The following is a 56,163-nucleotide window of genomic DNA, read 5'->3' on the forward strand; positions in this document are numbered from 1 at the left end:
TCCCTCCCCGCAAGCGGGGAGGGGGCAAGTCGCGCCCTGGGGAAAAGTCGCCCTCCGCTGAAACCTTCCCTCTCCCCGCAAAGCAACAGGCCCCCTCCCCGCTTGCGGGGAGGGTGGGGGTGGGGCACCTCTCAAGAAAAAAGCAAACACCGGCCGCGCCCTCCGCGCGTTCCGGCCGCCGCCGCTGCCCTTGCCCTGCCCGCCGCGCCATCGCACACTCTCCCTCAGAACGCCAAAGGTGACGACACAGGGAGAGAGACATGGTCAACGGCAAGGATTTTCCGGAGGATTTCGTCTGGGGCGCCTCCACGGCCTCCTACCAGATCGAGGGTGCCCATGCCGCCAATGGCCGCGCGCCCAGCATCTGGGACGCCTTCAGCGCCACCCCCGGCAAGGTGAAAAACGGTGATACCGGCAATGTCGCCTGCGACCATTATCATCGGTACAGGGAAGATGTGGCCCTGATGCGCGATGCCGGTTTTTCCGCCTATCGCTTCTCTGTCTCCTGGAGCCGCGTGCTCCCGGAAGGCCGCGGAAAGCCCAACGAAGCCGGCCTCGATTTCTATGACCGGCTGACCGACGAGCTCCTGAAGAATGGCATCGAGCCCTGGCTCTGCCTCTATCACTGGGACCTGCCGCTGGCCCTGCACGAAGCAGGCCTCGGCTGGACGAGCCGCGAGATCGTGCCGCTGTTTGCCGATTATGCCAGCCTGCTCGCCCGCCGCCTCGGTGACCGCGTGCCCCGCTGGGCGACCTTCAACGAGCCCAACATGTTCACCATGCTCGGCTATGGCGCCGGGGTTCACGCCCCCGGTCTGCGCGACCGGGACGCCTGGCTGGACGCGGTCCACCATGTCAACCTCTCCCACGGCGCCGCCGCCCGCCGCCTGCGCGCGGACCTGCCCGCAAGCGCCCTCATCGGCACAGTCCCGAACCTCCAGCCTGCAATGCCCGCAACCGATAGCGATGCAGACCGCCAGGCCGCCGCGAAGATGGACGCCGCCATGAACCGCGCGACGGCCGATCCGGTCTTCCTCGGAAAATATGATCCGATCACACGGGAGTGGATGGGCGCGCGCGTCCGCCCCGGCGACGAGGAGGCCATCTACGCCCCGCTCGACTGGCTGGGCCTCAACCATTATTCGCCCACCTACGCCGCCGCCGCGACCAATCGCTGGGGCTTCCGCAACATGGACCCGCCCGAAGGCGCCGAAACCACCCTCATGGGCTGGCATGTGAAGCCCGAAGCCTTCCGCGACATGCTGATCGACACCGCCCGGCGCTACCGCCTGCCGGTCTATATCACCGAGAATGGCATGGCCGATGATGTCGAGCCGGGCGCTGATGGCGCCGTCAATGATGCCGCGCGCATCTCATATCTCGACCGCTATCTCGGGGCCGTCCGCGAGGCCCGCGCCGCCGGGGCGGACATTCGCGGCTACCTCGTCTGGTCACTGCTCGACAATTTCGAATGGGCCATGGGCTATGGCCCGCGCTTCGGCATCGTGCATGTCGACTATGCCAGCCTCAAGCGCACGCCCAAGGCTTCCTACCACTGGCTTGCCGCGCTCGCCGGGGCCGGCGCTCCGGCCTAGGTCAGAGCAGCCAGCTATCTGGATTTTCCACCATCTCGCCGGCGGCAAGGGCCTGCATGCCCTTCACGATCCGCACGATGTACCAGACCAGCGCGGCCAGGAAGAGCAGCAGGCCGATCAGGATGAAGGTCAGGAGGCCCGCGATCACGCAGTACAGCAGCATCTTCCAGAAGATGTTGATCTGGTTGCGGTAATGGTTCTCGATCAGGGCGTCTCCCTTGCCCTTTCCGAGATAGGCCATGACCACGCCGACCAGCGCCAGCACCTGAAAGAAGACGGGTGCCACAATATAGAGAAAGTAGATAAGGTTGGCATTGCCCCGGCTACCGGGTTCAATCGAAATCGTTGGCGACTCGGCCATTTCTGCCTCCCTCGTCAGCCCGGCCATGGTTATGGCGGCAGTCCCGCTTAGCCTGCGCCGGGTTGACGCTCAGTTAACCTTGCAGATTGTCCCGCGCCGCGCCAGAAGAAGTCTTATACATTCAAGGAGGAATCCCATGGCCAATCCGCGCAAAATTGCCTACGCCGATCTCGAATCCCTGGCGGGACAGGAAGTCGGCGTGTCCGACTGGCACCTTATCGACCAGGCCCGGATCAACCTGTTCGCTGACGCCACCGGCGACCATCAGTGGATCCACGTGGACGAGGAAAAAGCCAAGCAGATGATGGGCTCCACCATCGCCCATGGCTTCCTCACCCTGTCGCTGCTGCCCATGCTCGGCGCCGAAGTGCTCCGCGTCGAAGGCGTCACCCGCGGCATCAACTATGGCTCGGACAAAGTGCGCTTCACCAATATGGTGCCGGTGAACTCCAAGGTCCGCCTGCGCCAGAAATGCCTCTCGGTCGAAGCCAAATCCGGCGGCAAGCAGATGAAGATGGAAGCCACCGTCGAGATCGAAGGCCAGGACCGTCCGGCCCTCGTCGCCGAATCGATCACCGTGCTCTACGGCTGATCTGCCAGCCAGGCTTCATCGCCAGACACACAAAGGGAGGCGCTTCGCCTCCCTTTTTTCTTGGCCCTCAGATTTCACCGCGATGCAGTGTCTGCGCCCGCCGCAGCGCCCGCGCGTCCCAAAGCGCATTGTGCTGAACGGCGCCCTCCAGATCCGTCGGCCAGGCTGACACCTGCATCAATTTCAGCGTCAGGTCCGGAATGCGCACCATCTGTCCCGGTGCCAGGATCAGGCATTGCATCAGATGCGTGAGGTCTTCCGGCCAGTCGGCCACCACGCAAGGCTCTGCATCATCCTTGAGGAATGCCTGAATGGCGCGCCCGAACTCTTGCATTGGCAGCACGACCGGCCGCGCGCCGCTGACATCCAGAAGCGGCAGCACATTCTCCTCCACCCATGGGTGCAGGGCCAGCATCTCAAGCTCCGCATGCGGACGGCAAAGGTAGAGCTCACCCGCCTCGCCTGACAAGGCAAGGCTGATGAGCTCTCCGCCAAAACCGTTGAACTCGCAGTCGAGGCTGTAGAGCAACCCGCCCTACTCCCCGCGCTGGATCTTCAAATTCTCCACCTTGCCGACAGCTGCCAGGGCAAAGGCATATTCGGTGGCCACTTCCTTCAGGCCTTCAAACCGGCCAGAGGCGCCGCCATGCCCGGCATCCATGTTGATGCGCAGGAAATACGGGCCGCCTTCCGGCGCTTCATGGCGCAGCTTGGCCGCCCATTTCGCCGGCTCCCAATAGGTCACGCGCGGATCGGTCACCCCGCCCGTGATCAGCATCGCCGGATAGGGCTTGTTGCTCACCTGATCATAGGGGCTATAGGCGAGGATCGTGTCATAGGCCGCTTCATCCGTCAGCGGATTACCCCATTCGGGCCATTCCGGCGGGGTCAGCGGCAGGCTCTCGTCCGACATCGTGTTCAGCACGTCCACGAACGGAACAGCTGCAATGATGCCGCCGAAGAGTTCCGGGTCCATGTTCGCCGCTGCGCCCATCAGCAGGCCGCCGGCTGACCCGCCATGAGCCACCACCCGGCCCTTGGAGGTGTAGCCCTGGGCAACAAGGTATTCACCAGCCGCCACGAAGTCCTTGAAGGTGTTGGTCTTCTTTTCCAGCTTGCCATCAAGATACCACTGATAGCCCTTCTCCATGCCGCCCCGGATATGGGCGATGGCATAGATGAAGCCGCGATCGACGAGGCTGAGACGCCCCGTGCGGAAGTCCGCCGGCATCGACATGCCGTAGGAGCCATAGCCGTAGAGCAGCAGCGGCGCGGTGCCATCCACCGGCGTATCCTTGTGGCGCAGCAGCGTGACCGGAACTTCGGCCCCATCCCAGGACGGCGCCATGATCCGCTCAACCACATAGTCTGCCGGGTTGTGGCCCGAGGGCACTTCCCGTGTCTTGCGCAGCGTCTTTTCGCGCGTGTTCAGATCATAATCGAACACCTGATCCGGCGTCGTGGGCGAGGCATAGTCAAAGCGCAGGATCGGCGTCTTGTAGTCATACCCGCCTTCAAGTCCCAGCTCATACGCCGCTTCGTCAAAGCTGATCGAATGGGACGCGCCATCGGCGCGCGCCTGGATCACGATACGCGGCAGGCCGTTCTCGCGCTCCATGATCGTCAGATAATCCTGCTGCGCGGTGATCCCCATGATCAGCGTGCCGGGGCGGTGGGGAATGACTTCCTTCCACTCTGCCGGTGAGGTTGCCGACATCGGCGCCTTCATCAGCTTGTAGTCTACCGCGCCGTCAATATTGGTGATGATGTAGAATTCCCCGTTCCATTGGGTCACGGAATATTCGTGATCGGTCTGGCGCGGCGCAACGGTGCGCAGCGTCGGGTTCAGTTCATCGGACGGGAACCAGTGAATTTCAGACGTCGTATGACCACCCGCCAGGACGAGGATCAGTTCCTCGCTCTCGGTCGTGGTGACGTTCACGAAGAAGGCCGGGTCCTGCTCCTCATAGATCAGCGTGTCTTCGCCGGTCTCAAGGCTGCGCTGGTAGACGGCGTTCGGGCGGCCATTGGAATCGCGCGCCACCCAGAAGATGGCCTTGCCGGTCTTGCTCCATTCCATTGGCCCATAGGCGTTCTCAATCAGAACGCCGGTGTCTTCGCCGGTCTCGATATTCTTCACACGGATCTGATAGAACTCGCTGCCCTTCAGGTCCGTGCCATAGGCAATGAACTTGTGATCGGGCGAAACCTCGATGTCCCCAAAGGCAAAATAGTCCTGCCCCGCGCCCATCGCGTCGCCGTCCAGCAGCAGGGTCTCAGGTGCCTCCGGATTGAACGCATCCGCCGCCGGCCGGCGCGCAAACACGGCATACTCCCCACCCTCGCGGAAGCGCGTATAATACGCCCACGGACCATCAATGTCGGGAACCGAGCTGTCATCTTCCTTGATGCGCCCGCGCATCTCGGCAAACAGCTCCTCGCGCAGCGCCGCTGTCGGGTCTTCCAGCACCGTCTTGGTGAAGGCATTCTCCGCCAGCAGGTAATCGCGGATGTCGGCGCGCAGCAGCGAAGGCTCGCGCATCACCTCCTGCCAGTTCTCATCCTTCAGCCAGTTATAGGGGTCGTTCCGCGTGCGGCCGACCTGCGTGATCTCGTGATCAATGCGCTGGGCCACCGGCGGGGCCGGCCATGTTGCCGCGGGCGTGCCTGCCACCAGCGCCGCAGACGTGTCCGTCTCTTCGTTCACTGTCATACATCCAGTCAAAAGGGTTGTTGCGGCCATCAGGCCGGCGAGATTTGCAGCAAGGCGCATGGGGGGCTCCGCTTATCGATATTCGAAATATCTGAAGCGAGCCGGCCCCGATTGTCCAGCCCTTCCTTACTCCGCGGGCCGGAAATCCAGCACAATCCCGTTGATGCACCAGCGCATGCCCGTCGGCGGCGGCCCGTCATTGAAAACATGGCCCATATGCATCCCGCAGGTGGCGCAATGGCATTCGGTGCGCGCCACGCCGATCTTGTAGTCGGTCTTGGTGCCCAGGAGGCCCTCGCCGATCGGCTGCCAGAAGCTCGGCCAGCCTGTGCCGGAATCAAACTTGTGCTCGGACGACCAGAGCGGCGTGTCGCACCCCTTGCAGTGATAGATGCCCTTGCGCTTCTCGCTTTCAAAGTTGCCGGGGGTGAAGGCCCGCTCGGTGCCTTCGCCAAAGCCCACGGCAAATTCCTGCTCGGTCAGCATTTCGCGCCATTCGCGCTCGGTGCGGGTCACCCGCCGGGGCTTGTTTTCGGGCATCGCAGGCTCCTCATGTGAAGTTTCGCCTCCCGATATAAGGCGCACCGGCCCCGGTAAAAAGGCGGAACCGCCTATGGCGTGCAGGCAGACGTCCGCCCCAGCGAGCAGGCCTTGGCCAGCGCTGCCGCCGCGCCCGCAGCATCGGCCGCCCCGCCTTCCCCATCCCGCAGCGCCCAGCCATAGCGCTCACACCCGTTCGCATCGCCGAAATCGCAGGCCTTCTGGTAATAGCTCCGCCCCTTGGCCTTATCGATGGCGCCGGCCTGCCCGAAATAGGCCATCAGCCCCAGATTGTAGCAGGACGCCCCCACTTTCAGCTCGCAGGCCTTGCCATAAGCCACCAGCGCCGCCTGCGGATCGCTCGCCACGCCCGCGCCCTTATAGAGGCTGAAGCCCTGCTTGTGACAGCCATTGGGGCTGCCCAGCTCGCAGGCTTTGGCAAACGCTGCGTACGCCTTCACCAGGTCGGGCGCCTGCCCCATGCCCTCCTCATGAGCGATCCCCAGGCTGCGGCAGCCTTCGGCATAATTCAGCTCGCAGGATTTGGTGAGCAGGGACATCGCCGCCGGATAGTTCACCGGCGTGCCCTCAAGCCCCAGATAGTTCACCGAGCCCAGGTTGGAGCAGGCAATGCCCTCATTCTTCCCGCAGGCAAACGCATAGTTCTTCAGCGCCGAGGCGACATCCTTCGCTCCGCCCTCGCCATTGAACTGCATCACCCCGGCGAGGTTGCACGCTGCGGCATGTTCCTCCCCGCAGGCCTTCTCCGCCGCCCGGCGCGCGGCGGGCAGGTCTGTCTTACTGTTCCAGCTGATCAGCGCCTGATTGTAGCAGCCTTCGGCATAGTCCAGCTCGCAGCTCCGGCGATAGTTTGCCCCGGCAAGCGCCAGGTCCACCGGCCCGCCCTTGCCATAATGCGCAAAGATGCCGGCATTGTTGCAGCCATTCCGGTTCCCGCCCTCGCAAGCCTTCGCATAGCTGACCCGCGCGCCCGCCAGATCCTGCGGCCGGCTGACGCCATTCTCCTGCAGCACGCCCAGATTGTTGCAGGCCGATGCATTGCCGAGTTCGCAGCCTTTCGCATAGTCCAGCCACGCGCCCGCATTGTCCTCCGGGCCGCCTTGGCCCATGCGCTTGTAATAGCCCGAATAGAAACAGGCCTCTCCCGCATCGAGACGGCACCCCTTTTCATAGACGGCGCGTGCCGCCTGAAAGTCCTGCGCCGTGCCGCTGGCTTCCCGGTAAGCCCAGCCCGCATTCTGGCAGGAAAGAGCATGGCTGAGCTCGCAGCCCTTCAGAAACCCCGCCAGCGCCTTCTGGGCCTGCGGCGCATTTCCGGCATAGCCGTTGAGGTCCAGGATCGCCGCCTCGTTGCAGCCTTCCCCCTCGCCCGCGCTGCAGGCGGCGTCGAAATATTTGCGGGCTGTGGCGGCATGGTCATCGCCGAGGCTGTTGAAGGTATGCGCCACCTGCAGGCAGGAGGGCCCGTAGCGGTCTGTGTCGCACAGGTCCACCAGCGCAATGCCCGCCGCGCGCTGGTCTGCGAGCGCTGCGGTCTCGTCGCCGGCATACCGCATCACCAGCTCGTGGCGCTCCTGCGGCGGCAGCGCCGGAGGAAAAAGCTGCGCGGCGCGGGTAATGTCCGCCTCACTTGCCTGCGCCATCGCCGGCGCGCCCGCCAGCACGCCAAACACCAGACCCGCCATCAGGGCACGAAACATGATTGAAGCCTCCACATGCGTATCCGCCGGGCAGGCTTATCCAAATGGCCGGGCGCGCCTATCCCCTGAGCAGGGGGGCCGCCTGCTTCCAAACTCCATGTGGCGCTGACCGCAATAAGGCGTTGCGGCGCAGGAACGCTTTGCATATACAGCGCCTCTCGGTCGGAGCGTGGCGCAGCCCGGTTAGCGCACTAGTCTGGGGGACTAGGGGTCGGAGGTTCGAATCCTCTCGCTCCGACCATTAAAATCGGTGTCGAGAGCTGGGAACCTTGATGACCAATTCCACATCACAACTCAATCTCATAACAGCCGTGGAAATCGCCCATAGATATGGGCTCGATCCCAAAATATGCCGTAGCGCCCTCAGGCAAGCCAATCTCCACTGGCATAGACACAACGGACGTTGGGAAGCCGTGCGGGGGAGCCCCGAACATGAAGATATGGAACGTATAATCTCGTCCCTGAAGTTCCACCCGATGCGGATACGGGTTAAGTTAGGAAAAAGCGCCCCAGCATCTTTGACCAAACAGCGCATTTCTCGGGACGAAGACTATGTGATCGACCTGTGCGACAGAGTTCTAGGTCTCACCGCGCTTCGCCAACACCGCTTTCCATTTCTAAAGGGAGATACTGGTGTTTCAGGAAGAGCACAAAGCTTGCCGGTCGATGCATACTATCCCCAATTACAGCTAGTTATTGAGTACCATGAACTCCAACATAGCGAATCCGTCACACTGTTTGATAAGAGACTCACAATCTCTGGCGTATCGCGAAAGGAGCAGCGGCGGGCATATGATCAACGCCGCCAGTCTCTCCTACCGCAGCATGGGTTGAAGCTCGTCATTTTTGATTATCGTGAGTTTCTCCACACATCGCGAAAGCGATTGATGCGCTCAGAGGGAGATAAAGCTATAATTAGGCAAAAGCTCAGCCAATTTATAAGTCGCTGACCAAAGTAAGCTAGGCAATTAACGAAATAGCCAGTTAGCCCTGCCGCCGTGCCCGCAGGGCGTCCAGCCGCAGCTTCAGCTCCGACAGCTCAGTCAGCGTCCCGTTCAGGCGTTCGCGGCGGGCCTCGGGGTCTGTGGGCACATCGGTGAACGCGCGTGCCAGGGTTTCCTGCAGTTCGCGGGCAGGGCTGGCGGCGGTGTCGGGCGTGATCGTTGCCGTGCCGGTCAGCACAGCCGCCACGCCCTGCTGCACCAGCACCGCCTTGGCGCCTTTCAGCGTCATGCCGCGCTCATGCACCAGAATGCGGATGGCGCGCAGCGCGTCGATGTCCTGGGGGCGGAAGAGGCGGCGCCCATCGGGGCGCTTCACAGGGCTCACCTGGCGGGGAAAGCGCGTTTCCCAATAACGAAGCACATGGGTTTCGAGGCCAAGCTCAGCGGCGGCTTCCCCGATAGACCTGTAGGCATCTGCTGACTTCTCAATACGGGCTTTAAGGGCCGTCATGCAGGTGCCTCCTTAAGTCAATCGTCGCCGCCGACCTGTGATTTCAGCATCGGCGAGGGCCGGAATGTCACGACGCGGCGGGCGGCAATCGGGGCCTCTTCGCCGGTCTTGGGGTTGCGTCCTTCACGGGCCGCCTTGGAGCGGACCACGAAGTTCCCGAACCGCGCCAGCTTCACTTCCTGTTCCTGCTCCAGCGCCGCCCCGATCAGGTCCAGCGTCCGGTCCAGCAGGTCAGCAGATTCCTGACGCGTCACGCCCACTTCTCGGACAATGGCATCAGTCACTTCAGCGCGGGTAAGTGTACGGTCGCTCATTCTGTCAGCCCGTTTCTCTAAATGAAGCCTAAGCCCGCAATCTTAACGAATTCCTAGCAGAGGCGTTAGCTAAATTTGTGTCAGATTTCTTGCCGGTCAAAGCCGGAAGAGGCTGGCACCCCAGGAGAAACCGCCGCCCATCGCTTCTGACAGGATCAGATCGCCCGGTTTTGCGCGGCCCGAGCGCACAACATGGTCCAGGGCCAGCGGGATCGAGGCGGCCGAGGTATTGGCGTGTTCGGAGACCGTGATGACCACCTTCTCCTCCGGAATGCTCATCTTTTTGGCCACCCCGTCGAGGATGCGCTTGTTGGCCTGGTGGGGCACGAACCAGTCGATGTCCTCAGAGGTCAGCCCGGTTTCGGCCAGAACGGCCTCGATGGCAGCGGAGATGTTGGTCACCGCATGCTTGAACACCTTGTTCCCCTCCATCCGCACATGGCCGATGGTGCCGGTGGAGCTGACGCCGCCGTCAACATAAAGGAGGTCAGACTTGGTCCCGTCGGTGCGGATATGGTGGGTGATGATGCCGGCATCGTCCGCCCCGTCCCACTCCACCGCTTCCAGCACCACGGCGCCGCCGCCATCGCCAAACAGCACGCAGGTGCCCCGATCCGACCAGTCGAGGATGCGGGTAAACGTCTCCGCGCCGATCACGAGGGCCTTGTTGAACAGGCCCTGCTTCATCAGCGAATCTGCCGTTGCCAGCGCAAACAGGAAGCCGGAACACACCGCCTGCACGTCGAAGGCTGCGCCGGGGCCGGTGCCGAGCTTGGCCTGCACCGCCGTCGCCGTGGCGGGGAAGGTCTGGTCCGGCGTCGTCGTCGCCAGCACGATCAGGTCGATCTCTTCAGGCTTCATGCCGGCGGCGTCCAGCGCCCGGCGCGCGGCCTGCACGGCAATGTCGGAGGTCAGCTCGCCATCAGCGGCCACATGGCGCTTCTTGATGCCGGTGCGCTCCTGGATCCACGAATCCGTGGTCTCGACCATCGTGGAGAGTTCGTCATTCGTCAGAACACGTTCAGGCAGGTAACTGCCGGTTCCACGGATAAAGCTGCGCTTTGCCATGTCCTGTATCCTCGTCTGGCGCGCCGCGCCGTTACTCTGCTGCCAGACCGCCGGTGCCGACACGGGCCATATTGGCCGCAATCTCGGTCCGGTAATCACTCAATGCCAGATCAGCGGCCAGCACGCAGGCGCGCGCAAAGCCACGGGCATCTGCCCCGCCATGGCTCTTCACCGAAACCCCGCCCAGCCCGATCAGCACGCCGCCATTCACATTGCTGGGGTCCATGAAGTCCTTCAGACGCTTCAGCCCGTTCATGGCGAGGGCGGCGCCCATCTTCGAGCTGAGATTGGCCGTGAACGCTTCGCGCATCCGGCTCGCCAGCATCCGCGCCACGCCTTCGCCGGTCTTCAGCGCCACATTGCCGGTGAAGCCATCGGTCACCACGACATCCACCGCCCCGGCAGAGATGTCATCGCCCTCGACAAAGCCGCGATAATCCATCTTCAGCGGCGAGTTGCGCAGCAGCTCATGGGCTTCGCGCACCTCTTCATGGCCCTTCATCTCTTCCGAACCGATGTTCAGCAGGGCCACGGATGGCCGCTCGATGCCCAGCGTCGCGCGGGCAAACGCCTCGCCCATGATCGCGAAGGTCACCAGCTGCTCGGCATCAGCCTCAACATTCGCGCCCACATCCAGCACCACCGTGCGCCCGCGCAGCGTCGGCCACAGCGCCGTCATCGCCGGGCGGTGAACGCCTTCCATCTTGCGCAGCTGCAGCATCGAGATCGCCATCAGCGCGCCGGTATTGCCCGCAGAGACAGACGCATCGGCCCGCCCCTCCTTCACCGCTTCCACCGCGTTCCACATCGACGTGCCCTTGCCCCGGCGCAGCGCCTGGCTGGGCTTCATGTCGCTGGTGATCTTCTCGGCGGCGTGAACAATGGTCACCTTCGCCGCCAGCCCCGGCTTTGCCGCCACCAGCGGCGCCAGCAGGGCTTCATCGCCATGCAGCAGCACATGCGCATCCGGCCGCTCCGCGAGAAACTCGGCGGATCCGTCTATGGTGACACCCGGCGCGGCATCACCGCCCATGGCATCAATCGAGAGCGTCAGTTTGCGCTGCATGGAGAAAAGACCGCAGTTACGGCGTTGTGCGTATTTTTGCGTGGTTTAAGTGGCGCCGCCCCTCAAAGCAACGGGAGAGATGCGGTGGGCCACACCTGATTGTGGTTCACACCGCCGGCACGCTCCCGCCACAGGCGAACCCGCCCGACAGGATTTCGGTATCCGGCTGGGCCGCAAACTGCGCCTGATACGCCAGAAGCGCCGCGGCCAGCTCTCCCGCCTTTTCCGCTCGCGCCACCCCATTGCGCTGCAACACGCCGGCCAGCGCCTGCCCCGAATCACCAGCACTCAACGCCTCCAGCAGCGCCCGGCCCAGCCCCGTATGGGCCTCCGCCAGCGTGCGCACCTTGCGGGCGATGGAATGGTCCCCCACGCCCTTTTCCCGGAAGGCAGCGTCAAATCCGTCCAGCACCCTGGCATTCAGCCGCTCGGTCAGCTCCGCCGCCAGCGGCCCGCCAACCCCGGCAAAACGCGCGCAGGCCAGCGCCGTCATCACGGTCACCATCTGCGCCCGGCCCTCGAAAGTGTCGGGCACGCCGCGTGTCTCATAGTGCACCGGCAACAGGGCTTCGCGCACGAGACGGCCATGGGCTTCGGCCACGGCCTTTTTGAGCGCCCCGCGCCTGCGGAACCAGCTGCCTGAAAAAGCGATCAACCCTGTACTCCAATGCTTGCCAAGCCCGGTTACCTGTCGCTAGGTCTGCGGTCAAAGCCTATAGGAGCCATAAATGGCGCGTCTTTCCCTTGTAGCCGCTGGCCTTCTTGCCGCACTGCCCCTGACCGCCTGCCTCAGCCCGGCGCGGGATTTCCACGGCTATATCGCAGATGAAGTCCAGCCCATCGACATCAAGCCGGGCGAAGACACCCGCTCGACCGTTCTGGCCCAGCTCGGCTCGCCCTCCACAGAGGGTCTCTTCGATACGAATGTCTGGTTCTACTATTCCGACATCCAGGAGCGTTTCGCCTTCTATCGCCCCAAGGTGGTGGAGCGCAGCATCGTCGCCATCCGCTTCAGCGAAGACGACGCCGTGGATGAAGTCGTCCGCTACAGCGTCACTGACGGCCAGATCGTTTCCTACGCCTCGCGTGAGACGCCCACCCGTGGCCGCGAACTCGGCTTCTGGGAACAGATCTTCGGCACCGTGGGCGCTGTCCGCCTGCCCAACACCGACGAGCGCACGCCGGATAACCCGACCGGCCGCCGCTGAGGCGAGCGCCCTTCCAGAAATCCAAAGGCCGCAACCGGGAACCCGGCTGCGGCCTTCTTCGTTCAGAAGGGGCAAGCGGCGGCCACCAGTGGCCACCGGGGCATCCCTTGACGCTTGGCGTGTCAACGGTGCCCCTACCGGGGCCTCGTTTGTCCTGCTGAACCTCCCTACGCCGCGTTCTGGGCCGCATTCTGGCGGGCGGCGCTTCTGCATCCGGAAAGAATAGTCGCCGCCGGGGCCACGCCCAATCGAAAGCGTCATGCCGCGTCATAGAATTTGCCGATATGTGCACCGCACAAGGAAAAACTCCCGGAGTTGCCCCCGGGAGTTTCCGTTGATTTTGCCACTGACAATCAGTGTCCGGCCAGATCAATGTCCGGCAAGAACCGCCAGCATCAGAAGCGCCACGATGTTCGTGATCTTGATCATCGGGTTCACGGCGGGGCCGGCAGTGTCCTTGTAGGGATCACCCACCGTGTCGCCCGTCACGGCGGCCTTGTGGGCTTCAGAGCCCTTGCCGCCATGATGGCCGTCTTCGATATACTTCTTGGCATTGTCCCATGCGCCGCCGCCCGAGGTCATCGAGATGGCAACGAACAGGCCCGTCACGATCACGCCCAGCAGCATGGCGCCGACAGAGGCCAGCGCCGCGCCCGATCCGCCAATCACCAGGATCACGCCGAACAGTACGATCGGCGAGAGGACCGGCAACAGCGACGGCACGATCATTTCCTTGATCGCGGCTTGCGTCAGCATGTCCACGGCGCGGCCATAATCGGGCTTCACTTCACCCTTCATGATGCCCGGCATTTCCCGGAACTGGCGGCGCACTTCTTCCACCACGGACTGGGCCGCGCGGCCCACAGCCATCATCGACATGCCGCCGAAGAGGAATGGCAGAAGACCGCCGAACAGCAGGCCAACCACCACATACGGATTGGCAATCGAGAAATCGACGACAACATTGTGGAAGAAGGAACCCTCCACCGCACGCGCGGTAAAGTAGTTCAGATCTTCCGCATACGCCGCAAACAGCACCAGCGCGCCGAGACCGGCAGAACCGATCGCATAGCCCTTGGTAACCGCCTTGGTCGTGTTGCCGACAGCGTCCAGCGCGTCGGTCGTGGTGCGCACCTCCGATGGCAGTTCCGCCATCTCGGCAATGCCGCCCGCATTGTCCGTCACCGGACCGAATGCGTCGAGCGCCACAATCATGCCGGCCAGCGCCAGCATCGTCGTGGTGGCAATGGCAATGCCGTAAAGGCCCGCCAGATTGTAGGTCAGCAGGATGCCGCCAATGATGATCAGGGCCGGCAGGGCGGTCGCTTCAAGCGAAACGGCAAGCCCCTGAATGACGTTGGTGCCGTGCCCCGACTCCGAGGCTTTCGCGATGGAGCGCACCGGGCGGTACTTCGTCTCGGTATAGTAGGCGGTGACGACCACGATCAGCAGCGTCACGAAGAGACCGGCCACACCGCAGGCAAACAGCTTCCAGCCCGTGATCTGGGCAGCTTCACCGGTCACCGGGTCCACCAGGCCGAGCAGCGCGCCAGCACCCTCCAGCGTGCCGCCAAGGCCGCCCGGAAGAACGGTATGAATGGCCAGCGCCAGGCCCCCGATGGACAGCACGCCCGTCACATTGAGCGCCTTGTAGAGTGCGCCCATGACATTGGTGGAGCCTTTGGAGAGGTTGGCAAAGAAGGTGCCGATGATGGAGGTAACGATGCAGACCGCGCCGATGGCGAGGGGCAGCATCATTATCTCGGCAATGTAGGGGGTGGCCGCAAAATAGATCCCGCCCAGAACCATCGTGGCCACCAGGGTCACCGCATAGGTCTCGAACAGGTCGGCTGCCATGCCGGCGCAGTCGCCGACATTGTCGCCCACATTATCGGCAATGGTTGCCGGGTTGCGCGGATCGTCTTCGGGGATGCCGGCTTCCACCTTGCCCACCATGTCGCCGCCGACATCTGCGCCCTTGGTGAAGATACCGCCGCCCAGACGCGCAAAGATCGAAATCAGCGAGGCGCCAAAGCCGAGCGAGACCAACGAGTCGATAATCTGCCGCTTCTGGCCCTCATCGCCAAGGCTCAGCCCCATCGGGCCGGTCAGCAGGCCGTAATAGCCAACGATGCCGATCAGCGCGAGGCCAACCACAAGCATGCCCGTCACCGCGCCGGATTTGAACGCCATCTTCAGGCCCGCATTCAGGCCCTGCCGCGAAGCCTCCGTGGTGCGCACATTCGCCCGCACCGAAACCAGCATGCCGATATAGCCAGCCGCGCCCGAAAGCACCGCGCCGATCACGAAGCCGACCGCTGCCTTCCAGGTGAGCAGGAACACCAGCGCAATCGCGACGACCACGCCGACAATGCCGATAGTGCGATACTGCCGCTTCAGATAGGCGTTGGCGCCTTCCTGAATGGCGGCCGCGATTTCCAGCATACGGGCGTTGCCCGCTGGGGCTTTCATGATCGACTGGATCTGAACCCAGCCGTACAGAACCGATAATATACCCGCACCAAGTGCGAGCGCGTACCATGTCATTAGGGCTTCCTCCTTGCGTTCCCCGAGTGAAACTCAGCCGGGTTATATCCCGGTCCGGTTCCTTTTTCTTGTTGGACTGTCTTGCCTGCCAGCCGCGCCGGACGCGCGCAAGATGCATCGCGTCAGGAGCGAGCGGGAGGCTGTCCGACTCGGCCATGCTCGAAGGCGAGGGTTTCGGGTAAGTTAACAGGTTTTCCACAATGGGTGGCGCTGAGCCCCGCCCCTTCTGACAAGCGCCCGATCCGGGTCACCTTGAAACCGGAATTTTCAATGAAACCAGATGCTTGCGGGCTTGCCGCAAACAGCAGCTGATAGTCGTCGCCCCATGAGGCAAGGTCCAACATTTCCACAAGGCCCGCCGCCCCGCCCGCAAACGGGACGCGCTCAAGCTCGATTTCCGCCGCCAGCCCGCTCGCCGCCGCCAGGGTCGCCAGATCGCCCAGCAGGCCGTCAGACACATCCATCGCCGCGCTGGCATGGCCGGCGATCAGGCTGGCCACCTCCGGCGGTGGCAGCTCGGGCACCTGCAGGGCGCTCAGCCAGCGCGCCTCGCCCCGGCCTTCCGTCTTCCAGAGATAGCCGCGCCGGGCCGCGCCGATCTCGCCGGTCACCCAGACCTCCTCCCCCGGCCTGCCCCCGCCCCGGCGTACGGGCGCAGGGCCCAGGCACTCGCCCGTCAGGGTCAGCGACAGGAAGAGACCGCCCGGTGTCATTACGGTGTCGCCCCCGGCCAGAAGGATGCCCCATCTGTCCAGTTCTGTCCCCAAACTGTCCGAAAATGTCCGGATCTGTCCGGGATCGCGCCCCTCTTTGGGCCATCCCAGCGTCAGCAGCGCCTCCCGCGGACGGGCGCCAGAGCCCAGAATATCCGACACATTCACCCGTACCAGCTTGCGCGCAATCGTCTCGACCGGGTCATCGGCAAAAAAATGCACCCCCTCCACCATCGCATCAACGGTGGCGATCAGGGGGCCATAACCCTTTGAAAGTTCAGCGGTATCGTCAGTCAGTCCCGCAGCGCCCGGCGCCTTTGCCAGCGGCGCAAAGTAACGGCGGATCCAGTCCTTCTCGGCCATCAGCGGCCCTTACAGGCCCTCGCGGCCAATGGCGTAGAACCGCTCCCGCCGCTGCGCCCGCAGCTCCGCCGGGCTCATCCCCTCCAGCTCCTGCAGCGCCGCATCAATCGCCTTTGCTGCAGCCGCCATTGCACGTTGCGGGTCACGGTGCGCCCCGCCGACCGGCTCTTTCACGATGCCATCGACGATCTTGTGCTTCAGAAGCTCCGGCGCCGTAATGCCCATCGCCTCGGCCGCATCCTTCGCCTTCGCCGCATCCCGGTAAAGAATAGACGCGCACCCTTCCGGCGAGATCACTGAATAGATTGCATATTCCATCATCAGAACGCGGTTTGCCGCCGCGATGCCGATGGCCCCGCCCGACATGCCCTCGCCGATGATCAGCGTCACAAACGGCACGCCCAGGGAAAGCCCGCGCTGGGTGCCCCGCGCGATCGCCTCGGCCTGGCCGCGCTCTTCCCCGCCCTTGCCGGGATAGGCCCCGGCCGTATCGGGGAAAGACAGCACCGGAATATTGAACTTCTCGGCCAGATCCATCAGGCGCACGGCCTTCCGGTAGCCCTCAGGGTGGGCCATGCCGAAATTATGCTTCAGGCGCTTTTCGGTCGTCCGGCCCTTTTCATGGCCCATCAGCACGACGGAACGCCCCTTGAACCGCGCCAGGCCGCCAATGATGGCCTCGTCATTGCCATACACCCGGTCACCGGCCAGCTCCTCGAAATCCTCGAAGACCGTGTTGATGAAATCGGAAAGGTGCGGCCGGTCGGGATGACGCGCCACCTGGGTGATGCGCCAGGCGTTCAGCTCCGAATAGATCTGTTTGAGCTGCTTGACCGATTTGGTCTTCAGCTTCGCCAGCTCGTCGCTGATTGACGGGCCATCCTTGCGGGCGGCCAGCGCTTCAAGCTCGGCGATTTTCGCATCGAGCTCCGCAATCGGTTTTTCGAATTCAAGATAGGTTGCCATGGCCGCCTAACTAGCAATCCCATTCGGCTTCGCCTAGCGGCTTTTCAGCCAAGCGTCTTGGTCAGCATCACCACCGCCGGCAGGATCAGCACCCCCAGAAGCACAGGAAAAACGAATAAAATCAAAGGCAAAGTCATCTTGGCGGGCAGCGCCATGGCTTTTTCTTCCGCCATCAGAATCCGCCGCTGGCGCATATCTGCCGAGAAAACCCGCAAGGTTTGGCCGAGGCTGGTGCCCATTTCCTCGGCCTGGCGCAGCATTGTGGCCAGCGATCCGGCCTCTTCGATTCCGAGCCGGTCGGCAAACGCGCGCCAGGCGAGCTTGCGGGACCGGCCCGCCCGGAGCTCCAGGGACAGGGTGCGCATATGGCCCGCAATGATCGGATGGCGCAGCTCCAGCTCCTCGCCGACCCGCTGCACCGAAGCGTCGAGGCTCAGTCCCGCCTCCACGCACGCCACCATCAGGTCCATCATGTCCGGAAAGCCGCTGGAGCAGGCCTGCTTGCGCTGGGCAATGCGCGCATCGAGGAACTTCCCCGGCGCCGCCAGCCCCGCCAGCACCAGCGTGATCGAGGCAAGGATCGGCGCGTATTTCGGAAACTCCTGCAGATAAGGCAGGGCAAAGAACAGCCCCACCTGCGGGATCACCACACACACGAAGCGCGCAAAGAAATAGCGCGGCACGGCCTTCGGCCCGGTAAAGCCTGCCAGGTTCAGCTTCGCGCGCGCCGCGCTGACTTCCGCCCCGTCCGTAGGCGCCGCATTGTCCGCGATGCCCATCACCGCCTTGCCAAGCCGGTTCTCGCCCCGCTTTGCTTCGGCAGGCGCAGCCCCCGGCCGCTGGGTCAGCCGCCGCTCAATGTCTCCGGCATCCTGCCGGCTGCGCACGAAAGACAGGATGCCCGGCACGGCCAGCAGCAATGCAAGGGCTCCCAGGATCATCGGGACAACCGGACCGGATGCAAGCAGCGCAGACATGTTCCGTCCCCTTACATCTTGAAATTGATCATGCGGTTCATCACCAGATTGCCGATCCCCATCCACACCAGAAGCCCCGCAAAGCTGTACTGGATCATCGGCTCATGGATGACGCTTCCATAGAATTCCGGGCGCAGCATATGGATCGCGGTCATCACGATGAACGGAGCAGAGGTAAGGATCATCGCCGAAACCCGCCCTTCGGAGGATGCCGCGCGCACCTTGAGACGCATGGTCTGCCGTTCACGGATTGTATTGGTGTTGGACTTGAGCAGCTCCGTCAGGTTGCCCCCGGTCTTCTCCTGCAGGCGAACCGTCGCGGCAAACAGTTCCACATCCGGATCGCCCGCCCGCTCGGCCATGCGCTGCACCGCATTGGTCAGCGACATGCCGTAGGATACCTCATCAGCCGTCATGCCGAATTCGGTGCCGATAGGGTCTGGCATCTCGCGCGCCACAAGGCTCACCGCCGTGGCCACCGGATGACCCGCCTCCAGGCTGCGGCAGACGATCTGCAGCGCGTCGGGCAGCTGCGCCGCCAGCTTCTTTGCCCGGCTCATGGCGATATGCCGTATAACGACAATCGGCGCGCCAATCAGGACCGCAACAAATACCGGGATCGCCGCCACCAAGCCGCCGAGATAGACGAACGCCGCTCCGCCCGCCACCACCGCGCCCGCCAGAGACATGCCTGCCCAGCGCGCCGGCTGGAATTTCAGGCCAGAGCGCACGATCAGCTGGTTCAGCCAGCGCAGCGACATGGTGAGGTTGCCGTCCCGGTCCAGCCCCCGGCTCTTGCGCAGCTCCACCATCGCCTCATTATGCGTGGCAAAGCGCTCCTTGAACTGCAGGCGCCGGTTCACAATCTGCTGTGTACGTACATCCGAGATCAGGCTCAGCACAGACTGCGCCGCCAGAACCAGCGCCCCCACTGCCATGATCGCCGGGATCACCAGTCGCAGGTCGAGGTTTGCAATATCCGGCAGCGAGAACACGGGCGGCAGCCTTTCAGAATTTGCTCGATGGATCAAAGAGGCCCGCGGGCATGAACACGCCCTTGCGCTCCATCTCATCCATGAATTTCGGGCGCAGGCCCGTCGCCACAAAATGGCCGATCACCTTGCCCTCGGGCGAAGTGCCGGTGCGCTCGAATTTGAAGATCTCCTGCAGCTGAACGACAGAGCCCTCCATGCCGGTAATCTCGGCAATCGAGATCACCTTGCGCGAGCCGTCCGAAAGCCGCGTTGCCTGAACAATGAAGTTCACGGCCGAGGCTATCTGCCCCCGGATCGCTTCTTCGGAAATTTTCATGCCGCCCATCATCACCATCTGCTCCAGGCGGGTGATGGCGTCGCGCGGATTGTTGGCATGGATCGTCGCCATCGAGCCTTCATGGCCGGTGTTCATCGCCTGCAGCATGTCGAAAGCTTCTTCAGAGCGCACCTCGCCGAGGATCACCCGGTCCGGCCGCATCCGAAGGGCGTTTTTCACCAGCTCCCGCTGGCGTATCTCGCCCTTGCCTTCAATGTTCGGCGGGCGCGTTTCCATCCGCGCCACATGCGGCTGCTGCAATTGCAGCTCGGCTGCGTCCTCAATCGTGATCAAGCGCTCGTCCGGGCTGATGGCAGAAGAGAGCGCGTTCAGCAGCGTCGTCTTGCCCGAGCCTGTGCCCCCCGAAATCACGGTCGAGGCCCGGCACTTCACAGCCCCCAGAATGAAATCGGCCACGGGCTTGGGGATTGCGCCAAACGCAACCAGCTTGTCCATGGTCAAAGGTGATTTTGAAAACTTCCGGATAGAGACGAGCGGCCCATCGATCGCAATCGGCGCCACCGCGGCGTTCACCCGGCTGCCATCCAGCAGGCGCGCATCCACCAGGGGCTGGCTCTCATCCACGCGGCGGCCCACAGCCGCCACGATCCGCTGAACGATCCGCAAAAGGTGATCATTGTCGGCAAAGCGCACCGGCGCCAGCTGCAGCTTGCCGCGCCGCTCAACGTACACCTGGTTGCAGCCATTGATCAGGATGTCCGCAATGGAATCGTCCTTAAGCAGAGGTTCAATCGGGCCAAGACCGGTCATCTCATCCATCACGGCATCGGCAAAGGAGGCTTCCTCCGCCGCTGAAAGGGCCATCTCTTCCTTGCGGATGATCTCGCTGATGATGCCGCGCACGCGTCGGCGCATCGTGTCATCATCCAGCTTGTCCAGCGCGGAAAGATCCAGTTCGTCGATCAGCTTTGCATGCACGCGGAGCTTTGCGTCCAGAAGGTCGAATGCGGCCTGCTCCGGCATGCTGCGGGGCGCCGGGGATACCGGGGTAACAGCCGCAGGCGTCTCTTCTGGCGGTTTAGGCGCCGCGCTGGTAAATCCAAACCGGCTCATCGCTTCGCCCTCTTTGCCTTGTGGCTCGCCGCCAGCGTGGCGAGCGTTTCTTCCGGCGCTAGCTTGCGCACCAGCCCCGCCACATCCGCCACCAGCGGGCTTTTCGGTTTAACGTCCGCAATCGGCTTGCCGAGATTTACCGCCGTGCGCGCCGCGTCCCAGTCAGACGTGATGGTCACATCAATCGTCCGCTCGATGGACTTCTCAGCCTTCTCAACCGGAAAACCGGCCCGGAAGTTCTTCTTCGGGAACATCCGGTTCAGCACCAGGCGCGCCTTTGTGCCATCCTTGCGGAGCGCGTCAATATCCCGGCACATGTCGGCCGCCGCATGCAGGCTGGGTACCGTCAGCTCACTGACCACAATCGCCTGATCCACCACCGCCAGAACCGGCTTTGTCCATGGCATCATGTGGCGCGGCATGTCGAGCAGCACATATTCAAACGTGCCGCACGCCACATCCAGAAGCCGCAGGATCGCCGCCTCCGTCGCCAGCGCGTCGGCATCGGGATCGCGCGGCGAGGCGATGATCGATACGCCGTCCTCATGCTGCCAGCACCAGGCCGCCATCAGCCGCGCGTCCAGCCGCTCCGGCGCGGCAGACAGCGCCTTGAGGTCCAGCTTGGGCACCGCCTCAAGGAATGAGGCGGTCATCCCGTCGGCGAGGTTCAGGTCGACAAGGCACACCTTGTCCGGACCGACAATCCGCGCCAAGGCAAACGCGCTTTCAATCGCCAGCGTGGAAACGCCCGCCCCGCCCACGGCCCCGCGAAACGCCCAGCAGACAGATGCCTGGGGCGGCGCCTTCTCTTTTTCCGCGGCGCGCGTCTCGCATAGCCGTTCGAAAGCGCTGGCAATGTCGCCCGCGCCCGCCGAAGACGGCAGAATGTCCGACGCCTCGATTTTCATCAGAGCCCGCACCATATGCGCCGGCAGCTGATCAGACACCACGATCACCGCGCTGCCCGGCCGCTCCACCGCCAGCAGCAGCAACAGCTGATCCCAGCCCGGCATGCCCTGCTCGATCAGGATCAGGCCGCCGCCATGGCGCAGCACCGTTTCCGGGGGCGTCAGGGCAGACACATCAAAAAGCTCCGCACACATCGGCGCGAGCGCAGCGGTAACCTCGCCCCGCGCCAATACTGCCAGCGCCGGCAGGGGCGACCGCGCGCCGCCTGCCCCCGGAATTTGCGGGGCTGCCGCTCCGTGGCTCACTCCCCGCCTCCCGTGCCGCCGGCATCGGCGAGCTTCTTCGTCTTGCCCTCGTTCAGCGCCTGCACAGCCTTGGCCGCACGCACGCCTGAACTGCTCTCCACCGGGCGGGAATTGGGAACGTTCACGTCCCGCACAGCCTGCGCCGCAATGTTGGCCCGCGTGGCCTCGCCCAGCACATACTGATCCTGCCGGTCATGCGAGGCGCATCCGCAAAGCACCATCAGGGCGGCGACAAGTGAAAGTCTGATAGGTCTGCGCATGATCAGTTCCCTGAAGCTATGGAAAGGCCGCCTACCGTGTGGCCCAGCAGGAAGAACTCGACTTCCGTGGGCTCGGCCACCGCGTCCAGCGGCGAGGCCACCGCCTCGGGATGCGAGAAAGGCTGCACCAGGCGCGGCGTCACGATGATGACCAGTTCGGTCTCGTTGCGCTGATACCGCTTGGAAGAAAACAGCGCCCCCAGCACCGGCACATTGCCCACCCATGGCGTCTGGCGCACATCATTGCTGTAATTGTTCTGCAGAAGGCCGGCGATGGCGAAGGCCTGCCCGTCATGCAGCTCCACCGTCGTATCCGCCCGGCGCACGGAAACGCCCGGAATATCGATGTTGGAGGCGCGGATGCCATTGCCCCGGTCCAGCGCAGAGACTTCCGGCCGTACCCGGAGGTTCACCAGCCCATCGCCCAGAACCGTCGGCGTAAAATCAAGGCTCACACCGAACTTCTTGAACTCGACGCTTACTTCATTATCACGGCTCGCCACGGGAATGGGAAACTCGCCCCCCGCCAGAAAGCTCGCCGTATCTCCAGACAGCGCCACGAGGTTGGGCTCTGCCAGGGTACGGACCACGCCCTTCTCCTCCAGCGCCCGCAAGCGAATGTCGATATTCTCGCCGCCCACATTGGTGAACACCGCAAGCGTCTTCTCCAGCAGGCCGGAAACCGTTCCGCTCTCGGTGCCGACCACCACATCATTTGCGTTGATCGTGTTGCCAAAGCCGATCTCGCGCACGGCATTGCGGCTTGCCTCCAGGAAGCGCACCTCCAGCATCACCTGCTGGCTCTGCCCCACAGACAGCCCATTCGCCACCCCGCCCGGCACATGCCGCTCGGCCAGTTGCAGCGCCATTTCCGCCGCCGCAGCCGTCGTCACCTTCCCGTCGAGATACACCCCGTCATGCACCGCATACACATCAATGATCTCTCCCGGCAGAAGGCGGCGCAGATCGCCGCGCAGCTCGTCCAGGCCAAGCTTCACCTCAACCTCGATCAGTTCTGCAATCGCGCCGGCCTCATCATAGATCAGAACGGTCGTGCCGCCCGGCCGCTTGCCGCGCACGAAGAAGGAACGGTTGGAGGTCGGCATCGCCTCGGCGATTTCAGGATCGGCCACCACGATGGTCGCAAAGGAAGCGTCCGCCTCGACCACCGCCGATTTTCCCCGGCGCAGCTCCAGCCGGTCAGCTCCCGCCGCCGCAGACCGCTGCGTCCAGGCCAGAACCGGCTGCGCGCAGAGCGCCGCCACGACACTGGCCATCAGTATACGTTTCATGTTGCCCATCAGCCCGCCCCTTCCGTCGCCGCAGCGCTTGCCGCCGGCGGCGCCACAGGTGTTGTCACCCGTGTATCCTGAGATCCATTGATCACGCGCACGGTCGCCGTTGCCGGGGCGCGCGTGGTCCGTGCCGGGCGCGTCTGCGGTTTCTTCGCCACCTTCGGCGCCTCGATCACCTCGGCGAGTTCTTCCTCCCGTCCGATCAATGCCAGGCCCAGCGCCGCACGCCGGCTCGCCGCGCCCAGCAGCAGCGCGTCCTGCGGCGTCACTTCCAGCGTCACCGTGTTGGAGGGCCTTGCGCCCTCAAGCCCGGACTCAAAGGTCTGGTCCACCGCCAGCACCTTCACGCCCTTCAGCACCGGCTGCGCCAGCACATTGGCCGAACGCCGCGCGTCCTCCGGCGCGGCCCGCGCGTCCTTTGCCTCCACAAATTCGTTCACATCCACCCGGTCGCCCGGCAGCACGAAGCCCGCCACACCGGTATCGTTGGACACAACCACCGAAACGGCCCGCATCCCAGGCTGAATGTTCGCAGCCAATGTCAGCACACTGCCGGTCGTGTCGATCTTCCCGGCCAGCAGCGGCTCGCCCGCCACCATCAGTCCGCGCGAATACGCCTTCTCGCCAATGTCGGTAACCGCGCGCAGGGCGCCCGGCGGAACGGCGCTCGCCGGCCAGTCCCGCATCTCCACCATCGCCGGGTCAATCAGCTTGCCCGGCTCGATGGTTGTCGCCGCCACGGCAATCTGCGTCATCTGAATGGCAGGCGCCGCCGCCACGGCGGCATTTGCCGCCGGGCTGCCATTGCCCATGAATTCCCGCCCGAAGAAAATAGCGCCCGCGCCCAGCGCCAGAGACAAGCCGAGGCTTATCAGGGGTATCGCTTTCATTCTGAAGCCCTCCATCGCGCAGCGTCTGCTGCGTGCCCGGCTACAGGTTTAAGCAATGCGTTATAAGGTCTCCTGAAAGAGACGCGGTTAATCTCATCCGGGTGCGGAAGGTGAATTTAACCATACTTGATCCCGGTTTACGGATTATTATCCGTAAGCGGACGTGGTTAACGCGCGTAAACCAAGCTTCAGCCGGCCGGTCTGAGGATGGCGGCATATTGCGCCACGTCCACATTCCCGCCCGAAAGGATGATGCCGATCCGCTTGCCCTTCATGGCCTCGGGCACACCCCGCAGCGCCGCCGCCAGCGCGGCAGACCCGCCCGGCTCGGCCACGACACGCAGATAGCGGAACGCCATCCGCATCGCCTCGCGCACCTCTTCATCGGAAACCCGCAAAGCGCCCGCCAACTGGCGCTGGCCCAGCGCAAAGGTGAGATAGCCCGGCTTTGGCGTGAGGATCGCGTCACAGATCGAGCGTGTGCCCGGCGCGTTGGCAAGAATTTCGCCCGCTTCCAGAGACCGCGCCCAGTCATCATGCGCCTCGGGCTCAGCGGCCCATATCTGCGTTGCCGGGGACAGCTGCCCGAAGGCCAGCGCCACGCCATTGATCAGCCCGCCGCCGCCAGCGGGGGAAATCAGATGGTCCAGCGGCTTGCCCATCGCCTCGGCCTGGCGCGCGAACTCAAGCCCCGCCGTGCCCTGCCCGGCGATGATGTCAAAATCATCATAACTCGGAACAATGACCGCCCCGCGCTCAGCCGCCAGCCGCGCGCAGATTTCCTCGCGGTCCTCCGTGTTGCGATCATAAAGGTAAACCTCGCCGCCATCGGCGATCACCCCGTCCACCTTCACCTGAGGCGCGTCCGCCGGCATCACGATGATCGCCGGCATCCCCAGCAGCTTCGCTGCCCGCGCCACGCCCTGCGCATGGTTGCCGGAGGAAAACGCCACCACGCCGGCCTTCTTTCCCTCAGGCGGCACCTGCGCCAGCCGGTTCATCGCCCCCCGGATCTTGAAACTCCCGGTCACCTGCAGGCATTCGGCCTTGATCAGCACCTCCGCCCCGGCAGCTTCGTCGAGCGCCTCATGGCTGAGCACGGGCGTCTCTCGCACCACGCCGCGCTGGCGCTCGGCAGCGGCAAGAACATCTTCGAAAGCGGGGAGTTTCAGCGTCTGGGTCATGCCGCGGTCCTAACCAGAACAGCGCCGCTGCGTAAAGCGGGTAAACGGCCCGCCCATCCCACATCATGTGACAGGATATTTCACCCCGTCATCCCGAGCCGCCCCCTTAACCCCTCTCCCTCCGGGAGAGGAGGGGCCCGCCGCCAAAGGCGGTGGGAGGTGAGGGCTGCGACAGTCCGGCTAAAAGAGCCTCAAAGCCCCTGCGCGGTCTTCTTCACGAGGGCGCGGGCAAAGTCTGCCGTGTCCGGATTGTCCAGCGCGTGGGCGAGGACGGCGTCGAAATAGCCGGTCTTGTTGCCGCAGTCGTGGACGCTGCCTTCAAACTCGTAGGCGTAGAAGTCCTGGATTTCCATCAGCTTGGCCATCGAGTCCGTCAGCTGGATCTCCCCGCCCGCGCCCGCGCCCTGCTTCTCCAGAAGGGCGAAGATTTCCGGCTGCAGGATGTAGCGGCCGGTAATGGCAAGGTTTGACGGCGCGCTCTCGCGCGGCGGCTTCTCCACCATGCCGGACATCTTGATCAGGCGGCCATCCCGCGAGACCGGCGCGATCACGCCATAGGAAGAGACACGCTCCTCCGGCACGGGGTCGACCGCGATGACATTGCCGCCGACCTTGTCATAGGCGTCGACCATCTGCTTGAGGCTCGAGGGCTTGCCCTTCACGATCACATCGGGAAGCAGCACGGCGAACGGCTCGTTGCCGATCACATCGCGCGCGCACCAGACGGCATGGCCAAGGCCGAGGGGCTGTTGCTGGCGCACGAAGCTCGACGAGCCCGCCGGGAGGCGCGAAGCCTCGACCTGTTTGAGGATGTCGGTCTTGTTCTTTGCCTTCAGCTGGGTCTCCAGCTCATAGGCATGGTCGAAATAGTCCTCGATGGCGCCCTTGCCGCGCCCGGTCACGAACACGATGTGCTCGATCCCCGCTTCCAGCGCCTCGTCCACCACATACTGGATCACCGGCCGGTCGACGACGGGGAGCAGCTCCTTCGGGATGGCCTTGGTGGCCGGCAGCACACGGGTGCCGAGCCCGGCAACGGGAAGAACAGCTTTTCTGACGCGCATGCGCGTAAAACTCCTTGAAACCCGGCAGTGACCTAGCGTCCCGGTTCGCCGCTGTCCAGCAAATCGCCGGTCAGGGGAATTCCGGTCAGACGCCGCTCTGGATGACCAGCGCCGCCAGCCAGGTCGACAGCGCGACCACCAGCAGCATGGTGAAGATGCGCGTCAGCCGGCTTTCATTCTGCGGGGAGAAGGCCGCCTCGAGGCGCGCGTGAAGAATGTGAACCGGGGAATGGTGTCCCGTACGCGCCGGCGCCTCTGCCGTCTCGCTGGCGGGGGTGGCCGCTGGCGTTTCCGGTTCCTGGTCGAGAGGTTTCTTGACGGCGTTCATGGGGTCACCCTGGGGGATCTGATTGTCCCGATTTGTCCGAGTTTGTCCCAAAACTGACCTAACATGACCCTAACGCGGCAGCGAAAATTCTCAAGAATGCCGCCAAATGGCCCGCAATGTCAGCGATTTGCGCGCTCCAGCCGCCCGTCAGCATTTTTTCTGACGCCAAATACATCTGCCAGCGTCCCGGCCGACAGCGCCGCCTCCGGCGCCCCGTCCGCCACCAGCGCGCCCGCCTGCATCACCAGGATACGCGGGCAGAACCGCGCCGCCAGTTCCAGATCGTGCAGCACGATCAGAAGCGTCCGCCCCGCCGCCGCCTCCGCCGCCAGCGCCCGCATCAGGTCCAGCTGATGGGCCACATCCAGCGCCGCGCACGGCTCGTCCAGCAGCAGCACCGGCGCTGGAGAGGCCAGCAGCCGCGCCAGATGCACCCGCGCCTGTTCCCCGCCCGACAGCGCCTGAAATGGCCGCCCGGAAAGGTGGGCCGCGTCCGCCTTGTCCAACGCCTCGCACACGGCTGCCCGATCGGCCTGCCCCATCCGGTCAAAAGGCGCCGGCGCCTGCGCAAACCGGCCCAGCGCCACCACATCCTCCACCACCAGGTTCCACGCCACAGGCCGGGTCTGGGGCAGCCAGGCCAGGTGCCTCGCCCGCTCCCGGACGGTCAGCTTATCCGCCGGATAGCCGCCTATGCGAACCTCGCCGGCAGAAGGCGTCACCCCCGCCAGCGCCTTCAGCACCGAACTCTTGCCCGCCCCGTTGGGCCCCACCAGCGCGGCCATCTCGCCGTCATTCAGCCAGAAGGAAACGTCCCGCGCCACCTCCTGCCCATTCAGCGTCACGGTCAGGTGCTCAGCCGAAATCATGCAGACGCCCTCCCCAGCCGCGCGGCGATCCAGATGAACACCGGCCCGCCCACCAGCGCGGCCGCCACGCCCAGCTTCAACTCCTGCTGGAAGGGCAGCACGCGGATCGCAATATCCGCCGCCATCAGGATGATCCCCGCCAGCAGGGCCGAAGGGATCAGCAGCCGCTGCGGATCATGCCGCACGAACGGGCGGATCACATGCGGCGCCACGATGCCCACAAAGCCGATGGTGCCCGCCGTCGCCACGCTGGCGCCCGCCAGCAGTGAGGTGCCCCCAATCACCAGCAGGCGGATGCGCGCGGGATCGGCGCCAAGGCTCCTTGCCGTCTCGTCGCCAAAGCTCAGCGCCCGCAGCCCCGGCCCCGCCAGGAACACCAGCGCCGCCCCGATCACCCATCCGGGCGCCCCCAGGAGGATGTCCGCCCAGGAGCGGTTGGCCACAGAGCCCATCATCCAGTTCACCAGATCCGCCAGGCTATAGGGGTTGGGCGCCATGTTGAGAGCCAGAGACATCAGCGCCCCGGCAAAGCTCGACAGGCCAATCCCGATCAGCAGCAGCGTCACACTCCCTGCCCCGCGTATCGCGGCGAAGACCAGCAGCAGCGTCGCCACGCTCGCGCCCAGAATGGCCGCCACCGGCACGGCAAAGCTGTTCACCGCCGCAAATCCGAAGAAGATCGCCACCACCGCGCCCAGCGCCGAGAAGGCAGACACACCCAGCACGCCCGGCTCGGCCAGCGGATTCTGCAGTAACCCCTGCAGCGCCGCCCCGGCCAGTCCCAAAGCGGCGCCTACGGCAAATGCCGCCACAGCGCGCGGCAGGCGCAGTTCCCAGACAATCGCCTGCACGCGCTCATCGCCCTGCCCGGCCAGCGCCGCCAGCGCGTCGCTCACCGGCACTGCGGCTGTGCCCACAATCGCCGAAAGCGCAAACAGCACGGCCGCCACCAGCGCCAGCCCAAGCGTCAACCGGCTCATCGCGCCGCCTCCAGCGCTGCGGCAATATCCGCCGCCTCATCGGCCACGAACCAGCCGCCGCAGGACACGCGGGCCTCATCCATGTCGATCACCTGCGCCTTCGCCATCAGCCGCCGCATCACCGGATGGCGCGAAACGGACCACCGGTCGGTTGCGTCATCGTCAAATCCGAAAAACGCCGCCAGGATCAGCCCCGGCGGGTCCATCACCAGACTTTCCAGCGGCAGGCTTGTCCAGCCTGATCCTGTATTGGCGTTCTCAAGGCCAGCATGGGTCATGATGGACGCGATCATCGTATCCTTGCCCGCGCTCACGCCGCCGGGCGTCACATAAAGCGCCTTGCGCCCGCTCGGCGCAGCGGGCTTCGGGACGGCAGCAAGAATGGCTTCCGCCCGCGGCCCCTGCCCGATGGCGGCGGCCACTTCGCGCAGCAGGCCGCCCGTGCCTTCAACGTCATTTGCATAGCCGATCTGGACGGTACGGATGCCGAAACGCTGATAAAGCCCCAGGGCCCGCGCGTCCCCGCCCCAGCTGCGCACGACCACATCCGGAGCGAGCGCGACGACATCCTCTGCCGCCGCGCGCACCTTGGGAATGCCTGCCGCCCTGCCTCTCAGATGACTGAACTGGCGTTCGCTGTCCTTGGAGAGCGCAAGGATCTGCTCCCGGTCTGCCAGCGCCAGCACGAACTGGTCGGCGCAATAGTCCAGCGACACAATCGTCGGCCGTGGCGATGGGAAGACCGGCTCTGCCGAAGCAAAGCCGGTCAGCCCCATCAGGAGCAAGGCGGCAAGCCGCAGTCTCACCGCAGCTTCAGTCCCACGAAGACGCCGGCGCCAGGGCCATTATAGCCATAAACGTCTGTCGCGGTTTCATCGAAGATGTTCTCGCCGCGCAGCGTGATGGCAATACGCTCCGTCAGCGGATATTCTGCCGTGACGGACGCCAGCGTATACGCGCCGAGCGTAACCGGGCGCGCCGGGAACGGACCGAAATCGGTGTCTCCCTGATCGCCCACATAGTCGAGCGCCGCGCCGAGGCGCAGGCCATCCGGCCTCACCGTCCAGTCAATCGCCAGCGAGGCAGTGGCGTCCGGAATGCGGATTTCATCCACGCCGTTATTGTCCTGCGAGTCGAAGAAGGTCGCCTGGCCGGAGACAGCGAGGTTTGCCAGCGCCTGCCAGCGCGCCGCAAGTTCGACGCCGCTACGCTCGCTGTCGGTCGCGCGGTTGGCCGCCGTGGAGGTGAAGTCCGGATTGAACGCGGTGTAGATTTCGTTCTCCAGATCGGCATTGAAGTAGGTCGCCGAATAGCTGAACGGGCCAACCGTCTGCTCCCAGCCGATTTCCCAGCTGGTGGATTCTTCCGGCTTCAGGTCCGGATTGCCGATAAAGCTGCCGGGGAAGAAGCCAAACAGCTCCGTGAACGTCGGGTTCTTCACACCCGTGCCAACCGAGCCCCGCACGCGCCCGCCGATCTGCTCGAACGCATAGCCCGCGCCCAGGCGCCAGGTGGTCGCATCTTCAAACCGGCCTTTATTGTCGTCATGACGCGCCGATGCGGAAAAGTCGAAGTCGCCCGCCGCAAGGCGGTATTCGCCGGCAAAACCAACAGACTCAAACGCTTCGGACGCGTCCGTGCCACCGCCATACTGAACATCGCGGCGGTCATAGGTTTCGCGCTCATAGTCCACCAGACCGGTCAGCGTGTGAACGCCGGTGGTGTAGCTTGGCGACCAGGCGAGCTTCGTGCGCTTGCCTTTGGCGTCATCGGTCTTTGCCCCGGCTCTGAAATTGTCGCGCTCCACCTGATTGAAGCTGGCGCGGATGACATGATCGAGCGGCCCATAGGTGCCCGTCAGCGCGCCGCCGATCAGCCACTGATCTGCCTCGGTGCGATGGTCAGTATCGTTGAGAAGGCCATCAAAGTCCGTATCCGCATCGAACTCGGACTCCGTCTGCCGGGCAAGCCCCACCAGAGAGAGCGCCCAGTCCGCCCCCAGCTCAAGCTTGCTGGTCAGAAGGCCGGAAAACGCTTCGGAGCCATCCTTGCCGCCGCCGGTGCCCGAGGTGTCCACGCCGTCGGTGGTGAAGCCGGTCACGGCAGCGCCAAACTTCGGCCCGCCATAGCCAAGCGCGCCGCGCACGGTGCCAAAGCTGCCGGCTTCGGCATACGCATTTAGCCCCGCTTCCCGCGCCGCCGAAAGCGACACCACACCGCCAATCGCGTCTGATCCGTGGATCGAAGACGCCGCCCCGCGCAGCACTTCGATGCGGCCAACCGGCAGCGCGGTCAGCAGGCCGAAATCAGTCTCCCCGTTCACCGGATCGGAAATCTCGATGCCCTCGAAGAGAACCAGCGTGTGGTTGGCCTCGGCGCCGCGCATGCGCACCTGGGTCAGCCCCCCAACAGCGCCCGAGCGGGAGACGGCCACGCCCGGAACCGCGCGAAGCTGGTCCACCGGGTTCGGCGACAGGCGAACGGCCAGATCCTCCGGCGTCAGTACGGATACGGAGGATGTTACGCTATCGAGTTCAATGGCGCGCAGGCCGGAAACTTCAACTGGGTCGAGCACGCGGGTTTCTTCAGCCTGCGCGATGGATGCGTTGAGGACGAGCGCAGAAGCGCCCATGAGTGTGAGTCTGAGGAACATCGGTCCACAGGTCCTTCTTTGGCCGGAGGGCTTTTAGCCCTTTCGCGGCGGGTTCATGACATGTCGCATGAACGGAAGGTTGCCTTCCGCGGCCCTACGCCTGTACCCGGACGGCGAGCCAACGACGGCAACAGGCAGGTCTCCTGACTTCGCGGATCATCGCCGGGGTGAGCTGCCTTCCCGGTTTCCCAGTGGCGTGTGGCTCACACGGCTCCCCGCTCACAGTTACGGGCATAGCGCCGGATTCCCACCGGCTTCCCTTTTCACCCGGACTTTACCGGGCACCTGTTGCGTAACGCGGCTGTAATGCGAATTTTGCGGCGCGGCAAGCGGCAAGGCTTCGGGCTCCGAAGGTGGGGAAGCGCAGAGGATTTGGCCGACGCGCCCATTCCTCAACCTTCCGGTTGCGTCATCCCGGTTTCGCCAGAGGCGAAGACCGGGATCCAGTTTCCGGCGGCACTGCTGGGCCCCGGACATTTGCTGCGCAAATTCCGGGGTGACGAACCTGCGATACAGGGTCATCCGTCCACGCCCACACAGGGCCGTGGTCAATCAAAGACTATTTAGCAAATGCCCGCCATCAACCACGAGCGTCGAGCCTGTCATGAAGCTCCCGGCATCCGAGGCCAGCAGCAGCAGCGGCCCGGCCAGTTCGTTGATGTCGCCGATGCGGCGCATGGCGATCCGGCGGATCATCTGCAGGCCCTGTTCGCTCTCGAGGAACTCGTCATTGATCTCGGTCTTGAAATAGCCCGGCGCGATCGCGTTCACGCGCACGCCATAGCGGGCCATCTCCAGCGCCATTTGGCGGGTCATGTGGTCAACCCCGGCCTTCGACACGCAATAGGCCGTCGTCATAGCCTGGGGGTGGAGGCCCGTGATCGAGGCGATGTTGATGATCGAGCCCTTCGCCTTGGCGGCCACCATAGCGTTCGCGCCGTGCTTGGCCACGCGCCACACACCGGTGAGGTTGGTGTCGATCACGGCGTTCCAGTCTTCCTCGCTCATGTCGCGGAACCAGCCTTCGCGCGACATGCCGGAATTGTTGACGATGATGTCAGCCGGGCGGCCAAGGGCCTCCTTGATGGAATCAAAGGCGGCGACGATGCTGCCATCATCGGTCACATCCATGGCCACCGACAGCGCATTCCCGCCCTTGCGGGTGATCGCGCCCGCCACTTCTTCCAGCCGGTCCATCCGCCGTGCCGCCAGGACAACCGTAGCCCCGGCATCGGACAGAACATGCGCAAAATGGCGGCCCAGGCCGCTTGACGCTCCGGTAACCAGAGCCACGCGATTAGCCAGACTAAACATACTCATGCCCTAAACCCTCAAAATAACTATTGCACGGCGCAAAGTTTAACCTAATCCAAGTGCCTATGAAGATATCAGTGCTCAAAGAACGGCGACCCGGCGAGACCCGCGTGGCGGCAACTCCGGAGACAGTCAAGAAGCTAATTGGCCTGGGCCACACGGTCACGGTCGAGGGAGGAGCAGGAACCGTTGCCGGTTTCCTGGACGCAGCCTTTACCGAAGCAGGCGCCAGCATCGCTGGCTCGGCTGCCGAGGCGGCAAGCGGCGCGGACATTGTGTTCAAGGTCCGCCGCCCGGAACCTGGCGAGATCGCCGCCCTGCCCGAAGGCGCGGCGCTGATCGCGCTGATGGAGCCCTACGCCTATCCGGCCGAGGAACTCGCCGCGCTGAACGCGAAGAAGATCGCGGCGCTCTCGATGGAGTTCACGCCCCGAATCACGCGGGCCCAGTCGATGGACGCGCTCTCGTCCCAGTCAAACCTTGCCGGCTACCGGTCGGTCATTGAAGGCGCGCAGATCTATGGCCGCGCCATGCCGATGATGATGACCGCGGCCGGCACAGTCGCCCCGGCCAAGGTGTTCATCATGGGCGCCGGCGTCGCCGGCCTCCAGGCCATCGCCACCGCCCGCCGTCTCGGCGCGGTCGTCACGGCCAATGATGTGCGCCCCGCCGCCAAGGAACAGGTCGCCTCGCTCGGCGCCAAGTTCATCGCGGTCGAGGATGACGAGTTCAAGGCGGCCGAAACCTCGGGCGGCTATGCCAAGGAAATGTCGCCCGAATACCAGGCGAAGCAAGCTGCCCTCACCGCCAGCCACATCGCCAAGCAGGATATTGTCGTCACCACGGCGCTGATCCCCGGCCGCCCGGCGCCCGTGCTGATCACCGAAGAGATGGTCAAATCGATGAAGCCCGGCTCGGTCATCGTCGACATGGCCGTCTCCCAGGGCGGCAACTGCCCGCTCTCCAAGGCCGATGAGATCGTCGATGTGGGCGGCGTCAAAGTGGCCGGGTTCTCAAACCTGCCCGCCCGCCTGCCGGCTGACGCCTCGTCCCTCTACGCCAAAAACCTGCTCGCCTTCATTCCGCTGATCACGGCCGAAGGCGGCGCCCTCACCCTCGACACTGAGGATGAAGTCGTCGTCGCCATGCTGCTCACCCGGAACGGCGCAACCGTTAGCGAAAGGCTGAAGTGATGAAACGCGCTCTTGCCAGCTCCCTCGCCCTTGCCGCTTTCGCGCTCCCGGCCTTTGCCGATGCCGGCGGCATCAACTCCACCGTATTCCTGGCCGCGATCTTCGCGCTCGCCTGCTTCGTCGGCTACTATGTCGTCTGGTCGGTCACGCCCGCGCTGCACACGCCGCTGATGGCCGTGACCAACGCGATTTCGTCCGTGATCGTCGTCGGCGCGCTCGTCGCGGCGGCCGCCCACGGCCTCAGCTCGGAAGGCTGGGTCGCCAAGATACTCGGCGCCATCGCGGTTGCCCTCGCCAGTGTCAACATCTTCGGCGGCTTCCTCGTCACCCAGCGCATGCTGGCCATGTATAAGAAGAAGGGACAGTAAGCCTTGGAACAGTTCCACTCGACCTGGGCGCCCCTGCTCTATCTCGTCTCGGGCATCCTCTTCATCCTCGCCCTGCGCGGCCTTTCCAGCCCGGCCACCAGCCAGAAGGGCAACCGCAACGGCATGATCGGCATGACCATTGCGGTCGCCACCACGATCATCCTGCTCTGGGACCTGCTGGACCCGGCCACCTGGGGCCTGATGATCGGCGCGGTCGCCATCGGCGGCACCATCGGCGCGATCATCGCGCGCAAAATTCCGATGACGGACATGCCCCAGCTCGTCGCCGCCTTCCACTCGCTCGTCGGCCTTGCCGCCGTGCTGGTCGCGTCGGCCGCGCTCTATGCGCCGGGCAGCTTCGGCATCCTGGGTGTCACGGGCATCAACCCCGTCTCCCTCATCGAACTCGGCCTCGGCTCGGCCATCGGCGCGCTGACCTTCACCGGTTCGGTCATCGCCTTTGCCAAACTCAACGGCAATATGAGCGGCGCGCCGATCCTGCTGCCCGCCCGCCACGTGCTCAACATCGCCCTTGGCGTCGGCATCATCGCCCTGATGGTGATCCTCATCCAGTCCGGCGGCAGCGCCCACTGGGCCTTCTGGGGTCTGACGGTTCTGGCGCTGATCCTCGGCATCACGCTCATCATCCCGATCGGCGGGGCAGACATGCCCGTCGTCGTCTCGATGCTGAACTCGTATTCCGGCTGGGCCGCCGCGGCGCTGGGCTTCACGCTCGGCAACTTCGCCCTGATCATCACCGGCGCGCTCGTCGGCTCCTCGGGCGCGATCCTTTCCTACATCATGTGCAAAGGCATGAACCGCAGCTTCATCTCGGTCATCCTTGGCGGCTTTGGCGGGGAAGACGCAGCGGCCGCTGCGGGCGGCGCGAAGGTAGACCGGCCTTACAAGCGCGGCTCGGCCGAAGACGCCGCCTTCATCATGAAGAACGCCTCCAAGGTCATCATCGTGCCGGGCTATGGCATGGCGGTCGCCCAGGCCCAGCACGCGCTGAAGGAAATGGCTGAAAAGCTGAAAGCCGAAGGCGTCGAAGTGAAATACGCCATCCACCCCGTCGCGGGCCGGATGCCGGGCCACATGAACGTCCTCCTCGCCGAAGCGCAGGTGCCCTATGATGAGGTTTTCGAGCTGGAAGACATCAACTCGGAATTCTCCGCCTCCGATGTCGCCTTCGTCATCGGCGCCAACGATGTGACCAACCCCGCCGCCAAGACCGACAAGACCTCGCCGATCTATGGCATGCCCATCCTCGACGTGGAAAACGCCCGCACGGTGCTGTTCATCAAGCGCTCGATGGGCTCTGGCTATGCCGGCATCGAGAACGAGCTGTTCTTCCACGACAACACGATGATGCTGCTCGCCGACGCCAAGAAGATGGTCGAGGACATCGTCAAGGCGCTGTAGGGCGTTCATCTGCACCCAAACAAAAGGCGGGCTCGCACTGCGATGCCCGCCTTTTTTGATCCGGATACCCGCCCATCCTTCGACTTCGCTCAGGATGAGCTCCGAGGTGTAGCGCTTCTATCGAGAAGCTCATCCTGAGCGAAGTCGAAGGATAGAGCGGGCTCAGCTCACGCCCCCACGCCCCGCGCCCCAAACACCACAATCTTGTTCGCCACATCATGGCCAATGTCCGCCCGGCCAAGATACGCGATGCCGCTGCGCGCGCACCAGTGCCGCGCAATCTCTTCCTCATCCTGCCCGAAATCGACATCATTCACCGGGATCGGCCCGCACCGGCCGAGCCGGATGCCGGCGGCCGCGCGCACCGTCTCGCTGGAGGTCAGCGTGAACATCAGCCGGTCCAGCCGGTAATGATACTCGCCCACATCCTCGATCAGCAGCGTCGCCCCGGAAAGGTCGGGCGCATGCACCGTCCCGATCAAACTCGCCAGTACACTGATATTATACGCCGCGTACTTTCCCGGCGCGAGCGTGCCAGGCTCAACGCCCGCCTCGCCGTCCGCCCCGCTCAGAAACCCGATCGCCCGGCGCACGGCGGCCTCGCCGCCCTCGCGCAGAATGTCCGCCGGCATCGGCCCATGCGCCACCCGGCCAATCCCATCGCGTGCCAGCCGCGCCAGCAGGAACCCGGTATCGCTATACCCCATATACGTCTTGCGCCGCGCCGCCGCGCCCAGCCGCTCAAACGCCATATCCAGTAACCGGCAAGCCCCATACCCCCCCCGCGCAAACCAGATCGCATCGAGGCTGGGATCATTGGCAAACTGGGCGAAAGCGTCCGCCCGAGCGGCATCCGACCCGGCGAAGTGGCCATCGTGCAGGAAGCATTGGGGGTGGAAGAAGAGTTCGACCGCATCCCCCGCAATGGCCGTTACACGGTCCGCAATGCCTTCGTCTAGCACCCGCCCAGGCGCGACAATGCCGATACGTGTCACCTTCGCGCCCATGTCACTTTCCCAGAGTTGCGGATGCAGTTTAAGCGGTGTTCCCGCGAAATTGGAACTGGCTTAGACTCACACAACCAACCAACGCACTTGAATCATGCAATTTTTGATAGCTAATCTTCATAGTAGACTGCCTGCGATTCATGCGGTGAAACAACTAAGATTTAGTCAGATGTTTGGAACAATTGCTATCGGAGACTGTTGAAGATGCGAATTCGAGACTTGGAAGACGCAATTGAGAAAGCGCTGACCCCGTTCATTGAAGACATCGTGATCACGAAGGACGGTATATCCGGACAGCTCTTAGAAGAGGGCAAATGGATTAAAGGGCGTTTTGAAAAAAACATCCGCATCGATCAGCCTACGCATGGAGTTGGTCAAACGCACGCGCATGTTTATGGTCGCAAGGGAGACGAGCACGTGGTTGTGAATGTGGACGGCAGCGCAAGCCACAAAAGCAAGGGACGTTTGCATGACAAGGACGCTGACGCACTAAGAGAGATTGGGTTCAACATCCCCAACGATAACATTGTGGAATGCGAGCAAATCGAAGCTCTACCCTCACTTTTGCTAGGCTAGGATTTTAACTCAAACGTGCGCATCAGCGCTCGAACTGAGTTCGTGCTGATCAACATAAAAGCCAACTCACCAAAATCGCCACGATGGTGCGTGGCCAACCCCTGCTGTAGAACTCCATCATGACCGAAAAGAATCGCTACTTCTTCTGTGGCATTGGCGGCTCCGGCATGTTGCCGCTGGCGCTCATCCTGCTCGATCAGGGCCATGTCATCGAGGGCTCGGATCGCTCCCTCGATCAGGGGCGCACGCCGGCGAAGTTTGACTATCTGCGCGCGCGCGGCATCCGCCTGTATCCGCAGGATGGCAGCGGCGTGACCCGCCCGGATCAGGTCGTCGTCGCGTCGGCCGCCGTGGAAGACACCGTGCCCGATATTGCCGCCGCCCTGCGCGTCGGCGCAAAGCGGATGAGCCGGGCGCAGATGCTCTCGGCAATCTTCAACGCCGCGCCCACGGCCATCGGCGTGGCGGGCACGAGCGGCAAATCCACCACCACCGGCATGATCGCCTGGATACTCCACGCGACGGGCAAAAGCCCGACCGTGATGAACGGCGCCGTGATGAAGAATTTCCAGACGCCAGACGCCCTCTTCGCCAGCTCCCTCGTCGGCACCAGCGGCATCTTCGTCTCCGAAGTGGACGAAAGCGATGGCTCGATTGCGGGGTATAATCCGCGCGTCGCGGTCGTCTCCAACATCTCGCTCGACCATAAATCCATGGACGAGCTGCGCGCGCTCTTTGGCGGCTTCGCGGCGCGGGCCGAAACGGTCGTACTGAACCTCGACAATGACGAGACCGCGCGGATGGCAGCAGACTTTCCGGATGCCATCACCTACAGCCTCGAGACCCCCGCCGCCCACCTCACAGCGCGGGAGATCGCGCCCGCGCCGACGCACATCACTTTCTCCGTACACGACCAAAAAAGCGGCGAGACCGCTTCCATCCGCCTCGCCACGCCGGGCCGCCACAACGTCTCCAATGCCCTGGCCGCCATCGCCGCCAGCCTTGCCTGCGGCGTCACACTCGCCGAAGCAGCAGAGGCGCTCGGCAGCTTCGCCGGCATCTCCCGCCGCTTCGATGTGATCGGCACGGAAGGCGGCGTCACCGTGATCGATGATTTCGGCCACAACCCGGACAAGATCGCCGCCACCCTGCGCACGGTAAACCAGTTCCCCGGCCGCGTGCTGGTGATGTTCCAGCCCCATGGCTTCGGCCCCCTGCGCAACATGCGCCGGGAATTTGCCGCCTGCTTTGCGGAAAATCTCGACCCCGAAGACATCCTCCTGATGCCGGAACCGGCTTACTTTGGCGGCACGGTCGACCGCTCCGTCGGCAGCCAGGATCTTGCCGCAGACATCCGCGCCCTTGGCCGCCACGCCGAGGCGCTGGGCGATCGGGCTGCCTGCGGCGCCCGCCTTCTGGAGCTGGCTGAGCCGGGAGACCGTATCCTCGTCATGGGCGCGCGCGATGACACCCTCACCCTCTTTGCGCAGGAGTTGCTGGCGAGCCTCAAGGCGCGGCCGAAGGGGTAAAAAACTCCAACGCCGTTGGAGTTTTTGCCCCGCTCGTTGGAGGATTGGTTGGAGTTTTTTGAGGACTTTGAGGGCGTTTTCAGCCCCCGCCGCCCTGCCCGATATAGCCGAGCGTGGTGGCCAGGCGGATCGTCTGCGAGCGGCCAGAAACGCCGAGCTTCCGGCTGGCATTGGTCATGTGAAAGCGCACAGTCGGGGCCGAAACGCCCATGATGGTGGCGATTTCGGCGTCGGTTTTGCCTGCCGCCGCCCATTTCAGGCACTGGGCTTCGCGGCGGGTAAACTCCACCAGCTCCGTAGCGGCCGCCGGCAGCGCCGCGTCGCGGTAAGCCGACAGGAAGCGCAGGGCCAGCAGGTAAAGCGCCGCCCCGTGTTCCTTGAAAATACGGGAAATATCGGCTGACGCGTCGTCCGTCGCCCAGACTATGGCGCCAATCACGCCCATCGGGGAATGGATCGGCGCAATGATCGCCCCTTCCACCCCGTAGGAGCCATAGGCGTCCGGATCGATGTGCTGGTTGACGCCGTCGAGCGCGCGCACCTGCCGCCAGCTGTGCATCTTACCCTCTTGATAAAAAAAGGGTTCTCCGCAGACGCGCACAACGCGGATGATGCCCGCGCGCAGGGCAAAGGCCCGGTCTTTCCAGTAGGCGAGGTTCGGGTCTACCCAGCGGAACACCGTCTCGGCCAGCGGCCGGCCATCATCGCCCACCACCGGCGAGGGGTCGGAAATGTCCGCGCTGACGGCGATATAGGGCAGGCCAATATCCCGCCCGGCCTGGTCGATCTCCCGCGCCAGGCGCATGACCTCGCCGAATGCCGGTTCGCGGCCGTCGCTGTCCATCAAAAGAGGCCCTATCAATTCCGTCAGCTTGCCTCGCGCTGGCCCGCTTGCTCCAACTTCAGAAAAGCCAAAGATAAAAACCGGGAGGCGACGCAATGAACCTAGATCTGTCACCGCAGGATATTGAATTTCAGCAAGAAGTGCGAGCCTTCCTCAAGGACAAGCTGACCCCGGAACTGGCCGCTGCCGGGCGTTTGGCCACCAGTGTCTTCATCGAGCCGGAATTCACCCTGCCCTGGCAGCGCATCCTGCATGAACGCGGCTGGGTGGCGCCGCATTGGCCGAAGGAGTATGGCGGCCCCGGCTGGAGCGAGATGCAGCGCTATATCTTTGCCAGCGAGTGCGCCCGCGCAGGCGCGCCGGGGCTGGCGCCGATGGGGCTTGGCATGGTGGGCCCCTGCATCATCGGCTACGGCACGCCGGAGCAGAAAGCCCAATATCTGCCGCGGATTCTGTCGGGCGAAGACTATTGGTGCCAGGGCTATTCGGAGCCGGGATCGGGCTCGGATCTGGCGTCGTTGCAGCTGCGGGCGGTGAGCGATGGCGACGATTACGTGCTGAACGGCACCAAGATCTGGACCACCCATGCCCATCACGCCAACAAGATGTTCTGCCTGGTGCGGACTGATCCGGAGGCGAAGCAACAGAAGGGCATCACCTTCCTGCTGCTGGACATGAACACGCCGGGAATCAAGGTCGATCCGATCATCACGCTGGCGGGGGAGCATGAGCTGAACCAGGTGTTCTTCGATGATGTGCGGGTGCCCAAATCCGGGCGGCTGGGCGAGGAGAATGATGGCTGGTCGGTGGCAAAATATCTTTTGGAATTCGAGCGTTCGGGCGGTTCCTCTGCAGGCCTGGAAGCCGGGATCGCGCGGCTGCAGCGTTACGTGACGGGCCTTGGCGACGCGGACCTGATGCGCCGGGCGGCGGAGCTGTCCACGCGGCTGGAGGCCATCAAGGGCACCGAGCAGCGCATCCTGTCGGCCGTCTCCAGCGGCAAGCCGCCGGGGCCGGCCGCATCAATGCTGAAAATTCAACGCACTGAGCTGATGCAGGCGGTGGATGAGGTGGCCGTGATGGCCAATGGCCTCTATGCGGGCGTGCATCAGCTGGACGCCGTTCACCCCCTTTCCAACACCCCGCCGATCGGGCCGGCAGAGCTGGTGACGGCGATGCCGCGCTACCTCAACAACCGGGCGGGATCGATCTATGGCGGGTCGAATGAGGTGCAGCGGGGGATCATCGCCAAGGGAGTTTTGGGACTTTAGGAGAGGGGCGCTTTTTTTTGGCTGGGAGGCCCTGAAGGGGGCAGAGGCACCGCAAACTACTGAAAAACCGGGACATTTTCGCGACATTTCCGGTCACGCGGCGGACAGGGCGTGGACAAATCCGGACAGTTTCGGACAAATCCGGACACTTTCGGACGCGGCGCGGACAGGCCCGGACGCTGATGGAACTGATCGGCACTTCCCACGTTACCTGCTTACCAGGGGCGCCGCTCTGCCGCCGCGCCCGATGGTCTTCAGACAAGCAGGAAGGGAAGCAGCCATGGCACGACGTTCGACGCAATCGGGCAAGGGGAATGGCGGGGAGCTGCATCAGGCGCCTTCCGGCAAGTCAGGCACTCTGACCACCAATCATGGGGTGCCGGTATCTGACAATCAGAACAGCCTGCGCGCCGGACCGGCCGGCCCTACCCTGCTGGAAGATTTTGTTCTCAGGGAGAAGATATTCCACTTCGACCATGAGCGTATCCCGGAGCGGATTGTGCATGCCCGTGGCAGCGCGGCGCATGGCTTTTTCGAGTGCACGGAGGCGATCCCCTCCCTCAGCCGGGCGAGCCTGTTTGCGGAAAAGGGAAAGAGAACGCCCGTTTTTGCGCGTTTCTCCACCGTGGCCGGCGGCGCAGGATCGGTGGACACGCCGCGGGATGTGCGCGGGTTTGCGGTCAAGTTTTACACCGATGAGGGCAACTGGGATCTGGTGGGCAACAATATCCCGGTCTTCTTCATTCAGGACGCGATCAAGTTCCCCGACCTCATCCATTCGGTGAAGATGGAAGCAGACCGGGGCTTTCCCCAGGCAGCCAGCGCGCATGATACTTTCTGGGATTTCGTATCCCTGATGCCGGAAACCCTGCACACCATGATCTGGGCGATGTCCGACCGGGCGATCCCGCGCTCCTACCGCATGATGCAGGGCTTTGGCGTTCACACATTCCGGCTGGTGAATGCGAAGGGAAAATCGACATTCGTGAAGTTCCACTGGAAACCGAAACTCGGCGTACAGTCTCTGATCTGGGACGAATCCAACAAGCTGCAGGGCGCCGACAATGACTTTCACCGGCGAGACCTGTGGGAAGCCATCGATGCGGGAGATTTCCCGGAATGGGATTTCGGCATCCAGATAATCCCGGACAAGCTGGCGGCAGAACTGCCCTATAACATTCTGGACGCCACCAAGATTGTGCCGGAAGAAATTGCCCCTGTACGGATTATCGGCCGCATGGTGCTCAACCGCAATCCGGACAACCACTTCGCCGAAACCGAACAGGCAGCGTTCCTGCCCTCGAATGTTGTGCCCGGCATCGACTTCACCAATGATCCGCTTCTTCAGGGACGGCTGTTCTCCTATCTCGACACCCAGAAATCCAGGCTGGGCACGACCAATTTCCACCAGATCCCCATCAACGCCCCCAAATGCCCGTTTGCAAACCTGCAGCGCGACGGGATGATGCAGACACATGTTCACAAGGGGCGGGCGAATTATGAACCCAACTCCCTGGATGAAGCCGGAGAAGACCCCGGCCCGCGCGCATCTGCCGAAGGCTTCCGGACGTATGCGGACAATACGGAACTTGGCAATGACCCTTCCGAGAAGGTCCGGGTGCGCGATGAGACCTTTGGGGATCATTACAGCCAGCCGAGGATGTTCTGGCGGTCGCAGACGGAGAATGAGCAGGCCCACATCGCCTCAGCGCTGGTGTTCGAGCTGTCGAAAGTGGAACTGGACCATGTGCGCAAGCGCGTCCTGTCCGTGCTGCGGAATATTGACGAAATGCTGGCGCAGCGGGTGGCTGACGGGCTTGGCACGAAACTTCCGCCCGCCGCGCCGGCCTTCAAGCCGCCGCTCGACCTTGAGCCTTCAGACGCGCTCTCCATTCAGAAGAACTGGCAGAAGACGCTGAAGGGCCGCAAGGTGGGTATTCTGTTCTCGGACGGGTCTGACATGGCCACAATCGAGGCCCTGAAAACCGAAATCGAGAGCAAGGGCGGCAGCGTGTTTCTCGTGGCCCCGAAGATCGGCCCGCTGAAGGTCAAAGGCGGATCGCTCAAGGCAGATGGCCAGCTGGCAGGCTCGCCCTCGATGCTGTTTGACGCCGTGGCGATGGTGCTGATGCCGGATGAAGTGGCCAAGCTGATGAAAGAGGCCGCTGCGCGCGACTGGGTGCAGAACGCCTATGCGCATCTCAAGGCCATCGGCTATTGCCCCGGCTCCAAGGCCCTGTTGGAGGATTGCGGGCTGGCGTTTGATGACGGCGTGATCCCGAACGAAAAATTCGTGAAGGCTGCAACCCGGCGATACTGGGACCGCGAGCCCGGATTGCGCGATCTGGCATGAGGAACACAAGTCACCAGAGGCGCAGATGACAAAATCCGGACGGGCCGCCGACACGCGCAAGGACGATCTGCGGACCGGGAAACCCTTCTGGCTGACGCAGCCCGGCGGCTCTGTGAATTTCAGCGCAGACCCCGGACGCGACCGCGCCGATGTGATCATTGTGGGCGCCGGGATAAGCGGCGCGCTGCTGGCCGAAGCGCTGACGAGGGCTGGCAAGCGCGTGCTGATCCTCGACCGGCGCGCGCCGGTAAGGGGCTCCACCCCCGCCTCGACCGCGATGATCCAGCATGAAATCGATGTGCCGCTGAACGACCTGCGCAAACAGATGACGCCGCGCGCGGCCAACGCCGCCTGGCGCCGGTCGGTTCGGGCGGTATCTGACCTGGTGGAGCTGACCGCTGACCTTACCATCGACTGCCGGATGCAGGCCAAGCCCGCGCTCTATCTGGCCGGCGACCAGATGGACGGCAAGGCGCTGGAGGCCGAGGCGGCGGCGCGGCGCCGGATTGGCATCCAGGCAGAGTTTCTGAGCCCCGCCCGCCTCCTGGAAACCTATGGGCTGGAGCGCGATGGGGCCATTCTTTCCCACGATTCTGCCAGCGCCAATCCGGCGCAGCTTGCCGCCGGCCTGCTGCGCGCTGCCCAGAAGCGGGGCGCCGTAATTGCCGCGCCGGTGGAGGTGAGCGACTTTGCAGAGCTGCCTTCGGGCGTCGCGCTCGCGACGAAAGACGGCCGCGTGCTGACGGCAGATCATGCCGTGTTCTGCACCGGCTATGAGTTTCTCAAACAGATGCAGAGCCCGCAGCACAGGGTGACCTCCACATGGGCCATCGCGACCCGGAAAATCAGGGACATGCCCGGCTGGATGAAGGAGACGATCGTGTGGGAAGCGTCTGACCCCTACCTCTATTTCAGGGCTGATCAGAGCGGCCGCCTTATCGCGGGCGGGGAGGACGAAGAGACATCGGAGAAGAACAGCCGGCATTCGGTGCTGCGGCGCAAGGCGCGGGAGATTGCCTCGAAACTCCAGGCGCTGACGGGCATACCCATCGGCAAACCCGATTATCGCTGGGCCGCGCCCTTCAGCGTGACGGAGGACGGCCTGCCGATCATTGACCGGGTGGAGGGCCATGAGCGGGTTTATGCCGTGATGGGCTTTGGCGGAAATGGCATCACCTTTTCCATGATCGCCGCGCAGATTATCGCCGCCGCCATAGACGGCGGGAGGGACCCGGATGCGGGCCTGTTTGCGCTGAGGTGAAAGACCGGGGGCGAACGGGCAGCGGCGAGCCCGCGCTGAGCGGCTATCTTACTGATAATCCAGGAGAAAATGGTGTGCCCAACAGGGTTCGAACCTGTGACCTACTGATTAAAAGTCAGTTGCTCTACCAGCTGAGCTATGGGCACGAATGACTGGCCGGAACCAATCGAAGCGGCCATTTAGGCCGGGAGTCGGGGCCGGTCAACACTTCCCTGCACGCAGAGGCTTGATGTGGCCATATTTTTCACATCTGATTGCCGGATGCGACACATTGCACTGCCTGTTCTGGCCGCCCTGATGCTTTCCGCCTGCGCGAGCGGGGGGCAGAATACCTCCGAAAACGGCTCGATGAGCCGCACCATCGGCTCTGCCGCCAGCGATGCGGCCGGCCAGACCCGCGATGGCCTTGCCGGGGCCGCCTCCGCCCCGCTGGACGACTTCAACCTGCGCCGCCGCGAAATTCCACAGCTTCTGGCGGGCATGGCCTCTCCCTATGGCCCGGAAGAGGAAATGACCTGCGCGCGGATTGCCATGGACGTGACCGAGCTGGACGCCGTGCTGGGCCGGGACTGGGACAGCGGCACGCCGGACGAGCGGCTGAACAGCGAGATCCTGGCCGATGAGGCTGCCGATGCGGCGCTCGATACCGTGCGCAATGTGTCGACCGGGTGGATCCCCTTCCGGGGCCTCGTGCGGCAGGCGACCGGCGCGCAAAGCCATGAGAAGAAATACAATCAGGCCTTCAAGATCGGCGCCCAGAGGCGGGCGTATCTGAAGGGCTATGGCCAGGCGCTGGGCTGTCCCCTGCCCGCGCAGCCGGATTTCGGCTCGCTGAAGCTGCTCGAGAAAGACAACAAGATTCAGTATAAGTAGGGTCACGCCCTGAGGGGCTGCGCTAGCCGGCTGGACGGCTCATCCTGAGCGAAGTCGAAGGACGAGCCGGTGCTCGCCCAGCGCTGTGGGGCCATCCTTCGACTTCGCTCAGGATGAGCGTCTGATTTCGGGCTACCCGCGCTTAGCGTTCCGTGCCCGCCTTGGGTTTTGACTTGGTGTTTTCCCAGCGGGCGGAAAGCTCGGCGCGCAGGGCTTCGAAGCGGCCTTCGGCGATGGCGGTGCGCATCTCGGCCATCAGCGCCTGGAAGAAGGCGGTGTTGTGCCAGGAGAGCAGCATGGGGCCGAGATATTCGCCGGCCTTGAAGAGGTGATGCAGGTAAGCGCGGGAATAGTCCTGGCTGGCGGGGCAATTGATGGCCTCGTCGAGCGGGTTCGTGTCTTCGGCGAATTTGGCGTTGTTGAGATTGAGCGGGCCGTCCCATGTCCAGGCCTGGCCGTGGCGGCCGGAGCGGGTGGGCAGGACGCAGTCGAACATGTCGATGCCGCGGGCGACGCTCTCTACAAGGTCAATCGGCTTGCCCACACCCATGACATAGCGGGGCATGGGGTCTGGCAGATGCGGCACGGTCATGTCGATGGTGGCGCACATCTGGTCGTGGCCTTCGCCGACGGCGAGACCGCCGAGCGCGATGCCGCCGAAGCCCTGCGCGGTGACGCCCTTGGCGGAGCGTTCGCGCAGGTCCGGGAAGTTTGAGCCCTGGATGATGCCGAAGAGGGTTTGGGTGTCGCGGTCTCCGAAAGCTTCAAGGCTGCGCTCGCCCCATTTGAGGGACAGCTCGAGGCTGCGTTCGGCTTCCTCATGCGTACACGGAAAGTTCGTGCACTCATCAAGCTGCATGGAGATGTCCGCGCCCAGAAGGTCTGCCTGGATCTCGATGGAACGGGCTGGCGTCAGCCGGTGGGTGGAGCCGTCGATATGGCTCTGGAAGGTGACGCCGTCGCCGTCCATCTTGCGGAGCTGGGCGAGCGACCAGACCTGGAAGCCGCCAGAGTCTGTCAGCATCGGGCCGGACCAGCCGGAGAATTTATGCAGGCCGCCCAGCTTCTTGACGCGCTCGGCGCCGGGGCGGAGCATCAGATGGTAGGTGTTGCCGAGGATGATATCGGCCCCTGCCCCTTTGACCTGGTCCATATAGAGGGCCTTCACCGTGCCGGCGGTGCCGACGGGCATGAAGGCGGGTGTGCGGATGTCGCCGCGCGGGGTTTTCAGGCGCCCGGTGCGCGCCTTGCCCTCGCGGGCGGAGATTTCAAAGGGGAACGTGGCCATGGGGCGGGCGTATAGGCGCGCGGGGGCGCGAAGCCAAGGGGGACGGCTGCGCGGGCGGCCGGAACGCGCGGGGGCGCGGCCGGTGTTTGCCTTTTTATTGAAAGGTGCCCCACCCCAACCCTCCCCATAGCCATGGGGAGGGGGCCTGTTGCTTTGTGGGGTGAGGGACGGTTTCGGCGAAGGGCGAGTTTCCCCCTCCCCGCTTGCGGGGAGGGTTGGGGTGGGGGCGCTCTCGGCTAGGAGGTGTCGGGGTGTGGGGCTCCCCCCTCCGACCCTTCGGGCCACCTCCCCCGCAGGCGGGGGAGGATATCAGCGTTTGGGGCTGAGGGATTGGGAGCCAGGAGGGATTGGGAGTCTTCCAGGAACACGCTCGCCATGTTGGGCGCGGTGTGGGTTTCCCAGATGGGGTCGTCCCAGCTCGGTTTGACAGCCTTGGGTTTCTTGTAGGCGCGCCAGTGGTCGCCGACATGGACGATAGAGACGTGGCCCCATTTGGTGACGGAGATGAGGAGGGTGCGAAGCTCCTGATCCTGACGTTTGAAGATCCAGCGCAGCTGCAGCCAGAGGTACGGCCAGAAGACTGGCAATACATGGGCATAGAGGCGGGCGGCGATCTGGGGCGACATGGAGCGGAGTATAGCTCCGCTCCCGGAGGGGGTGGGGAGATTTATTTTTTTGGGCGTGTTTGCTGGGGGTTTGGGGGAATTTTTGTTGGATAGGCTGCGTCTTTCGGAGAGCGGCCCCACCCTATCCCTCCCCATGGTCATGGGGAGGGGACCTGTTGCTCTGTGGGGAGAGGTTGCGTTTCGGCGGAGCGCGACCTGCCCCCTCCCCACGGATGTGGGGAGGGTTGGGGTGGGGGCGCTATCGGCTTGACGACCCGTTGGAGTTTTTTCCCGAAAACTCCAAAAGAACTCCAACGCCGCGCCAAAAACTCCAACGGGGCTCTACCCCGCCATGAAGACCTGCCAGGCGGCCATCAGCATGCCGAAGGCGCGCAGGTCGCCGGTGGTGGTGGGGGCCATCTTGTTCATGGCGTAGGCGTAGGTCGCGCGCTGGTCCATGTCGATGACGGCGAGGGAGCCGCCATAGCCGCCCCAGAAGATGGTGTTGGGGTTGGGGAAGTTGGCCACGCCGCCGGGCAGGCCGAAGCCGAGGCCGTAGCGGACCGGAATGCCGAGGATCTTGTCATTGCCTTCGATCTGGAGTTCCAGCGCCTTGCGGCAGCCAGCCTCGGACATGATCTGCTTGCCATTCGCAAAGCCGCCATTGGCAAGGATCGTGTGGACGAGGGCAACCGAGCGGGCATTGCCCGTGCCGCCGGCGGCCGGGATTTCGGCGGCCCGCCAGGCGCGGGTGCGCGTGTCGAGCGGATTGATGGGCGGGTTGCTGGCCATGTTGGCGATGAGCGGGTCTGCTGTGCCCTGCCCCAGCGTGCCGCTGGCGGGCGGCGGGGTGAGATCGGCGACGCGGTGATCCTCCGTAGCCGGAAGGCCGATGTGGAAGTCTGCGCCCAGCGGCCCGGCGATTTCCTTGCGGAAGACGGTGCCGACGGTTTCGCCCGCGACGCGGCGGATGACTTCGCCGACGAGATAGCCCTGCGTCATGGCGTGGTAGCCGGGCGCGGTGCCCGGCTTCCAGTAGGGTTCCTGGGCGGCGAGCAGGCTGGTCGCCTTTTCCCAGTCGTAAAGGTCTTCGCGCACCAGCGGTTCTTTCCAGCCCGAGAGGCCGGCCGAATGGCTCATCAGATGGGCGACGGTAACGTCTGCCTTCCCGGCAGCGGCAAATTCCGGCCAGTATCTGGCGACGGGATCTTCAAACTTCAGGGCGCCCTTGTCGGCGAGGTATAGCGCGGTGAGCGCGGTCATCGTCTTGGTGGTGGAGTAGACGTTGACGATTGTGTCCTGCTGCCAGGGCTTTGTCTGGGCTTCGTCTGCGAAGCCGCCCCAGATGTCGACCACGGGCCTCCCTTCCAGCGTCATGCAGAAGGCGGCGCCATTCTCGGCGCCATTGGCGAAGTTCTGCGCGAAGGCATCGCGGACGGCGGCAAAGCGCGGCTCCACGGTCCCGTGGATTTCGGTCTGGCTCATTGGTTTCCCCCAAAAGGATATGGCCTGCCTTCATGGGCAGGTCTGTTTCGGGGATTTGGGTAAGCCAGCTGTGGATAGCTGGCAAGGCTGACGCGGGGGCGGTCAGAAGTCGATGCTAGCGCCGGCGAGTTCGGGGAGCTGGAGGACGATGACGAGATCGCGGAGTTCCTGGCGGGCGGCCTTGTGGCTCATCGTGAAGGCGACGTTGGAGCCGGCTTCGGTGAGGTCCAGCAGGGTGAGGCCGGCGGGGAACAGCTCGCGGTAGATGACGCGTTCGGAGAGGCCGGGGGCGAGGCGGAAGCCGATGCGCTTGGAGAGGTTTTCCAGCGCGCCGCCGACGCGTTCCTTGTTGCGGGCCGCGAGCGGCGACATGCGGTTGCGCATCACCACCCAGTCAATCGGGCGGCGGCTCGTCTGGGCTTTGCGCTTGCGGCAGTCCCACACCATTTCGGAATAGAAGCTGGGGCGCAGGACTTCCAGCGTCTGGGGGTTCACGTCGCCCAGAAGGTCGAAGTCGACAAAGCTGTCGTTCAGCGGCGTGATCAGCGTATCGGCGCTGCGATGGGCGATGCGGGAGAGGAAGGTGTCCCCGCCCGGCGCGTCGATGAGGATGAAGTCGCAGGTCTGTTTCAGGCGGGCGAGGCCGAACTCGAAGCGTTCGCGTTCCTCGGCCTCGGCGCGGTCGAGATCCCGCTCCTGGCTGGCCTCGACGCGGACAATCTCGGGCATGACGAGGGTGGCGCCCGTGTTCTGGGCCCAGCGGACGCGGTTTTCCAGATAGCGGGTGAGCGAGCGCTGGCGGACATCGAGATCGATGACGCCAACCTTCTTGCCCGTGCGCAGCAGGGAAATGGACAGGTGGATGGAGACGGTGGACTTGCCAGCCCCGCCCTTCTCATTGCCGATCACAATGACGCGCGCGTCCCGCGCAGGAGTCTCAAGACCCGCACCCGGAACGCGACTGATATGAGCGACGCCGTCGGCGGGCATCCAGGGAACTCCACAACTCCTCCGGCGGGCATCCGCCGGTCAAACGTACGTCAGGCGTGCTTAGGCAACGCGCTGCAGGGATTCGGCAGACAGCCCATGGCTGGCACCGGTCCGCGGCAGAGCGAATGTATGTTCGACAAAGAGGTCGTCATCCTCGAAGGGGACAACATTGGTGAGCACCGGAATGGGAGCGCGCGCTTCGTCGAAAAGCATCGGATCGATAGCGAGCGGGGCATCGGCCGGAGCGCTGTAAGCCATTTCGGCAGATTCCGGAACGCGGGCGAGGCTGGACAGCACACCGCGAAGCGCCGAAAGAGCACCGGAGACGCGGGAATACTCCTGCTCCAGCATGTAGGCACCGGAGGCAAGGTTGGTCTCAGACCTCTCGAACATCCAGGCATCGTTCTCATCATCCGGGCGAAGGCTGCCGAGGATGGGTTCGGGATGCCTTTCCTCGATGTTCGCCTTGCGAAAGCCAAGCGAAACAGCACCGAAAAGGGCGAGCGAGCGGAGAGTGGTTACGATGCGCTGGGTCATGTCTGTAAAATTCCCGCGTATGGGTTAACAACGCATTAACTTCATCTTGAAGCAGGGCATCTGGAAAGTGAATTCCACGAAAGAAAACTCGGTAGAGATCATCCGCACACGCAGCGAGCTGCAGGCGCGGGTGAAGGCATGGAAACAGGCAGGCGAAACCGTTGGTTTCGTGCCCACCATGGGGGCCCTGCATGAGGGGCATCTGTCGCTCATTGAAAAGGCTAAGGAAAAGGCCACGCGCACCGTGGCGAGCATTTTCGTCAACCCGGCGCAGTTCGCTCCAGGCGAGGATTTCGACACCTATCCGCGCCGCGAAGCCGAAGACATTGCCAAGCTGGCGAGCGTTAACTGCACGGCGGTTTATCTGCCCAGTGTTGCAGAAATGTATCCTGAAGGCTCGGTGACGAATGTGCGCGTCGAATCGCTGTCGGACCTTCTGGACGGGATTTACCGGCCGCATTTCTTCTATGGCGTGGCGACGGTGGTGGCGCGCCTATTCCTGCATGCGCAGCCGGACGTGGCCGTGTTCGGGGAGAAGGATTACCAGCAGCTGCAGGTGATCCGCCGGATGGTGCGCGATCTTGGTTTCCCCATCGAGATCATTGGCGGCGAGACGAAACGCGATACTGATGGCCTCGCCCAGTCTTCCCGCAATCTTTATCTTTCCCCTGAGGAACGCCGGGCGGCGGGCGCGATCTTTGCGGCGATGCACCGGGCCTCGGTGCGGATGTCGCTCGGCACCCTGCCCTCTGAGGCGCTGACGGAAGCGGAGGGGCATATCCTGGCCGCCGGCTTCCGGAAGATCGACTATGTGACGCTGGTGGACCCGGCGACGCTGCAGGCGCTGCCCGGCGATGAGCCGCTGAAGGAAGGCGTGGTGGCGCGCCTGCTGGCGGCAGCCTGGCTCGGCAAGACGCGCCTGATCGACAATATCAGCGTGACGCGGTGAAGGCTTTCATCGCGTCGAGGAAACGCTGATTGTCCTCTGCGCTGCCGATCGAGATGCGGAGCTTTGTCGGCAGGCCGTAGCCGCTGATGGCGCGCACCAGGATGTCGTTGTCCTTGAGGTGCTGGTTGGCGGCAGCGGCGCGTTCGGCGGTGCCGAATTCGGTGACGATGAAGTTGGCGTGCGAGGGCGGCGTGGGCAGCCCCATGGCGCTCAGCGCATCGGTCATGATGGCGCGCCATTTGGTGTTGTGGTCCCGCGACATCTTGAGGAAATCCTCGTCGCCCACGGACGCGATGCCGGCGGCCGCCGCCATGGCGTTGACGTTGAACGGGCCCCGGATGCGCTGGTAGATCGCGGCGATGGCGGCGGGCATATAGGCCCAGCCGAGACGCATGGCGGCGAGGCCATAAATCTTGGAGAAGGTGCGCATCATCACGGTGGTGTCACGCCGGTCCACCAGGTCGCGCAGCTGCGCTTCATAGTCCGGGCCGAGGTATTCCGAATAGGCCCCGTCGACCACGAACAGCACATGCGGCGGCAGCGCGTCCTGCAGGGCTTTGAGGTCGTCCACCGAGAGCATCGTGCCGGTCGGGTTGTTCGGATTGGCGAGGAACAGGATTTTGGTGCGCGGGCTGACCGCGCCGAGGATGGCATTGACGCCGGCGGTCATGTCCGTTTCCGGGGCCGTTACGGAAGTTGCGCCGTGCGCACCCGCGGAGACGCGGTACATCGAGAAGGCGTGCTCGGTGAACAGCACTTCGTCGCCCGGCCCGGCATAACACTGGGTCAGCAGGTGAATGATCTCATCCGAACCGGCGGCCGTGACGACGCGGGAGACATCCGCAATGCCCTTGGCGGCGGCAATCGCCGCGCGCAGCTCGCCATAATCGGGGTCAGGGTAAACATGCGAGCCGCCGACAACGGCCTTGGCCGCCTCGATGGCCTTCGGGCTCGGCCCGAACGGGTTTTCGTTCGAAGCCAGCATCGCCACTGGCCCCTTGGCGCCATGCAGCTTGCCGCCCGGAACATAGGGTTTCGTGGCGGCGATATGCGGGAGGGGCGCGATCTGGCTGATGGGCTTGCTCATGGGCACGGCGCTTACACGAAAGCCGGGGCACGGGGAATGGGGGGCTCAGGCCTCGGGCGCTGCGGTGGTTTCGCGCACCACCAGCCGGTAAGGCAGGCAGGCCATTTGCGGCGCGTCAGACGCCCGCTTTTCCAGCAGCATCCCCACAGCGACCGAAGCCATTTCCCGGCTCGGCTGATAGATCGTGGTGAGCGCCGGGTAGACCACCGAGGCGAGCGGGGTGTCGTCAAAGCCCACCACCGAGAGCTGTTCTGGCACCCGCAGTCCGGAGCGGAAGGCCACGGCCAGCACGGCGGCTGCCATGTCGTCATTGCTGGCGAAGATGGCTGTAGGCCGCGGGCTGCGGCCCAAAAGCTCCGCAGCGGCGCGCAGGCCCGCTTCATAATCAAACGTTTCGGCCCTGACGATCAGGCTTTCGCCCAGCGCGATGCCTCCGGCGGCCAGGCCCGCGCGATACCCGGTTTCCCGCAGATGGGACTGAGGATGGCTTCCCGGCCCGGCAATGAACGCAATGCGGCGGTGCCCCAGGCCGATGAGATGGCCCATCACTTCCTGCGCGGCGGCTTCGTCATCCATTGTGACATGACCGACCTCCCCCTCAGCTTCCGTGTGGGAGAGGCGCACAAAAGGCGTGCCAGCCTCCATGAGACGGGCCATCAGGGCAGCATCTTCGGTCAACGGCGGGATGAGCACGGCGCCGGCAAGTTCGGCCCCACCGCGCGGCAGGACAGATCCACCAGGCCCCTCGGGCAAATGCTCGAACGCAATGCTGAAGCCTTCGGCATTGCCGCGCTGCAAGGCGCCGATCTGGATTTCCCCGAGATAGTTGCGGGACGGGCTGGAATAGAACACGCCGATCAGGCGGCTCTGCCCGGCGCGCAGGCTGCGGGCGTGCTGGTTGGTGCGGTAGCCGAGCCTTGCCACGGCATCCATGACCCGCGCGCGCGTTTCGGCGCGCACGTTCGGCTCGCCATTCAGAACGCGGCTGACCGTCTTGAAGGAAACACCTGCTTCGCGGGCGACATCAACAATGGTCGCGGGACGCCGGTCACTCGTGTCGATGGTATCCCCCTCGGCCAGATGCCGTTGCCAGATCAATGCTGGCGGGGATCATAGGACGCGAGCTGACCCTCGCGCAATGGCAGCGCCTTAAGATAGGATCAACCCGGTTCGCGGCGGGCGGCAGAGGCGGACGGGAAAATATGCACGTTCGAAAACACATCCCGCGGATGGATGAACTGTTCCCGGAACCACATCGCATCTTCCTGCTCGAAGCGCTTGCGGATCCAGTCAACGAACAGCTGGCCCTCCGGCCGCCGGCGGAAACGCTCGGTATAGGCCACCCAGAACTGGATGGGGGCAATCTCCGGCAGGTCGAGCGGAATGATCCGGTCGTCCATGGCGGCGATGAAGGATGGCAGGATGGCGACACCGCCCCCGGCCGCGCAGGACTGGATCAGCGCCGTGCCGGAATTGGAGACGAAGGCATAATCGATCATCCGGCGCAGCTCGGACACTTTCGGCGCCCAGCGCTCCACCTGGTTCACATAGGAAGAGTGCATCAGGCAGCGATATTTGTAGTATTCAAACAGGCTTTCGGGCGGTTTGCGCTCCCGGAAGTAATCGCGGGAGGCAAAGCCGATATAATGCTGCACGCCCAGCTTGTGGTGGAGCAGTTCATGGCTTTTCGGCTCGGCAAAGTGCAGGGCGATGTCCGCCTCGCCATTGGTGACGTCTGCCGGCTCGTCATTGACCAGCATCCTGATCTGGACGCGCGGGTTCTTGTTCTGGAACTCGTGGAGGCGCGGGGCGAGCCAGTAAGGCCCGATGCCATCGCCCGTGGAGAGGACGATCCGCCCCTCGACCGGCGCGCCCTGGGCGCTTGCCTGATCCTTCAGCGTATTAGCCGCTTCGGCCATCTGGTGGGCATAGCGCAGCACCACCTTGCCGGCCTCGGTCAGCTCTACCCCCCGCGTGGAGCGGATGAAAAGCTGGGTGCCGAGGGTGGTTTCCAGATCATCGATCTTGCGGCTGATTGTGGGCGGGGATTCCCCAAGCCGGGCCGCTGCGCCGCTCATGCTGCACAGCTCCGCCACGACGCGAAATACCCGCAAAGTATCCCAATCCAGCCGTTCAGTATTCATACGCAGCCACCTTAGCCGATTGCCGAGCCCCGAAACAGCTCAGCCGATAGCCTGCCGGTAATCGCCCTGCAATTGATTGAAGCAGCAGCTATATCTGACCTATGGTTGCGCGACCACCCCCGGACAGCGCTTCCTGCTGCGGCCGCTACAGGACAAGCTTATCACAGAAATATTGTCTCAGCTGCCTGCGCCAGGTTTTTTACCCGTGTTTATCCGTAGGCATCGAAAGGATGGTTCAGCGACAGGCTGATGTGATGAAGCAGCTGATCAATGCGATCCAGGGGGCCAATGATGCTGTCATGGATATGATCATAGCCATACTGCGCAGAACCGGCGTCCGCGCCGCCCGCTTCAGTGACCGCCGAGAGCCGCATCAGCTGGTCCTGAGAGGGCGGGAAGATGCGCCCGAGCAATTCGACACACTCCCCGATGCGCAGGCTGGTGACGAGGCGGATGATGTCGCGCAGGCTGGTATCGTGCCGCTCCGAGATGCGCGGCAGGCGCCCGACCAGAGCGAAGGCATGCATCATCAACGCCTGGCGGATGCCGTGGACGACATGAAGGTTGATGCGGTCTTCATGGCGCTCCACGGTTGAAGGGGCCTCGTCAAGGCGGGCCAGCAGACGATCAAACCGGTCAAGATCAATGGCGAGGAGGTTGGCAGTCCGGTTGACCGACAGGGACGTTTCCCCGTCTCGCAGGGCATAATAGACCCCGCGATAGGCCGATGCTTTCTCCGGCGCGGCGGCGCGGGCATTGGCGATCCAGACATCGGGATTGTAGACCAGGGCGTAACCGCGCAGCACCGGAAGGCTGCTGAGCAGCCGGGCGCGCCAGGCCAACTGGACAAGGCTGCGCATGCGGGGGCTGGTGTTGACGAGATCGACGAGGCGGTCAGTCTCCCGTTGCAGCGATGAGCCGATGCCCGACGCGGTGTTGACCGGGATGCCGAGCTGCTGGAGCTCTGCATTGTGCGAGATGGCGCGCAGGGCGCGGGGGCCAGCGGCGCCGGAGGGCCGCCGTGTCTGACGGGAACCGGCGGTGACGACAAAGCCGGGCGCAAAATCCGTCAGCAGACGGCCATAATCGGGGTTGGCGAAGAAACGTTCATGCCAGGCGCGCAGGGCGCGGTAGAAATCCCAGACCAGATCTGTCCGGGTGTAGAACGGATCGTCTGCAGCAGTTTCCGGCGGCGGGGCGAGCAGATGGCTGCACCAGTGCGCGAGCGTTGTTTCGGCAAGTTCGGGCGTGGCGAAGTGAAGATAGCCGTCGCCGCCCTGAAAGCTTGATTCGTGGATGATCCGTATGCCAAGGGCCTGGGCATTGGTGCGGGTCCAGGGGGTGAGCAGGTGATCGAAGCGCTGCTCGAAACTGCCCGGCCAGGCGCCGCGCCCCATCGATTCGCCATGCGTGTTGAAGATCAGGAGGCCCGCGCCCGGCACACGCGGCGCCATCGCGCGCAGGATCAGGTTATGGATGCGCTCGATCGCCATGTTGCCAGCGATCTGGCCGATGAAGCGGCCGGAATCGGAAAAGCCAAGCTGGATGGAAAGATGCCCCCGGCGGCGCACATAGGCGGCAAATTCTGGCTCATCCAGCAGACGCTCGATGAAGCGGCCGCCGGTTTCCAGCGCTTCGGGCGTTTCAAACAGGGGCGAAATGTCGAGCTTTCCGTTCACGCCGTAATGACGGGCGAGATAGAGCGCGGCCATGACCGTGGCGGGGTTCTCGCTCTCGGCGATCAGG

At 64.0% G+C, this 56,163-nt stretch carries 53 protein-coding genes, 2 tRNA genes and 1 riboswitch (1 of these 56 only partly in view); of the genes, 15 read left to right on the plus strand and 40 right to left on the minus strand.

All coding sequences use genetic code 11. The annotated features are described in order from the left end of the window. Positions 1 to 260 precede the first annotated feature (260 nt). Positions 261 to 1,595, plus strand: a complete 1,335-nt coding sequence (locus C0456_RS10790; RefSeq protein ID WP_291051640.1) for a GH1 family beta-glucosidase — start codon at positions 261 to 263, stop codon at positions 1,593 to 1,595. 1 nt (position 1,596) lies between these two features. Here the strand turns inward: C0456_RS10790 and C0456_RS10795 are convergent, their stop codons facing one another. Further along, entirely contained in the window at positions 1,597 to 1,956 is a 360-nt protein-coding gene (locus C0456_RS10795; RefSeq protein WP_291051643.1) for a DUF4870 domain-containing protein, read from the minus strand. Between the two features lie 136 nt (positions 1,957 to 2,092). Here C0456_RS10795 and C0456_RS10800 point away from each other — a divergent pair, with 136 nt between their 5' ends. Further along, positions 2,093 to 2,548, plus strand: a complete 456-nt coding sequence (locus C0456_RS10800) for a MaoC family dehydratase (RefSeq protein WP_035594458.1) — start codon at positions 2,093 to 2,095, stop codon at positions 2,546 to 2,548. Between the two features lie 67 nt (positions 2,549 to 2,615). Here C0456_RS10800 and C0456_RS10805 read toward each other — a convergent pair whose 3' ends face one another. The 4 genes from C0456_RS10805 to C0456_RS10820 all read right to left on the minus strand — a co-directional run bounded on the left by C0456_RS10805 (position 2,616) and on the right by C0456_RS10820 (position 7,522). Then, positions 2,616 to 3,077: a hypothetical protein gene (locus tag C0456_RS10805; RefSeq protein ID WP_291051648.1), complete on the minus strand. Its 462-nt coding sequence runs from the start codon at positions 3,075 to 3,077 to the stop codon at positions 2,616 to 2,618. A gap of 6 nt (positions 3,078 to 3,083) precedes the next feature. Beyond that, complete coding sequence (locus C0456_RS10810) at positions 3,084 to 5,321, minus strand: S9 family peptidase (protein WP_291051651.1); 2,238 nt, start codon at positions 5,319 to 5,321, stop codon at positions 3,084 to 3,086. A gap of 66 nt (positions 5,322 to 5,387) precedes the next feature. After that, complete coding sequence (gene msrB / locus C0456_RS10815) at positions 5,388 to 5,801, minus strand: peptide-methionine (R)-S-oxide reductase MsrB (protein WP_291051654.1); 414 nt, start codon at positions 5,799 to 5,801, stop codon at positions 5,388 to 5,390. A gap of 71 nt (positions 5,802 to 5,872) precedes the next feature. Beyond that, a complete protein-coding gene (locus C0456_RS10820; RefSeq protein WP_291051657.1) occupies positions 5,873 to 7,522 on the minus strand; it encodes a tetratricopeptide repeat protein in 1,650 nt (549 codons plus the stop codon). Between the two features lie 163 nt (positions 7,523 to 7,685). On the opposite strand from C0456_RS10820, the gene C0456_RS10825 reads away from it, so the two are divergent. Beyond that, positions 7,686 to 7,763: transfer RNA gene (locus tag C0456_RS10825), tRNA-Pro, on the plus strand. Between the two features lie 31 nt (positions 7,764 to 7,794). After that, complete coding sequence (locus C0456_RS10830) at positions 7,795 to 8,472, plus strand: hypothetical protein (RefSeq protein ID WP_291051660.1); 678 nt, start codon at positions 7,795 to 7,797, stop codon at positions 8,470 to 8,472. Between the two features lie 34 nt (positions 8,473 to 8,506). Here C0456_RS10830 and C0456_RS10835 read toward each other — a convergent pair whose 3' ends face one another. The 5 genes from C0456_RS10835 to C0456_RS10855 form a co-directional block, all read right to left on the minus strand. After that, positions 8,507 to 8,977, minus strand: a complete 471-nt coding sequence (locus C0456_RS10835; protein ID WP_291051663.1) for a MerR family transcriptional regulator — start codon at positions 8,975 to 8,977, stop codon at positions 8,507 to 8,509. A gap of 17 nt (positions 8,978 to 8,994) precedes the next feature. Next, positions 8,995 to 9,291 carry an integration host factor subunit alpha gene (locus tag C0456_RS10840; RefSeq protein WP_011646182.1) on the minus strand — a complete coding sequence of 99 codons (297 nt, stop codon included), beginning with the start codon at positions 9,289 to 9,291 and terminating at the stop codon, positions 8,995 to 8,997. A gap of 96 nt (positions 9,292 to 9,387) precedes the next feature. Further along, the gene (locus C0456_RS10845; RefSeq protein ID WP_291051668.1) at positions 9,388 to 10,359 is read right to left on the minus strand and encodes a beta-ketoacyl-ACP synthase III; all 972 of its coding nucleotides are present in this window, start codon (positions 10,357 to 10,359) and stop codon (positions 9,388 to 9,390) included. Between the two features lie 31 nt (positions 10,360 to 10,390). Further along, complete coding sequence (plsX, locus tag C0456_RS10850; RefSeq protein ID WP_291051670.1) at positions 10,391 to 11,425, minus strand: phosphate acyltransferase PlsX; 1,035 nt, start codon at positions 11,423 to 11,425, stop codon at positions 10,391 to 10,393. A 106-nt stretch (positions 11,426 to 11,531) separates the two neighbouring features. After that, positions 11,532 to 12,080: a ubiquinol-cytochrome C chaperone family protein gene (locus C0456_RS10855; RefSeq protein ID WP_291051672.1), complete on the minus strand. Its 549-nt coding sequence runs from the start codon at positions 12,078 to 12,080 to the stop codon at positions 11,532 to 11,534. Positions 12,081 to 12,153: 73 nt separating this feature from the next. On the opposite strand from C0456_RS10855, the gene C0456_RS10860 reads away from it, so the two are divergent. Next, the gene (locus C0456_RS10860; RefSeq protein WP_291051675.1) at positions 12,154 to 12,633 is read left to right on the plus strand and encodes an outer membrane protein assembly factor BamE; all 480 of its coding nucleotides are present in this window, start codon (positions 12,154 to 12,156) and stop codon (positions 12,631 to 12,633) included. Positions 12,634 to 13,002: 369 nt separating this feature from the next. Here C0456_RS10860 and C0456_RS10865 read toward each other — a convergent pair whose 3' ends face one another. The 18 genes from C0456_RS10865 to C0456_RS10950 form a co-directional block, all read right to left on the minus strand. Next, positions 13,003 to 15,180 carry a sodium-translocating pyrophosphatase gene (locus C0456_RS10865; protein WP_291051678.1) on the minus strand — a complete coding sequence of 726 codons (2,178 nt, stop codon included), beginning with the start codon at positions 15,178 to 15,180 and terminating at the stop codon, positions 13,003 to 13,005. 122 nt (positions 15,181 to 15,302) lie between these two features. Beyond that, complete coding sequence (gene thiL, locus C0456_RS10870) at positions 15,303 to 16,256, minus strand: thiamine-phosphate kinase (RefSeq protein WP_291051681.1); 954 nt, start codon at positions 16,254 to 16,256, stop codon at positions 15,303 to 15,305. A gap of 9 nt (positions 16,257 to 16,265) precedes the next feature. Further along, positions 16,266 to 17,222 carry an acetyl-CoA carboxylase carboxyltransferase subunit alpha gene (locus C0456_RS10875; protein WP_291051684.1) on the minus strand — a complete coding sequence of 319 codons (957 nt, stop codon included), beginning with the start codon at positions 17,220 to 17,222 and terminating at the stop codon, positions 16,266 to 16,268. 44 nt (positions 17,223 to 17,266) lie between these two features. Then, a complete protein-coding gene (locus C0456_RS10880) occupies positions 17,267 to 18,199 on the minus strand; it encodes a type II secretion system F family protein (RefSeq protein ID WP_291051687.1) in 933 nt (310 codons plus the stop codon). Between the two features lie 11 nt (positions 18,200 to 18,210). Then, on the minus strand, positions 18,211 to 19,194 hold the full coding sequence (locus C0456_RS10885) for a type II secretion system F family protein (protein WP_291051689.1): 984 nt from the start codon (positions 19,192 to 19,194) through the stop codon (positions 18,211 to 18,213). Between the two features lie 13 nt (positions 19,195 to 19,207). Further along, positions 19,208 to 20,584, minus strand: a complete 1,377-nt coding sequence (locus C0456_RS10890) for a CpaF family protein (protein WP_291051692.1) — start codon at positions 20,582 to 20,584, stop codon at positions 19,208 to 19,210. Next, positions 20,581 to 21,798, minus strand: a complete 1,218-nt coding sequence (locus C0456_RS10895; protein WP_291051695.1) for a hypothetical protein — start codon at positions 21,796 to 21,798, stop codon at positions 20,581 to 20,583. The genes C0456_RS10890 and C0456_RS10895 overlap by 4 nt, the downstream gene beginning before the upstream one ends. After that, complete coding sequence (locus C0456_RS10900; protein WP_291051697.1) at positions 21,795 to 22,058, minus strand: hypothetical protein; 264 nt, start codon at positions 22,056 to 22,058, stop codon at positions 21,795 to 21,797. Before C0456_RS10900 ends, C0456_RS10895 begins: the two co-directional genes overlap by 4 nt. A gap of 2 nt (positions 22,059 to 22,060) precedes the next feature. After that, positions 22,061 to 23,359 (minus strand): type II and III secretion system protein family protein, encoded by a 1,299-nt coding sequence (locus tag C0456_RS10905; RefSeq protein ID WP_291051699.1) that lies wholly within the window; start codon positions 23,357 to 23,359, stop codon positions 22,061 to 22,063. Continuing rightward, positions 23,359 to 24,243 (minus strand): Flp pilus assembly protein CpaB, encoded by an 885-nt coding sequence (gene cpaB / locus C0456_RS10910; RefSeq protein WP_291051702.1) that lies wholly within the window; start codon positions 24,241 to 24,243, stop codon positions 23,359 to 23,361. Before cpaB ends, C0456_RS10905 begins: the two co-directional genes overlap by 1 nt. A gap of 188 nt (positions 24,244 to 24,431) precedes the next feature. Next, on the minus strand, positions 24,432 to 25,427 hold the full coding sequence (locus C0456_RS10915) for a threonine/serine dehydratase (RefSeq protein WP_291051705.1): 996 nt from the start codon (positions 25,425 to 25,427) through the stop codon (positions 24,432 to 24,434). 191 nt (positions 25,428 to 25,618) lie between these two features. Further along, on the minus strand, positions 25,619 to 26,491 hold the full coding sequence (gene galU, locus C0456_RS10920) for a UTP--glucose-1-phosphate uridylyltransferase GalU (protein WP_291051708.1): 873 nt from the start codon (positions 26,489 to 26,491) through the stop codon (positions 25,619 to 25,621). A gap of 85 nt (positions 26,492 to 26,576) precedes the next feature. Next, positions 26,577 to 26,819, minus strand: coding sequence for a hypothetical protein (locus C0456_RS10925; protein ID WP_291051710.1), 243 nt, complete (start codon positions 26,817 to 26,819; stop codon positions 26,577 to 26,579). Between the two features lie 119 nt (positions 26,820 to 26,938). Continuing rightward, entirely contained in the window at positions 26,939 to 27,688 is a 750-nt protein-coding gene (locus C0456_RS10930; protein ID WP_291051713.1) for an ABC transporter ATP-binding protein, read from the minus strand. After that, positions 27,685 to 28,668: an iron ABC transporter permease gene (locus C0456_RS10935; RefSeq protein ID WP_291051716.1), complete on the minus strand. Its 984-nt coding sequence runs from the start codon at positions 28,666 to 28,668 to the stop codon at positions 27,685 to 27,687. The genes C0456_RS10930 and C0456_RS10935 overlap by 4 nt, the downstream gene beginning before the upstream one ends. Then, positions 28,665 to 29,474 carry a hypothetical protein gene (locus C0456_RS10940; protein ID WP_291051719.1) on the minus strand — a complete coding sequence of 270 codons (810 nt, stop codon included), beginning with the start codon at positions 29,472 to 29,474 and terminating at the stop codon, positions 28,665 to 28,667. The genes C0456_RS10935 and C0456_RS10940 overlap by 4 nt, the downstream gene beginning before the upstream one ends. After that, positions 29,471 to 31,321 (minus strand): TonB-dependent siderophore receptor, encoded by a 1,851-nt coding sequence (locus tag C0456_RS10945; protein ID WP_291051722.1) that lies wholly within the window; start codon positions 31,319 to 31,321, stop codon positions 29,471 to 29,473. The genes C0456_RS10940 and C0456_RS10945 overlap by 4 nt, the downstream gene beginning before the upstream one ends. A 115-nt stretch (positions 31,322 to 31,436) precedes the next feature. Continuing rightward, positions 31,437 to 31,625: riboswitch (cobalamin riboswitch) on the minus strand. Positions 31,626 to 31,873: 248 nt separating this feature from the next. Next, positions 31,874 to 32,641, minus strand: a complete 768-nt coding sequence (locus C0456_RS10950; RefSeq protein WP_291051725.1) for an SDR family oxidoreductase — start codon at positions 32,639 to 32,641, stop codon at positions 31,874 to 31,876. 59 nt (positions 32,642 to 32,700) lie between these two features. Between C0456_RS10950 and C0456_RS10955 the strand changes: the two genes are divergently transcribed. The 3 genes from C0456_RS10955 to C0456_RS10965 are packed head-to-tail and all read left to right on the plus strand — an operon-like array spanning position 32,701 to position 35,618. Continuing rightward, a complete protein-coding gene (locus tag C0456_RS10955) occupies positions 32,701 to 33,828 on the plus strand; it encodes a Re/Si-specific NAD(P)(+) transhydrogenase subunit alpha (protein ID WP_291051728.1) in 1,128 nt (375 codons plus the stop codon). Further along, complete coding sequence (locus C0456_RS10960; protein ID WP_291051731.1) at positions 33,828 to 34,196, plus strand: proton-translocating transhydrogenase family protein; 369 nt, start codon at positions 33,828 to 33,830, stop codon at positions 34,194 to 34,196. Before C0456_RS10955 ends, C0456_RS10960 begins: the two co-directional genes overlap by 1 nt. Before the next feature lie 3 nt (positions 34,197 to 34,199). Then, a complete protein-coding gene (locus C0456_RS10965; protein ID WP_291051734.1) occupies positions 34,200 to 35,618 on the plus strand; it encodes an NAD(P)(+) transhydrogenase (Re/Si-specific) subunit beta in 1,419 nt (472 codons plus the stop codon). Positions 35,619 to 35,785: 167 nt separating this feature from the next. On the opposite strand, the gene C0456_RS10970 is transcribed toward C0456_RS10965, so the two are convergent. Further along, positions 35,786 to 36,625, minus strand: coding sequence for an LD-carboxypeptidase (locus tag C0456_RS10970; protein WP_291051737.1), 840 nt, complete (start codon positions 36,623 to 36,625; stop codon positions 35,786 to 35,788). A gap of 204 nt (positions 36,626 to 36,829) precedes the next feature. On the opposite strand from C0456_RS10970, the gene C0456_RS10975 reads away from it, so the two are divergent. After that, complete coding sequence (locus tag C0456_RS10975) at positions 36,830 to 37,201, plus strand: hypothetical protein (RefSeq protein WP_291051739.1); 372 nt, start codon at positions 36,830 to 36,832, stop codon at positions 37,199 to 37,201. A gap of 119 nt (positions 37,202 to 37,320) precedes the next feature. Further along, positions 37,321 to 38,730, plus strand: a complete 1,410-nt coding sequence (murC, locus tag C0456_RS10980; RefSeq protein WP_291051742.1) for a Mur ligase family protein — start codon at positions 37,321 to 37,323, stop codon at positions 38,728 to 38,730. Positions 38,731 to 38,809: 79 nt separating this feature from the next. Here murC and C0456_RS10985 read toward each other — a convergent pair whose 3' ends face one another. Continuing rightward, a complete protein-coding gene (locus C0456_RS10985) occupies positions 38,810 to 39,574 on the minus strand; it encodes a LuxR C-terminal-related transcriptional regulator (protein ID WP_291051745.1) in 765 nt (254 codons plus the stop codon). A 95-nt stretch (positions 39,575 to 39,669) separates the two neighbouring features. On the opposite strand from C0456_RS10985, the gene C0456_RS10990 reads away from it, so the two are divergent. The 3 genes from C0456_RS10990 to C0456_RS11000 all read left to right on the plus strand — a co-directional run bounded on the left by C0456_RS10990 (position 39,670) and on the right by C0456_RS11000 (position 44,459). Further along, positions 39,670 to 40,845 carry an acyl-CoA dehydrogenase family protein gene (locus C0456_RS10990; protein WP_291051747.1) on the plus strand — a complete coding sequence of 392 codons (1,176 nt, stop codon included), beginning with the start codon at positions 39,670 to 39,672 and terminating at the stop codon, positions 40,843 to 40,845. A 280-nt stretch (positions 40,846 to 41,125) separates the two neighbouring features. Then, a complete protein-coding gene (locus C0456_RS10995; protein ID WP_291051749.1) occupies positions 41,126 to 43,198 on the plus strand; it encodes a catalase in 2,073 nt (690 codons plus the stop codon). 25 nt (positions 43,199 to 43,223) lie between these two features. Beyond that, entirely contained in the window at positions 43,224 to 44,459 is a 1,236-nt protein-coding gene (locus tag C0456_RS11000; protein WP_291051751.1) for an FAD-dependent oxidoreductase, read from the plus strand. Between the two features lie 70 nt (positions 44,460 to 44,529). On the opposite strand, the gene C0456_RS11005 is transcribed toward C0456_RS11000, so the two are convergent. Continuing rightward, positions 44,530 to 44,605, minus strand: a tRNA-Lys gene (locus tag C0456_RS11005). A gap of 115 nt (positions 44,606 to 44,720) precedes the next feature. Between C0456_RS11005 and C0456_RS11010 the strand changes: the two genes are divergently transcribed. After that, entirely contained in the window at positions 44,721 to 45,332 is a 612-nt protein-coding gene (locus tag C0456_RS11010) for a hypothetical protein (protein WP_291051754.1), read from the plus strand. 142 nt (positions 45,333 to 45,474) lie between these two features. Here the strand turns inward: C0456_RS11010 and tgt are convergent, their stop codons facing one another. From tgt to C0456_RS11035, 5 genes are all read right to left on the minus strand, one after another. Beyond that, a complete protein-coding gene (gene tgt, locus C0456_RS11015) occupies positions 45,475 to 46,620 on the minus strand; it encodes a tRNA guanosine(34) transglycosylase Tgt (protein ID WP_291051757.1) in 1,146 nt (381 codons plus the stop codon). Positions 46,621 to 46,856: 236 nt separating this feature from the next. Next, entirely contained in the window at positions 46,857 to 47,246 is a 390-nt protein-coding gene (locus tag C0456_RS11020; RefSeq protein WP_291051760.1) for a hypothetical protein, read from the minus strand. 321 nt (positions 47,247 to 47,567) lie between these two features. Next, positions 47,568 to 48,710, minus strand: a complete 1,143-nt coding sequence (locus tag C0456_RS11025; RefSeq protein ID WP_291051762.1) for a serine hydrolase domain-containing protein — start codon at positions 48,708 to 48,710, stop codon at positions 47,568 to 47,570. A gap of 102 nt (positions 48,711 to 48,812) precedes the next feature. Then, positions 48,813 to 49,700, minus strand: a complete 888-nt coding sequence (locus C0456_RS11030) for a division plane positioning ATPase MipZ (protein WP_291051765.1) — start codon at positions 49,698 to 49,700, stop codon at positions 48,813 to 48,815. A gap of 60 nt (positions 49,701 to 49,760) precedes the next feature. Further along, positions 49,761 to 50,237, minus strand: a complete 477-nt coding sequence (locus C0456_RS11035; RefSeq protein WP_291051768.1) for a hypothetical protein — start codon at positions 50,235 to 50,237, stop codon at positions 49,761 to 49,763. Between the two features lie 67 nt (positions 50,238 to 50,304). On the opposite strand from C0456_RS11035, the gene panC reads away from it, so the two are divergent. After that, the gene (panC, locus tag C0456_RS11040; protein ID WP_367179250.1) at positions 50,305 to 51,186 is read left to right on the plus strand and encodes a pantoate--beta-alanine ligase; all 882 of its coding nucleotides are present in this window, start codon (positions 50,305 to 50,307) and stop codon (positions 51,184 to 51,186) included. Here panC and hisC read toward each other — a convergent pair. From hisC to C0456_RS11060, 4 genes are all read right to left on the minus strand, one after another. Then, a complete protein-coding gene (hisC, locus tag C0456_RS11045; RefSeq protein WP_291051774.1) occupies positions 51,170 to 52,273 on the minus strand; it encodes a histidinol-phosphate transaminase in 1,104 nt (367 codons plus the stop codon). The genes panC and hisC overlap by 17 nt on opposite strands. A gap of 45 nt (positions 52,274 to 52,318) precedes the next feature. Further along, the gene (locus C0456_RS11050; RefSeq protein ID WP_291051777.1) at positions 52,319 to 53,371 is read right to left on the minus strand and encodes a LacI family DNA-binding transcriptional regulator; all 1,053 of its coding nucleotides are present in this window, start codon (positions 53,369 to 53,371) and stop codon (positions 52,319 to 52,321) included. A 62-nt stretch (positions 53,372 to 53,433) separates the two neighbouring features. After that, positions 53,434 to 54,417, minus strand: coding sequence for a LysR family transcriptional regulator (locus C0456_RS11055; protein ID WP_291051779.1), 984 nt, complete (start codon positions 54,415 to 54,417; stop codon positions 53,434 to 53,436). Positions 54,418 to 54,626: 209 nt separating this feature from the next. Beyond that, positions 54,627 to 56,163: the 3' portion of a phosphoenolpyruvate carboxylase gene (locus tag C0456_RS11060; RefSeq protein WP_291051782.1), read on the minus strand. The gene runs 1,298 nt beyond the window's last position; only the last 1,537 of its 2,835 coding nucleotides appear in the window; the start codon falls outside the window, past its right edge; its stop codon occupies positions 54,627 to 54,629.

This window comes from Hyphomonas sp. (assembly GCF_013823385.1).
Classification (GTDB): Bacteria; Pseudomonadota; Alphaproteobacteria; order Caulobacterales; family Hyphomonadaceae; genus Hyphomonas.

What these genes read in the sequence shown, in the direction of transcription:
- C0456_RS10935 (WP_291051716.1), bottom strand. Translation starts at nt 28,668, where the DNA reads ATGAGCCGGTTGACGCTTGGGCTGGCGCTGGTGGCGGCCGTGCTGTTT.
- C0456_RS11030 (WP_291051765.1), bottom strand. Translation starts at nt 49,700, where the DNA reads ATGCCCGCCGACGGCGTCGCTCATATCAGTCGCGTTCCGGGTGCGGGT.
- C0456_RS10955 (WP_291051728.1), top strand. Translation starts at nt 32,701, where the DNA reads ATGAAGATATCAGTGCTCAAAGAACGGCGACCCGGCGAGACCCGCGTG.
- C0456_RS10900 (WP_291051697.1), bottom strand. Translation starts at nt 22,058, where the DNA reads ATGCGCAGACCTATCAGACTTTCACTTGTCGCCGCCCTGATGGTGCTT.
- C0456_RS10995 (WP_291051749.1), top strand. Translation starts at nt 41,126, where the DNA reads ATGGCACGACGTTCGACGCAATCGGGCAAGGGGAATGGCGGGGAGCTG.
- hisC (WP_291051774.1), bottom strand. Translation starts at nt 52,273, where the DNA reads ATGAGCAAGCCCATCAGCCAGATCGCGCCCCTCCCGCATATCGCCGCC.
- C0456_RS10975 (WP_291051739.1), top strand. Translation starts at nt 36,830, where the DNA reads ATGCGAATTCGAGACTTGGAAGACGCAATTGAGAAAGCGCTGACCCCG.
- C0456_RS10970 (WP_291051737.1), bottom strand. Translation starts at nt 36,625, where the DNA reads ATGGGCGCGAAGGTGACACGTATCGGCATTGTCGCGCCTGGGCGGGTG.
- C0456_RS11035 (WP_291051768.1), bottom strand. Translation starts at nt 50,237, where the DNA reads ATGACCCAGCGCATCGTAACCACTCTCCGCTCGCTCGCCCTTTTCGGT.
- C0456_RS10875 (WP_291051684.1), bottom strand. Translation starts at nt 17,222, where the DNA reads ATGGCAACCTATCTTGAATTCGAAAAACCGATTGCGGAGCTCGATGCG.
- C0456_RS10835 (WP_291051663.1), bottom strand. Translation starts at nt 8,977, where the DNA reads ATGACGGCCCTTAAAGCCCGTATTGAGAAGTCAGCAGATGCCTACAGG.
- C0456_RS10960 (WP_291051731.1), top strand. Translation starts at nt 33,828, where the DNA reads ATGAAACGCGCTCTTGCCAGCTCCCTCGCCCTTGCCGCTTTCGCGCTC.
- C0456_RS10950 (WP_291051725.1), bottom strand. Translation starts at nt 32,641, where the DNA reads ATGAGTATGTTTAGTCTGGCTAATCGCGTGGCTCTGGTTACCGGAGCG.
- C0456_RS11020 (WP_291051760.1), bottom strand. Translation starts at nt 47,246, where the DNA reads ATGTCGCCCCAGATCGCCGCCCGCCTCTATGCCCATGTATTGCCAGTC.
- C0456_RS10985 (WP_291051745.1), bottom strand. Translation starts at nt 39,574, where the DNA reads ATGGACAGCGACGGCCGCGAACCGGCATTCGGCGAGGTCATGCGCCTG.
- C0456_RS11010 (WP_291051754.1), top strand. Translation starts at nt 44,721, where the DNA reads ATGCGACACATTGCACTGCCTGTTCTGGCCGCCCTGATGCTTTCCGCC.
- murC (WP_291051742.1), top strand. Translation starts at nt 37,321, where the DNA reads ATGACCGAAAAGAATCGCTACTTCTTCTGTGGCATTGGCGGCTCCGGC.
- C0456_RS10930 (WP_291051713.1), bottom strand. Translation starts at nt 27,688, where the DNA reads ATGATTTCGGCTGAGCACCTGACCGTGACGCTGAATGGGCAGGAGGTG.
- C0456_RS10800 (WP_035594458.1), top strand. Translation starts at nt 2,093, where the DNA reads ATGGCCAATCCGCGCAAAATTGCCTACGCCGATCTCGAATCCCTGGCG.
- C0456_RS10880 (WP_291051687.1), bottom strand. Translation starts at nt 18,199, where the DNA reads ATGTCTGCGCTGCTTGCATCCGGTCCGGTTGTCCCGATGATCCTGGGA.
- C0456_RS10865 (WP_291051678.1), bottom strand. Translation starts at nt 15,180, where the DNA reads ATGACATGGTACGCGCTCGCACTTGGTGCGGGTATATTATCGGTTCTG.
- C0456_RS10810 (WP_291051651.1), bottom strand. Translation starts at nt 5,321, where the DNA reads ATGCGCCTTGCTGCAAATCTCGCCGGCCTGATGGCCGCAACAACCCTT.
- tgt (WP_291051757.1), bottom strand. Translation starts at nt 46,620, where the DNA reads ATGGCCACGTTCCCCTTTGAAATCTCCGCCCGCGAGGGCAAGGCGCGC.
- C0456_RS11025 (WP_291051762.1), bottom strand. Translation starts at nt 48,710, where the DNA reads ATGAGCCAGACCGAAATCCACGGGACCGTGGAGCCGCGCTTTGCCGCC.
- plsX (WP_291051670.1), bottom strand. Translation starts at nt 11,425, where the DNA reads ATGCAGCGCAAACTGACGCTCTCGATTGATGCCATGGGCGGTGATGCC.
- msrB (WP_291051654.1), bottom strand. Translation starts at nt 5,801, where the DNA reads ATGCCCGAAAACAAGCCCCGGCGGGTGACCCGCACCGAGCGCGAATGG.
- C0456_RS11000 (WP_291051751.1), top strand. Translation starts at nt 43,224, where the DNA reads ATGACAAAATCCGGACGGGCCGCCGACACGCGCAAGGACGATCTGCGG.
- C0456_RS10820 (WP_291051657.1), bottom strand. Translation starts at nt 7,522, where the DNA reads ATGTTTCGTGCCCTGATGGCGGGTCTGGTGTTTGGCGTGCTGGCGGGC.
- C0456_RS10925 (WP_291051710.1), bottom strand. Translation starts at nt 26,819, where the DNA reads ATGAACGCCGTCAAGAAACCTCTCGACCAGGAACCGGAAACGCCAGCG.
- C0456_RS10840 (WP_011646182.1), bottom strand. Translation starts at nt 9,291, where the DNA reads ATGAGCGACCGTACACTTACCCGCGCTGAAGTGACTGATGCCATTGTC.
- C0456_RS10795 (WP_291051643.1), bottom strand. Translation starts at nt 1,956, where the DNA reads ATGGCCGAGTCGCCAACGATTTCGATTGAACCCGGTAGCCGGGGCAAT.
- C0456_RS10790 (WP_291051640.1), top strand. Translation starts at nt 261, where the DNA reads ATGGTCAACGGCAAGGATTTTCCGGAGGATTTCGTCTGGGGCGCCTCC.
- C0456_RS10830 (WP_291051660.1), top strand. Translation starts at nt 7,795, where the DNA reads ATGACCAATTCCACATCACAACTCAATCTCATAACAGCCGTGGAAATC.
- galU (WP_291051708.1), bottom strand. Translation starts at nt 26,491, where the DNA reads ATGCGCGTCAGAAAAGCTGTTCTTCCCGTTGCCGGGCTCGGCACCCGT.
- thiL (WP_291051681.1), bottom strand. Translation starts at nt 16,256, where the DNA reads ATGGCCGAGAAGGACTGGATCCGCCGTTACTTTGCGCCGCTGGCAAAG.
- C0456_RS10845 (WP_291051668.1), bottom strand. Translation starts at nt 10,359, where the DNA reads ATGGCAAAGCGCAGCTTTATCCGTGGAACCGGCAGTTACCTGCCTGAA.
- C0456_RS10990 (WP_291051747.1), top strand. Translation starts at nt 39,670, where the DNA reads ATGAACCTAGATCTGTCACCGCAGGATATTGAATTTCAGCAAGAAGTG.
- C0456_RS10905 (WP_291051699.1), bottom strand. Translation starts at nt 23,359, where the DNA reads ATGGGCAACATGAAACGTATACTGATGGCCAGTGTCGTGGCGGCGCTC.
- cpaB (WP_291051702.1), bottom strand. Translation starts at nt 24,243, where the DNA reads ATGAAAGCGATACCCCTGATAAGCCTCGGCTTGTCTCTGGCGCTGGGC.
- C0456_RS11055 (WP_291051779.1), bottom strand. Translation starts at nt 54,417, where the DNA reads ATGAATACTGAACGGCTGGATTGGGATACTTTGCGGGTATTTCGCGTC.
- C0456_RS10860 (WP_291051675.1), top strand. Translation starts at nt 12,154, where the DNA reads ATGGCGCGTCTTTCCCTTGTAGCCGCTGGCCTTCTTGCCGCACTGCCC.
- C0456_RS10890 (WP_291051692.1), bottom strand. Translation starts at nt 20,584, where the DNA reads ATGAGCCGGTTTGGATTTACCAGCGCGGCGCCTAAACCGCCAGAAGAG.
- C0456_RS10945 (WP_291051722.1), bottom strand. Translation starts at nt 31,321, where the DNA reads ATGTTCCTCAGACTCACACTCATGGGCGCTTCTGCGCTCGTCCTCAAC.
- C0456_RS10915 (WP_291051705.1), bottom strand. Translation starts at nt 25,427, where the DNA reads ATGACCCAGACGCTGAAACTCCCCGCTTTCGAAGATGTTCTTGCCGCT.